The following is a 42,455-nucleotide window of genomic DNA, read 5'->3' as shown; positions in this document are numbered from 1 at the left end:
TCTCCTAGCCCCGATAGTAGTGAAAATCCCGCAGCAAAGCGGAGGAATTGAAACGGATAGCGGGAATTGCGACCACAAAATAGCCGGAACACTCGCTCCAAAAACTATTTACTTGCTTTTTCTTTAGCCAAACGCTCTTCTCTGGCTTTTTTGGATAAGTTGATTCGCTCTTTCCAAGTGGCTGATAGCTCTGCTAAGTCGATTGGCTTTGCTGGTTCCTGCTTCTGAAGTCTGTTCGCAGCGAAATATTTAATAAGAATAGATTCTATATAAAAATCTTCGATATCAGTGAAGGGCTCGTATTCGTCCTTCATATTTAAGTCGTATAACTTTGCTGCGTTGTTCGACCAAAAGGCTTTCCAACCACTTTTTAAATCTTTCACCAACGAAAAAGTAGTCTTACCGGTTTGACGGTTTATCAGCTTAATAAGAATCTGACCGTCTTTTCGGGAAAATTTCTTCAGTTTTGCGCCAAATTCATCTTCAAGATAATCCTCTACTATTTTAAAGTACTTCTTTTTTTCGCGTTCAGTCTTTAATTTAGCCATATTCGCGTTCAGAATAACCAAATTATCAGCTGTAAGTTTAGCATACGGGTATACTTTAAGTACTCTGCGCTCTAAAATTTTCAGCTTACGCATTTCTTCTTCGTAGGCTTTGTCTTTAGAAATGATAAGTTCATCCATTTCAGAAGTAAACACAATAGTAGTATCGCTTAAAGTTTCAACAGAATCTTTAACAATCTCTTGCGAACGGGCTGAAACCGAAAATAAACCGAAAACAAATAATAGGTATACTATTCTCATATTTACTAAAGAATTTAGTCAAATTTATACAAAAAATGCTGTGCAACTATAATACCAAATCGTTATTTTAGCAAAAAATAATTTTATGGCAGCAAAATCTATACTATCAAAATCATCACTTTTATTTCTTGAAAAATACTTAAATAACGCATCTCCAACAGGTTACGAAGAAAGCGGACAAAAACTATGGATGGATTATTTAAAACCTTACGTCGATACTTTTATAACCGATACCTACGGAACCGCAGTTGGCGTAATCAATCCCGAAGCCAAATATAAAGTAGTCATTGAAGGTCATGCAGACGAAATCTCTTGGTACGTAAACTATATTACGGACGACGGTTTAATCTACGTGATTAGAAATGGTGGTTCCGATCATATGATTGCACCTTCCAAAAGAGTAAATATTCATACGAAAAAAGGAATCGTTAAAGGGGTCTTCGGATGGCCGGCTATTCACACCAGAGGAAGAAGCGGTAAAGAAGAACCTGCGAAAATCGAAAACATTTTCATCGATTGCGGATGCTCAACCAAAGATGAAGTAGAAAAATTAGGCGTTCACGTGGGCTGTGTAATCACTTATCCGGATGAATTCATGATTTTAAACAAGGACAAATTCGTTTGTCGCGCCATTGATAATCGCATGGGCGGATTCATGATTGCCGAAGTAGCACGTTTATTAAAGGAGAACAAAAAGAAATTACCTTTCGGATTATATATTGTGAATTCGGTTCAGGAAGAAATCGGATTACGCGGTGCCGAAATGATTACCGAAACCATCAAACCAAACGTTGCCATTGTAACTGATGTTTGCCACGATACCACTACTCCGATGATTGATAAAAAAATCGAAGGTGATTTAAAAATGGGACGCGGACCGGTTATTGCTTACGCGCCGGCAGTTCAGAATAAATTAAGAGAATTAATTGTTGGTATAGCAGAAGAAAAGAAAATTCCGTTCCAGCGCCATGCGTCTTCAAGAGTTACAGGAACCGATACGGATGCTTTTGCTTACAGCAACGGAGGTGTTGCTTCGGCTTTGATTTCTTTACCGCTTCGTTATATGCATACCACAGTAGAAATGGTTCATCGAGATGATGTAGAAAATGTAATCAAACTGATTTACGAAAGTTTATTAAAAATCGAGAACAACGAAACGTTCTCTTATTTCAAAAAATAAAACCACTTTTATGCTCCAATTTCGAAATACATTCTTGGCTGTTGTTTCCGCTTTTGCAATTGTACTTACTTTAGACAGTTGTGGTTCATCGGGTTCAAAAATCCGAACGACTAAAACGTCTGACGACAGTAAGGACTTTAAACTATACAAAAGCAGTGGCATTGCTTCGTACTATCACGATAAATTCAATGGAAGAAAAACCGCCAGCGGAGAACGCTTTAGTAATTCTGAATACACGGCGGCACACAAAGAATTGAATTTTGGAACAAGAGTTAAAGTAACCAATATTGCCAACGATAAATCGGTAATTGTAAAAATCAACGATCGTGGTCCGTTTACTAAAGGGCGCGAAATTGATTTATCCAGAAAAGCGTTCATGGAAATTACCGACAACAAAAATCACGGTGAACTCAAGGTTCGTATTGAGATTTTGAAATAAAAAAACCGCGCATTTGCGCGGTTTTTCATTATAACTAACTGTCAAATAAAAATAACTACTTCTTTTTATACTGATTCAAAACCTCAATTACTTTTTCGGCTTTTCCTGCTTCAGCATGTTGTAAAGCGGTTTTATTGTTGTTGTCTTTGGCATTTAAATCTGCTCCGTTGTCTAATAAAATTTTAGCAATTTCAGCGTTATTGTAGCGTGCAGCAAACATTAAAGGGGTCATTCCGTTGTTTCTTTCGTTTACATTCGCACCGTATTCGATGAATTTCTTAACGGTTGTAACATCGCCTTTACTGATGGCCACACACAATGGCGTTGCATCGTAATTTACAATTTCAATTGCTTGTGAATTTGTTGTTTCTACATTGGAAGCCAAAGCCACATTTGTTGCAGCTACTAAAGCCAAACCTAATAAACTGATCGTTTTTTTCATGATTGATTGTTTTGATTTTTGATTAATGATTTATTTAATTGTTATTTTCTTCTAGTTTTCCATAATTCCTGATTAAAATTGGGTTTTCAATGATTTTACTGTCTTCAATAATGCGTTCTTCGGTTGATGGTGCATTATAAACAATGCTCTCAAAAACATAAGCTTCATCGGCAGACATTTTAACTGATTGAGCATCTGCTACTATAGCATTTTCAATAATTTGATTGTCTTCTGCTATGGTTTCTTCAATGGTTTTTTCATACGGATCCATCACAACCAGACTTTGTTCTTCAAGTGTGGTTCTGTTCCCTTTGTAAGTGTTTGATTTTTTAACTTCTTTTAAATGTATTTTAACTGTTTCAGTCTTTATACATACAGCTAAATCTTCGGATTGAGTTACACTAATCATTTCATTACGGAATGACTGCTGTGAATTAAGAGCTAGGGCAACATTTACAAATGCTACAACGAAAATCCCTAATAAGATGCCGGTTTTTTGATTGATTGATTTCATGATGATTGATTTTGATTTGCTCCTCGGTGTTCCAAACAATTTTGTTACGCCTCGAGTGATGATTGATTTACAGAATAGACGCTGGCAAATTCAAATCGTTACCTGAATTTCTTCATTATAACAAAAGTTTAACACATCTTTACTGATAATCGGTTTTTTTAAACATTTGGTCGATTATTTATAACTGTATCACAACTTCAAATCAACACCACAAAGAACAAAAAAACCACGCAAAGCGTGGTTAGTATAACTTTAAGATTGGATTATCTTATTTGTTTAAAAAAGCTAAGACGTTTTTCTCAATACGCTCGTTAATATTTGAAATATCCGCTTTTACAAATGATTCCCCTAAAATGTTCTCGAACAATTCGATGTAGCGTTCCGAAACGGTTGCGATGTATTCATCTGTCATTTCCGGAATCTGTTGACCTTCTTTTCCCTGAAAACCGTTTGCAATTAACCATTGACGTACAAACTCTTTTGATAATTGCTTTTGGGCTTCGTTGTTATCTTGTCTTTCCTGATAACCTTCAGCGTAGAAATAACGGGAAGAATCTGGCGTGTGAATTTCATCAATTAAAACGATTTTTCCGTCTTTGGTTTTACCGAATTCGTATTTAGTATCTACCAAAATCAAACCTCTTGAAGCGGCAATTTCAGTTCCTCTTTGAAACAAAGCTCTGGTATATTGCTCCAAAACGATGTAATCTTCTTCGGAAACAATTCCTTTAGCTAAAATATCTTCTCTTGAAATGTCTTCATCGTGTTCTCCATTACCCGCTTTGGTAGATGGCGTAATAATTGGTGTCGGGAATTTATCGTTTTCTTTTAATCCTTCCGGAAGTGCTACACCACACAACATTCTCTTTCCAGCAGCATACTCACGAGCCGCATGACCAGACAAATAGCCACGGATAACCATCTCCACTTTAAACGGAGTACATAAATGACCTACTGCTACGTTTGGATCCGGAGTTGCGATTAACCAGTTCGGCACAATATCTTCTGTCAATTGCATAAATTTAGTAGCAATCTGATTTAAGATTTGTCCTTTATAGGGAATTCCTTTTGGCATCACCACATCAAATGCAGAAAGGCGGTCTGTAGCCACCATTACCAAAAGTTCGTCGTTGATATTGTATACTTCTCTTACTTTACCGCGATAAACGGATTTTTGACCCGGAAAGTTGAAATTGGTCGTCGTAATTGTATTCATGTAGTTGTTGTGTTGTTGTTTAAAGGCGCAAATTTAACTTGTTTCTACATGTTAAACAACAAGATAAATAAAAAAGGAGAAAACTAATTTTCTCCTTTTTCGTCACATCATACTTATTCTACTTATTTAAATCGAATGTTGTAGGTTACCCCTAAACCAACACTCTGCAATTTAAAGTCATTATCGGTGTTGGAATGCTGGTAATAGCCGTAGATATTCCAATCGTGATTGTGGTAACCAATTTGCGGACTAAAATACAAACCACCTTGATTATCATCCACGTTGGTTAAAAATCCGTAACCTACGTCACCTCCAATAAATATTCCACTCGGTGTAAAATAGTAACGTAAATAGGCTGCTAACGGAATCATTCCGAAATCATCAAAATCGTCTTTCGCAAAATAATGATTATATCCAGAAGCGATACCCAATGCTAAATTTGGAGTCACCATATATTGCGCTCTTACATCCAATCCGGCATTAAATGATGCTACATCTTTCGCATCACCAACCGGTAAACCAGCTGTAAGACCCAATTTAAACCAGGAATTATCTGGTGTAGGTTCAATTTTTTGCATTTCAGTTTCCTGAGCGTTGATTGCTGTAACTGAAAACAATCCGATTCCTAATATTAAAAATAGCTTTTTCATAATATCCATTTTATAGGTTAACAATACAAAGTACTTACATCTTTATAAAAAACGGATTACAGTATTTTTTTAAATTATTACAGAATTTCCACCGAATAATTTTAAATAACTTGTTCAAACGAATTGTATTAAACTAAAAAAGCGAAAGAATATCATAATCATCCTTTCGCTTAAAAACTCATCTGCTTAGCTACTCAGTAACTTAGCAACTCTTTTTAATCGTGATTTTCAATGCTCTTATACGCATCGATGATTTTCTTAACCAAACGGTGGCGAACGATATCTTTATCATCCAAGTAAATAATTCCGATACCGTCTATGTCTTTCAAAACCAATAAAGCTTCTTTCAAACCGGAAATGGTTCTTCTAGGCAAATCAACCTGTCCCGGATCGCCGGTTACGATAAACTTCGCGTTTTTCCCCATACGGGTTAAGAACATTTTCATTTGTGAATGCGTCGTGTTTTGCGCCTCATCCAAAATTACGAAAGCGTTATCCAGTGTTCGTCCGCGCATAAAGGCCAACGGAGCAATCTGAATAATGCCTTTTAGAATATAGTCTTCAAGGGTTTGTGGCGGTAACATATCACGCAACGCATCATACAACGGCTGCATGTACGGATCCAGTTTTTCTTTCATATCACCCGGAAGAAATCCTAAGTTCTCCCCTGCTTCTACCGCCGGACGGGTTAAAATGATACGTTTTACTTGTTTTTCTTTCAAGGCTTTAACCGCCAAAGCTACACCTGTATAGGTTTTACCGGTTCCGGCTGGCCCTACGGCGAAAACCATGTCATTTTTTTGTACGTAATCAACTAATTTCTGTTGATTTGGTGTCATGGCTTTAATTAACTTTCCGCCAATTCCGTGTACTAAAATTTTATCGTGGTCAGGCATGCGTTGTTCGTCCTGACTGTTAGTTTGAACAATACGCTCAATCACATTGTCGTCAATGGAATTAAAGCGGGTAAAATGGGTCATGATTCGATTGAAGCGGACTTCAAATTCATCCAAAATTTCCTTCTCTCCGTAAGCTTTTACCAAGGTGCCACGGGCTACGATTTTTAACTTTGGGTATAATTTTTTAATTAGTTCAAGATGAGCATCTTGTGCACCCCAAAAATCTTTTGGAGTAATGTCTGTAAGTTCAATGGTTCTTTCGTTCAAAAGCAACAAGGATTTAATTAAAAAATAAGTTAGCTTTGCATATCTCAAATCTAATAAATTTTAGAAAACCTTTCTGTAATAGTTATAAACAAAATGATGTCAATAATTACGTTAACTACCGATTTTGGCTTGAAAGACCACTTTGTGGGAGCCCTAAAAGGCAAGATTATTACAGAACATCCTCAGGCTCAAATAATTGATATTTCACACGATATTGATTTGTTTAATATTTCCGAAGCCAGTTATGTGGTTAATGCCGCTTACAACAGCTTTCCAAAAGGTTCGGTTCACTTAATTGGTGTCGATTCCGAACGTACTTTAGAGAACAAACACATCGCTTTACAATGGAACGATCACTTTTTTATTTGTGCTGATAACGGAATTTTGAGCATACTGACCCAGAAAATCGTTCCGCAGCAAATCGTGGAAATCAATATTCATGATAGATTACCAGAGGGTTCTTCCGATATGGATGTTTTCGTAAAAGTGGCATGTCATTTGGCAAAAGGCGGTACTTTAAGTGTTATCGGTAAAGAAATTACACAAATCAAACCGATGAGTGAATTACAGCCGAGTATCTCGCAAGACGCTTCTTCTATTAAAGGATATGTGGTATATATCGATCACTTCGGAAATTGTGTCACCAATATTTCTAAAAAACTGTTCGAACAAACTGGCAAAGGGCGAAACTTTGAAATCAAATTTGGCTCATCAGCACAACGTTTTAAAGAAATTATCATCCGAAAAATTCATAAAAATTATTCTGATTTTAATATTCCCGACAAGTTTTCATTAAAGGATTATGAAGGTGAACGTTTAGCCTTGTTCAATGAAGCAGGGCAATTAGAAATCGCTATCTATAAAAGTAATCCTTCAACAGTTGGAGCGGCAACTTCTTTATTAGGATTACGTTACCATGATTTAATAACGATTCAGTTTTTATAAATCGGGAAGATAAAAGAAATAAATTAAACAACACGATTAGCTAATTGCCGACAGCTAAGAGCTAATTGCTAAATAATAAAAAAACAGTATGTTTGTACGCATTGTAAAACTGAGTTTTCACCAGGAAAATATACCGGCCTTTCTCGAAAATTTCGAACAGATGAAAGAGAAAATACGAAATGCACCCGGAAACCGTTTTTTAGAATTGTATCAGGACAAAAACAATCCGTGTATTTTTTTCACGTATAGTTACTGGGAAACCGAGCAGGATTTGGAAAACTACCGTAATTCGGAACTGTTTTACGATGTTTGGACGTTCACTAAAAAACTGTTCAATGATAAGCCGGAAGCCTGGAGCGTGGATAAATTGGCTACTTTAGAGTAATAAAAAATAAAATTAATTAATGAGGATAAGATTGCTTCGTTCCTCGCAATGACAATATGAAAGCATTATTATTAAGAGAAATCAAATCGTTTTTCGGTTCGCCGATTGGGTATTTGGTTATCGCTATTTTTCTTTTGCTCAACGGGCTTTTCCTTTGGGTTTTTGAAGGAGAATTCAATATTTTAAAATCCGGATTTGCTGATTTGAGTCCGTTTTTCACATTAGCTCCGTGGATTTTAATTTTCCTGATTCCTGCCGTAACCATGCGCAGTTTTTCGGATGAGAAAAAACAGGGAACCATCGAATTAATGCTGACCAAACCCTTAAGCACTTGGGAAATTGTAAACGGTAAATTTTTAGGCGCTTTCCTTTTAATTGTTATTGCGATTATTCCAACTTTTATTTATGTTTTCGTAATCTCAGATTTAGGCAATCCTGCAGGAAATCTAGACATGGGAAGTACGATGGGCTCTTATTTCGGGCTTTTGTTCCTAATTGCGGCGTATTCAGCTATCGGAATTTTCACTTCTACCCTTTCGGATAATCAGATTGTGGCGTTTATCATCGCAGTATTTTTGTGTTTCGTTTTCTATTACGGATTCGAAGGCATGGCCAGTTTCATGGGAAGTTTTGGTGATTTATTTGCCAGCTTCGGTTTTGAATCTCACTTTAAAAGTATGAGTCGCGGTGTAATCGATACTCGTGATATTGTATATTTCGCCAGCGTTACCATTGCTTTTTTAGCAGGAACGGTTTATCAACTTAAATCTTTAAAATGGTAATGAAAGACGCTAAAAAACAAGCCCTGAAACAATTAGGTATTTTAATCGTTGGGTTGATTGCCTTGAACATCTTCGGAAATTACTTTTTCAAGCGTTTCGACTTAACGGCCGATAAACGCTATACCCTTTCCGAAACTTCGTTAGAACTTATCAAACAAGTTGATGCGCCATTGTATATCGATGTTTATCTGGAAGGTCAATTTCCGGGAGAATTCAAACGATTACAAAGCGAAACCCGTCAGACTTTAGAGGAATTCAAAGCCTACAATTCCAACATCGTCTTCCAGTTTGTCAATCCGTTAGAAAAAGAAGAAGAGCGCGATGCTAACATGAAAATGTTATACCAACGCGGTTTAACTCCAATCAGCATTACGGTTGACGACAAAGGAAAACAATCGCAGGAAATGGTTTTTCCGTGGGCAGTTGCAACCTATAACGAAAAAGTAACCAAAGTTCAGTTGTTGAAAAACATGATGGGCGCTACTACCGAAGAAAAAGTAGTGAGTTCTGTTCAGCATTTGGAATACGCTTTTGCTGATGCTTTCAACAAAATCATCAAAGAGAAGCAGAAGAAAATTGCCGTAATCAAAGGCATTGGCGAATTGCACGATTTACAGATTGCTGATTTCTTAAAGTCGGTTCGCGAAAGTTACTATATCGGTCCGTTCACCATGGATTCGGTAAAAGTAAACCCGACCGGTTCCTTGGAAGCGCTGAAAAAATACGACATGGCCATTATCGCCAAACCATCCAAACGCTTCACAGATGAAGAAAAAGAAGTCTTAGACCAATTCATCATCAACGGCGGAAAAACCCTTTGGTTGGTAGATAATGTGCAAGCCGAAATGGATAGTTTATATAACGAAACCGGTTCTATTTTCGCCTATCCGAAGGATTTGAATTTATCGGATATGTTCTTCAAATATGGTGTTCGAATCAATCCGTTATTGGCAAAAGACGAACAGGCAACGCCAATTAAATTAGCCACCGGAGAACCGGGAAGCCAAACGCAGTATGAACAATATTTCTGGAAATATGCGCCGTTTGTGTATCCGCAGTCGCAACATCCGATTGTTAAGAATATCGAAGGAGTAAAATTTGAATTCGCTAACCCGATTGAATTGCTGAAAAACGACATCAAGAAAACCGTTTTACTGGAAACTTCGCAATATTCAAAAGCCGTTGGAACTCCGGTTCAGGTAAGTTTGGACATGGTAACCGAAGAAACCGGGCCGAAAGATTATCCTGATGGCGGTCGTTTGCCGTTATCGGTATTATTGGAAGGAAAATTCCATTCGATGTACGAAAACCGAGTGTTACCATTCAAAGACAACAACTACAAAACGGTTGGAAAAGAAACCAAGATGATAATCATTTCCGATGGTGATGTGGTAAAAAACCAATTGGATCAAGCGTTTCAGCCCTTAGAATTGGGTTATGACAAATGGACGAATAATCTTTTCGGCAACAAAGAATTCATGCTTAACTGTGTGAACTACCTTTTAGACGACAACGGACTTATCAACATCCGAAGCAAAGACGTTGATTTACCGATATTGGACAAAGAAAAAGTATACGAGAATTATACCTTTACGCAAATCCTAACTGTCGGGTTACCAATTGTTGTGCTGGCAATTTTCGGTTTTGTGTTTACGTTCTTAAGAAAGCGTAAATATGCCCGCTAGTTGTTAATAAAATTGTTTTTGACATTAATTAGATTAAAATATATTTGCGAAATGTAAAATTTAAAACGAATTTTACAATCCTTAAAAAAGAAGAAGATGAAGTTTATAGTATCCAGTTCGTATTTGTTAAAACAATTGCAAGTATTAGGCAGCGTGATTAACAGCAGCAACACCTTGCCTATTTTGGATAATTTCCTATTCGAATTAGATAACAATCAGTTGAAAGTTTCGGCTTCCGATTTAGAGACAACCATGTCTTCTACTTTAGAAATCGATTCAACCAGCCAAGGAAGTGTGGCGGTTCCGGCAAAATTATTGTTGGAAATCCTTAAAACGTTCCCTGAGCAGCCTTTAACTTTTACAGTTGAAGACAACAACACGATTGAAATCAGTTCTAACTCAGGAAAATATGCTTTAGCTTACGCTCCAGGCGAAGAATTCCCGAAAGCTGTAGTTTTAGACGAACCATCTTCAACTTTAGTTCCTGCCGAAGTATTGGCAACAGCGATCAGCAAAACCATCTTCGCTGCCGGAAATGATGATTTACGTCCGGTAATGTCTGGAGTTTTCTTCCAGTTCTCTACGGAAGGTTTGATTTTCGTGGCTACTGATGCGCACAAACTGGTAAAATACGCCAGAACCGATGTAAAAGCATCTCAAGCTTCAGATTTCATCATGCCTAAAAAACCTTTGAACATTTTAAAAGGAATTTTAGCTACTTCGGATGCGGAAGTTAAAATTGAATACAACGATTCGAACGCGACGTTCTCTTTCGATAATTATACTTTAACTTGTCGTTTAATTGACGGTAAATACCCTAATTACGAAGCAGTTATCCCGAAAGAAAATCCAAATAAATTATTGATGGACAGAACCCAGTTTTTAAGTTCTGTACGTCGTGTGGCGATTTTCGCAAACAAAACCACACACCAAATTCGTTTGAAAATTGCTGGAGCGGAATTGAACATTTCTGCAGAAGACATCGATTACTCAAACAAAGCCGAAGAGCGTTTAACCTGTGATTACCAAGGTGATGATATGCAAATTGGTTTCAACTCGCGTTTCTTAACGGAGATGTTGACCAACTTACAATCGGACGAAATTCAATTGGAAATGTCGTTACCAAACCGCGCCGGAATCCTTACGCCTGTTGACGGATTAGACGAAGGCGAAACGGTTACCATGTTGGTAATGCCGGTGATGTTGAATAACTAGTAAATCAGTATTCAGTTTTCAGTTTTCAGTTTGCACTGCCTACTACTATCTGAACACTGTTAACTAACAAAAAGCTATAACCAACCCTTTATACCAAAAAACCGCAGTACCTAACGGACTGCGGTTTTTTACTTTTATAGTAATAGCAATTAATGGAATGCTAAAATCGGTTTTTCACTGTGGTAAGACAACTTCTGTGTTAAGCTGTGTGTAAACAATTCTTCAAAGAAATTACGTTTGTGAGTTACCATCGCCAAAACATCAATGTTCTGATGTTCTACGAAATCATAAATGGTTTCTTTGACATCATCGTGTGGTACAAGGAAAAACTCAACTGGTTCATCTTTAAAATCCGATTTCCAGAATGTCATACCTTCATCGCTTACATCAAAACCGTGGGTTTTCACCGTTAAACATTTTACATCGGCGTGAAACTTTTTGGCAATGTTAACTACTTTTTTCAAGGCTTCTCTATCCGCATCGTCAAATTTAGTGGTAAACCCGAAATGCTGTAATCGGGTATATTTGGCACCATTCGGCACACTCAATAGAGTTACGGGAATATTTACGATAGCATTACCGGTATTCGAACCTAAGAACATTTCCTGTAGTCCTGTAGCGCCATTGGTTCCCATTACAATCATATCAATCAATTCATCGTGACAGATTTCTTTCATCGTACGGATCAAATCACCATGACGCAACACGTGACTCATTTTGACGCTTCCCAATTGATGCTTATCTGCAATTTCCCGTAAAAAAGGAATCTGATCTTTGAAATTCTCAAAATTATTCAACTCAATGGAATCGTAAATTTCAGAAACCACAAACGGAATTTCACCATACGAAACACTGGGCAAATCGTACACATGTAAAACAACAACTTCAGCATCGATGCATTTTGCCATTTCCAAAGCATACACAAAAGCATTGTTAGCGGTTTCGGAAAAATCGGTGGGAAAAAGTATCTTTTTCATGGTACAATAGTTTAAGATTCTTACATAAAGTTACTAAAAATGAGACAGATAATTTCTGATAATTGTCAGTTTTACAATTATTTAACCATTTTTAGTACTCAGTATTTAGTATTCAGTGTTCAGTAATTAGTGTTTAGTATTTACATTTGTTTCCCTTTTCCCTTCTCACTTTTCCCTTCTCACATAAAACAAAAACTTCGTACCTTTGCCACTCAGTAACTCAGTCACTTTAAATGATTCCAAACGATACTATTGTTGCTTTAGCTACACCTTCCGGAGCGGGTGCTATTGCCGTAATCCGAATTTCGGGTAAAGAAGCTGTTGCTATTGCGGCTTCAGTATTTCAATCCATCTCGGATAAAGACATTACCAAGCAACGCACGCATACGCTTCATTTAGGACATATAGTAGATGAAGGCAAAGTATTCGATCAGGTTTTACTATCGCTATTCAAAGGAACGAATTCGTATACTGGTGAAAATACGGTAGAAATCTCTTGTCACGGCTCTACTTATATTCAACAGCAAATCATTCAGTTGTTTCTTCGTAAAGGCTGCAGAATGGCTCAGGCAGGTGAATTCACCTTACGTTCTTTTTTAAACGGTAAAATGGATTTATCGCAAGCCGAAGCCGTAGCCGATTTAATCGCTTCCGACAACGAAGCCAGTCATCAGATAGCGATGCAGCAAATGCGTGGCGGATTCAGCAACGAAATAGCTAAGTTAAGAGAAGAATTGCTCAACTTCGCTTCCTTAATCGAATTGGAATTAGACTTTGCCGAAGAAGATGTAGAGTTTGCAGACCGAACCGCCTTTCATGAATTGGTAAACCGTATCGAGTTCGTTTTAAAACGCTTAATTGATTCCTTTGCCGTTGGAAATGTTATCAAAAACGGGATTCCGGTAGCAATTGTAGGCGAACCGAATGTTGGAAAATCAACTTTACTGAATGCTTTATTAAACGAAGAACGCGCCATTGTTTCCGATATTGCCGGAACCACTCGTGATACTATTGAAGACGAATTGGTTATCAACGGTATCGGTTTTAGATTCATTGATACTGCCGGTATTCGTGAAACACAAGACCATGTAGAAAGCATCGGTATCAAAAAAACCTTTGAAAAGATTGAACAGGCTCAGGTAGTTTTGTTCCTAGTTGACAGTTCTCAACAGAAAACCTACAGTATTGAAGCGCTTAAAATGGAAATTGAGCAAATCAAGAACCAATATCCTTTAAAAACCTTGTTGGTACTGTTCAATAAAAAAGACTTGTTAAGTGCCGAATTCATCAAAGCGATTGAATCTGAAATCGACAAAAGTTTGTTCATTTCCGCCAAAAACAAAGAAGGAATCGAGGAACTTAAAAACGCCTTACTTTCTTTTGTAAACACAGGAGCTCTACGTAATAATGAAACCATTGTAACCAACACGCGTCATTACGATTCTTTATTAAAAGCACTAGAAGAAATTCAGAAAGTAAAATGGGGCTTGCAAAACAATTTATCTTCAGACTTAATGGCGATAGATATTCGTCAGGCGTTGTTTTTCTTTGGGGAGATAACAGGGCAAGTGACGAATGATGAGTTGTTAGGGAATATTTTTGCGAATTTCTGTATCGGGAAGTAACCAAAAAACGTAAAGTACTCATTTTCAAAATTATACGTATCTTTATAATCTATTTCTTATTGTGGTTAACAACTTAAAAAGTAGGATTATGAAAGCAAAAAGTTTTAAAATGGTATTGCTTGTGCTATTATCGATAATCTGTTTACCGGTTTACCCAAGTACTACTAACGACACGATTCCGGCAACCGCTGGCACAACAATCGAAGCGGAAAGAGCCCAACAGTTAATCAATCGTTTGGAAGAAATTAAAAGCATCGACCGTAGCACTTTAACCCGTGTCGAGAAGCGCGAACTCCGCAAAGAAGTCAAGTCTATTAACAAACAGCTTAAAGGCTCGAATGGCGTTTACCTTTCGGTGGGAGCTATTATCATTATTATTTTATTGCTGATTTTATTGTTGTAACCCTCAATAATACAACCGAAATCCCAACGAAGTCGCCAAGTTATACTGCTTGTCGAACAACGCCTCAGTCAGTTCGATTACATCGTCATGTTCTTCGCTCAGAGAGAAATAAAGATTATCAAGTACGGTACTCAAAATCGGTACATGGTTAGTATAGCCTGATAAGGCTTTGGCTCCTGTTACATCGAGAAAATACTGAAAGGTTTCTTCCTCTAAGTCTAATGACAGCGTATTAGCAAAGTGTACGATCTTCCCTTTGAGCTTTCCTTCAAAAAACTCAGCAATTTCTTCAAAACTGTAGTAGTAGTTATCTATTTTGAGTTCGTTGCTTCTGCCCTCAAAAACCAAATAGAGTATTTGGTAGTCTTTAAAATGGCGGTCTTCGTATAGCAATGTACTGATGCTCTCCTCAAACTCCTCGATGCTTTCGCAGGTTTTGTAGATGTTGGTAATGCCATACTGGCTCGCTAGGGTTTCCAGTGCCGGGAGGATTGCGCTGCGGTGCAGGGCGCTTTCGGTGGCGACGGATTCTAGGCAGTAGAGGTAGTGGTTTGGCATTGGTTTTTTTTTTACAAATGTAGTGAATATAGTACAACGCCTGTCATTGCGAGCGTTACTACCAATTAACGCACCGTCATTGCGAGCGGAGTGAAACGGAGCGCGGCAACCTGTTGAGCAAACGCTAATTACAAATCAAAAGATTGCTTCGTCGTGCCTCCTCGCAATGACAAATCAATCAATGCACCGTCATTGCTAGCGCAACGAAGTGGAGCGTGGCAATCTGTTGAGCAAACACCGCTTATAAATCAAAAGATTGCTTCGTCGTGCCTCCTCGCAATGACGGCAGCAATCACAACTCAAAAAACAAATCCCGCCACTCAACATTAGCCTCATTAATCAAAGCAACTTTTTTCGCCCTAGACCCCGCCTTAAGCTGCTTCTCCCGAGCAATAGCATCTTCAATCTTATCAAGCTTTTCAAAATATACAAGCTTATCCAAATTATACCGTGCAGAAAATGAATTACTGTATTGTTTATCCTTATGCTGCCTAATCCTCTCAATCAAATTAGAAGTAACTCCAACATACAATACCGTATTATTCTTATTTGTAATTATGTAAACAAATCCTTCTTTCATGGCTTATAATTATTAATGGTCATTGCGTCATTGCGAGCGTAACGAAGTGAAGCGCGGCAATCTGTTGAGCAAACACCGTACATCAATCAATGCGTCGTCATTGCGAACGGAGTGAAACGAAGCGCGGCAATCTGTTGAGCAAACACCACATACAATCAAAAGATTGCTTCGTCGTGCCTCCTCGCAATGACAAATCAACCCACCGTCATTGCGAGCGAAGTGAAACGAAGCGCGGCAATCTGTTGAGCTAACTCCGTACTTCAATCAATCAACCCACCCGTCATTGCGAGCGAAACGAAGTGGAGCGCGGCAATCTGTTGAGCAAACGCTGTGCTTCAATCAACGTACCGTCATTACAAGCGATGCAAAGCAATCCTTTTCTTTTGTCTTGAAACAAAAGAAACAAAAATTCAAGACTGCGAATCCTCCACCTAAAAATACAAAGCGCTTCCTAAAATATCCGAACTCGCTTCGCTCAAACAGCGGATATTTCTTAACGGAATCGCTTTGCATTTTCTTAACGGCTGCGTGTTCGAGGTCGCGGGTGCTTTGATTGATAATTTTACACACTTTTTTTATGTCCGCATTTTCTACAAAATACATCATCATCTTTCATTGGCGCCTGGCATTTTACACACTCATTATCTCTATAATTACTTTTTGATATTTTTTTACTCTTAGTGATATATTCTTCTGGGATTTCATTTAAAAAGCTAGACTCATTTCCTCTTTCTGTAACAAGGTATAGTTTATCTTTTGCACGAGTGATTGCAACGTAAAACAACCTTCTTTCCTCTTCTAAAAGTAAGTTGTAATCAGCAGTTTTAACAATTTGAAATAACCTGTCCTCTAACCATACGTCAGGAAAACCTCCCTTACCTTCTGTTAAGCCAATTATGAATACCACTTTTGCTTCTAAACCTTTTGAAGCATGTATAGTTTTACCATTAACAAAAAACTTATGTTGTTTAAATTCTTCGCGATAATTATAAAACATTTTACTCCTTCTGTACAGAAATAATATATCATCTTTAGCATAGCCGTCTTCTAATAACTCTTGCACCTTTTCTATACAAAATCGAATATTCTCTTGCTCATCACTTCCTTTTTGAACAATAATTTTTTGTTGCGTATCTTTAGTAGCAGCAATCTCTTTATCGATTCTATGCTTATTATATTTAATAACTTCGTTACTTGCGGCTACAATATTTTTCTCACTACGGTAATTTTGATTCAATTTAATAACCTGAGCGTTTAAAAAATACTTTTCAAAATTGATAATATATTCGACATTAGAACCTCTAAATCCATAGATACTTTGCCAATCGTCTCCTACACAAAACAGTTGAGTTTCTGGCTTAACAATTAATCGAATTAGCTCTACTTGTAAATTATTTACATCTTGAAACTCGTCTACTAAAATGTATTGGAATCTATCTTGATAACGTTGCCTTACATCTATATGATTTGTAAATAATGAAGCTGTTTTAGATATTAAATCATTAAAATCCAAATACGATTTGTTAGTGCAATACTCTTTGTAATCATTAATAATTGGAATCGCCAATTCATAGAATATCCTTATCCGTTCATGTTTATCTTTTGAAGCTCTTTCGATTACATCTTCAATCGCAATATTTTCGACCTTAATCATATCGCAAATACGAATGATTTGAATTACAAAATCTTTTACTTCTTCAAAGTATCCTTTAAATTCTTCTAAGAAGCTAAGTTTTTTGTTTTGATGAAAATTATATGGCAATCTACTTTTAACAATTTGATCTAGTGTATGATTGAATACAGCAGAATCTTGAGTATCCTTTTCAAATGTTTTAGCATATAGAATCTTCCCTTTAGCAAATTGTTTTTCCTTATCCTCCATCGGATAACTCATGTCGCTAACATGTTCTAAATACAAGTTCGCATCAGGAATATAAAAATCAGGATGAAAATAAAAGTCTTTAATATTAAGTAAAGGCTCATATTCAAATGTAATACTGTGGCGATACAACCAGTCAGCAATATATTGCTCTGATTTAGATTTAACCTTAGTACCGTTTAAAGTCGTATAAAACTTGCCATCTGTTACCTTTGGATTTTGATATTCTGTTGGTATATGAATTTTATCTACCAGATAATCTAAAATATATCGTTTTACCTTGATTAGAAATTCGTTGTCGTTGCATTTTTCAATAAACAGTTTATGAAACACATCAAAAATAGTTTCATCAGCAATTCGATTTGAAAGTTCATCCGAATCACTGGCTTTCGCATCTCCAATAATTTTAAACTTATTATCAAACTCCTTAACACCGTCTGCACGAAGTACACCGTAGCAAAAACTATGAAACGTACGGACTGTTAAACCTTCAATCCATTTGTATTTTCGTTGCCAGTTACGGCGTTCAAAGTCCTTTTCCATTTTGGTTAAGACCTTACTGAAAATAATTCGTTCATACATACCTGTAGTGTCGGCCGAAACAATTAAACGATCAATCATTTCGTTAGTAGCATTTTTAGTAAAAGTAATCGCTAAAATGTTAGAAGGATGAACTTTCTTCTCCTCTATTAAATAGATAATTTTCTGCAACAAAGTTTTTGTTTTACCAGAACCTGCTCCAGCCAAAACCAAAAGGCGTTTAGCATCACTAACTACCGCCTCTTGTTGTCTGTCGTTTAAACCCTCTAGTATTGAATTATCTCTTGACATAGTATTTTATTTTCTACCAAAATCAGCAGGGTTTTCTCCCCAGGCTTTGGTTTCCCATTTTAATATTTCGTTTTCAAACGTATTAGTATTTAACCATTTATCTGCTCTTTCCAACATGTCAAATAATTTCACGTTTTTCTCACTTCTCGGATGATTGGTTCTAAATTGTAAATCACGAATCCAACTCAAAGCAGTTTTACTATCAGAGTAAATAGGTACTTTCCAATGCCACTGTTTACATAATGCCAGTGCATGAACTATGGCTAAAAATTCTACCATATTAATGGTTCCGTCTTCTAAAGGACCAATATGAAATAATACCTCACCCGTTTTAATATAAACCCCTTGATATTCTACTAATCCTGTTGTATTGTCCCATGCGCCATCAACAGCAATGGCATCTTCGTAGGGGTCACCAATTAATAGTAGCTCATCTCTTGATAATTGACTAACAACCTTTTTATCTTTACCAATATAATCCTCACTTGAACTGTGAAATGCCTTTTCAGCCAGTTCTTTGGTCTCAAAAGACTTATAAACAGCACCTTCAAAACCATTAGTTTGTGCTTTACAATCGTCCCAAGTAGTAAAAACACCTGTTTCTCGACCTTTCCAGACTACGTAAAATTTTGGTTTTTTAGCCATTGATAAATACTAATATTTTCTTTTTAAGAAATTATTTCACCTTCACCCATCATCATTATATAATGTCCTTTATTATGCGTGTATTCAAATATCTCTTTGAATACCTTTAAATATTTTTCGATTGTATCATCGGGAGCTTCAATATACAAATCATCTGGTAGTGTGTGTGAACCTTCATTTACCCAACTTAATAATGACCTACAAATATCTTTTTCTTCTGCTGTATCAAACTTATTTATTAAAAAATCGTCTCTTTTGTTACCTAAAATACTAAAATAGTTTTCCAAAATTCTACGCATTGTATTTTGAATGGTAATTCCTGAATTTCTATCCCATTCTTTAATTTCTCTCCACAATAAATCATACGATGATTGTATAGGATTGTTGTTGCCATAAAACTGAACACTTGTTACTTTGTTTCTTTTTCTTAAAATCCAAAACAAAGCTCTTTCACCAGCTCCTCTGTTTATACCTTCAAAAGATACTTCTTTATGAAAATAAACATTGTGTGTTAAAAGAATAATTTGTTTAATATTCCCAGTATCTGATTTAATATTTTTTATTATTTCTTTAATTAAAGTACTGACTACAAATAATACGTTGCTATCTAAACTTGAAATAGGGTCATCAATTACTAAAATTCTTTCATCATTTACATTTTCTTCTGTACTGCCTCCTTTTGCTAATTGCAAATAATATAAAAAAGTAATAAACGTTATTTCTCCTTCACTCAAAGTATTTTCCGCTAATTCACCATTTTCTCTTTGAATTTGATAAAATCCTTCCTCAGAAGCTGGGACGATATTAAAATTTAAAAAACCATAGGACACTAATAATCTATTAATTTCATCAATAGTTGGCTGAATGCTAGTTACCGTTTTGCTTAATTCAGTTACTTCTGACTTTAAAACACTGTAAGCCGAACGTTTAGTAGTAAGTTGTGATTCTAGGTTTGAAATACCAGAGTTTTTTCCTGAAATTGTCGTATTATATGTGGTAATTGGAGTTTTGTATTCTTCCACTAAAAACTTCCAGACTTCATTTATCAATTTTGTTTTTTCTGTTCTGAAATTTAAAACTATTGCGTTGTGTTTGCCAATATCAGTATTTGCAACACTTATTAATCCCTGAATTAGCTCTAATTGTTCTTCTAAATTAGCAAGTTCAAAGCTTCTACTTGGTTCTTTTGCTTTACTATTAATAATTTCAAAATTAGCTGTATTTTGGCTAATCAATGTTTTTAAATAAGCCGAAAAAACTTCATTATTTAATTTAGAATTAGGAATTGATTTTTGATTTTCTTCAATAATATACAGCTCATTTATTAGATTTTCTAATAAATGATTGTATTCTTGTTTCAGCGTTTTTAATCTGTTTAAATCGGCTACATAAGCTTCATCAAAATAATTTTCTAACTGGATTTTGAAATCCTCTGTAATTGTTTTTTCTTGACAAAATGGACAAGTATTGTCTTCTTGTATATAATCTCTACCTTGGTTTACCCAATCGTTGATGTTTAGTTTCTGAATTAATTTTGCAATATCTACATCTGCTTTACCAACAATAATTTTTTTCCAAATAGGATCATTAATAACTTCTTTAATTCGATCGAAATTTATTTTAGGTATTTCAGAAATTTCAACAGGAACCTCCCCAAAAATAGTTTTAGCACTTTCTTTCAAATCATCAAAAGCTCTTAGTGTTGCTGTATTTTCAGTAAACTCCAATAATATTTTATCTCTAAATGCGTCTTTGCGTTTTAGTTTATCAAAAGCTTCGTTAAAAACCACTTCATATTTTTTATAAACATCAGACCAAGCACTTTCACGAAAATCTTCTTCTGCTTTAATTTTACCCTCTTTTAATTTATCTAGTGTAGTTTTAAAGCCTTCACCTTCTTTTTTAATTTGTTTTAATTGTTCTGTTTTACTTTCAATTATTGCAACTTGTTCTGTAGATGCTTGACCTAAAGTAAAAACACCGCTTAATTTACCATTACCAAAATTTAGTTCTCTAAATTGTTTATTATACACCAAGGTTTTTAATGATTGTACATTCTTCCAATTTACTAAACAACCTGAAAACTTATCTTCAACTGGATTGTTTAAAAAATTAGAAATGGTAGTTTTACCACAACCATTTGCTCCATAAATAAAATTTATTTTCTTCAAACCGTTGATTTGAATTCCAATATCATCGTAGGAAGCAACTTTTTTAATTTCGATTTGTTCAAGCATAATTTAACTATTTTCCACAATCTTTATCTCCTCCTCCGTCAACCCATACAACTCATAAACCATCCCATCAATCTCCTTATCCGTAGCATCAATCTGGGTTTTTAAAGCAAGTGCTTTTTGCTGTTCGCTAATAAAATAATCTTCCCATTCGGCTTCTTGGGCTAAGGAAAGTTTTATTTTCTTTTTTGCTAATTCTTTTATAAACTCGGCATAGGATAATAAATACCAATCCTGTAGTTTTTTATTTAAATCTTCTAACTCAAATTTGCGTTGGAGGGTGCGTTGGAATTTTTGAGAGGTTTCTTGTAATTCTTTGTTCAAGGTTAACATAGAATCTGCTTTTTCAACAAAAGGTTTTTGGTCTAAAAGTGATGTCTTTTTTATTGGTAATGGATCGATGTAAATAATCTTAACTTGGGCAAAAACTTTACCTCCTTCATTTATCTGAGATTCATATAAAAACCTCATCAATCGACTATTTAATAATGAAACAATAAATTTTAAGTTATACTTGTTATTGATAAGCAGGCCATTATGTATTGTATCTAAAGTAAAGTATTGCTCATTATCAATCATACAAATTGGAAATGCTCCAGTTTGTCTTAATAAGATTTTCTCTTCAACCTCAAAAATTTCTCTTTTTCTAGGTCTATGTAATTCCTTAATATCATAAATTAGATATTGTTCACTTGAATTTAATGAATATCTGTTGAAATCCGAACCAGTTAAAACTTTTACAGTATTTTCAGTTTTATTTAATGAAAGGTATTTACTGTTACCTCCAGTTATTATTCCTTGATTAAAATTTATTATTTCTTTTAACGATTCTGAATTTTTACTAATCTTCTTAATAAATTTATCATTAACTGAAATCAACATTGATAAATCTTCGTTTGATAAAATTTCGGATACTTTAAAGCTATCAATTTCATACAATTGTCTTTCAAACGACTTTATGTTTGAAATCTGCTTAAACTCGTATTTCTCCTTTACTACTTTTTCAAGTATTAATATAATTGAATCTACAGCTGCATCCTGGAATACTAAAACACCTTTAAAATCAATTAATTCTATAATACAAGAATTTTCTAAAATATATTTTCTAGCTTCTTTATAATATTGATTTTTTAGAATTGTATACGGTGTAATAAAGCCAAGTATACCATTAGTCTTTAGAATATTTATTCCTTGCTCATAAAAAACAGGATATAAATTTATTCTTCCAAATGCAGATTGATATTTTTTTTCTAAATATAATTTATCAATTTCATTTATATATTCAGTTGGGACATAAGGCGGATTCCCAATCACCACATCAAACCCACCTTTGGCAAACACTTTTGGGAAGGCTTCTTGCCAGTTAAAGGCTTTATCGCCGGCTACTTCAGGGTCGTCTATTAGCGAGTTACCGCATTTAATATTGTTGTTTAGGCTGTTTAGCTTTCGGTTGCGTTGTGCAGTGCGTAACCATAAAGAAAGTTTGGCAATTTCTACACTTTCCTCGTTTAAATCTACACCGTACAGGTTGTTTTCTAAAATACTGCCTTCTACATCGCTCAATACCAAGGCATCGCCAAATAATTTGGCTTGCAGTTCGTCTACATAACGGTGTTCGGCAATTAAAAACTCTAAGGCTTGGTTTAAAAACGCACCACTTCCACAGGCTGGGTCTACAATGGTTAGTTCTAATAACCATTTGCGGTAGGTTTCCAGTTTGCCTAATAAGTCCTTTTTGGTTTTCTGTTGTATGCGTTTGTCGGTGGTGTACTGGGTTTCGTCTAACTGTAAGTCGATTTTCTTTTCGGTACACAGTTTACCAATAGTATTGTCAACTATATATTTGGTAATGTATTTCGGGGTGTAAAAAACACCGTCCTTCTTACGCTTGGTTTTGGTTTTTTCGGTTACCGTGCCTTCAATCTCGTTAGCTATTTCGTCTATCTCGTTCAAAGAGTTTTCAAAAATATGCCCTAAGATATTTACGTCCACTTCACTTTCAAAATCGTACTCACTCAGTTTTCGGGTATGTTTAAAAAGTAAGTCGTCGTCAATTTTTATACTGTCTAACAGTTCATCGGTCTGAAACAAACCACCATTATAGGCATAAATATCATACTGCGCGGTTACAATTTCGTTGGTATGTTTTCCAAAAGCAGGTAACGATACTCTGGCACCAGTATTCAAATCATCGAAATACATTTTATAGCGGTCGTATAACGAAACGGGTACACGGGCTTCTTTCAGTTTCTGCCATTCCAAGTTAATAGAAAAGATTAAGTTGGTAGGCAATAACAATCGGTCTTCGGCAAAGAAAATAAACAAAAAGCGGTCTAATAATTTTTGCGTTTTCTTAAAAAGCTCCAGTTTGTTGTGCTCAGGGTTTAAGGCTACAATGTTGTTAAACAACTCTTTTCTAAAAGCAGAATAGTCTTTATATAAATTCTTGGTAATCTTGTCTTCGTTCGATACACTTTCGGCTTTCAGCTTTCCGGGTAAATCGTTCTTAATGCTGTCAAATGCCAAACACAACCATAGGGTAGCAAACTCATCCATGGTAAGCGTAAACAAATTAAATTCTACAAACTCAGTAGCATCGTCGATATAAAAGCGAAGTTTTTCAAAATTGGAGATAATCACATAACGGCAATCGCGTTGGTTGGTTTTATAACCAAAGGCTTGGGCTTCGATTTTGCCTAAGTCGGTAGTATCGGTTCCTTTCAACTCGATAACTGCCATTACTTTATCGTCTATGATAATGGCACCGTCTGCTTTCTTGCTATTGGTCAGGTTTTTTAACTCGGTTGTTAAATTAAAATTCACATCGGGATTAATGGTATAGCCCAAAACCTGTACAAACAATTCGCGTAAAAAACCTTCCTGATATTGTTCTTCCTTACTCGAACGGATATTAGTTTGTTTACTCGCATCGTGAAAGATAGAAGTGAATAGTTGCCATTGCGCATCTAAAGCAGTTTGAGGTATAGCTTGGCGGTATTTTTTAAGTACCGTATTCTGAAATAACGACATGATTTTACTCTTGAATCAATTTCTCCAAACTTAACCATAATAAAACACTTACACAATCACTAAATTTAGTGATATTGTAAAAATCAGAAGATTGCCGCGTCGTCCCTCCTCGCAATGACAACACAAATCACCACCGTCATTGCGAGCGAAACAAAGTGGAGCGCGGCAATCTGTTGAGCAAACACAGTAGTCAATTGAAAAGATTGCTTCGTCGTTCCTCCTCGCAATGACAACAAAACCCCATGCCAAAAGCACAGGGTCTGTCATTGCCAGCCGTCATTGCGAGCGAAACAAAGTGGAGCGCGGCAAACTGTTGAGCCAACGCAGTAGTTCAATAAACCAACCTACACAATCTCCAAAATATTCAACACATTATACTCCTCATTCTTCAGCGAATACTGCACCGCATTCACTTCCTGATAAAACGACAGCATCAGTAAAAAGAACTGCTGCCCCGTTCCCGTCGGTACACTCGTGGGCGTTAGCGTGATGTTGTTAAGCGTCATGTTCAGTGGCAAATTCACCACGTTCGAATACGCCACACTCGATTCCTCCGTTTCAAAATCCAGTGCCAACACCGCACCCTGAAAACTTACGTGGGTAGCCCCTTGCGGAAACAGAATTTGTTCAGCCGGTAATACATCTGCTAAAGTAATCACCCCGGTTGCCGTGTCCAGTTCAAAAGGCGCATACAACACACTGCCCAATTCCGCACGACCGTTAAAGTCAAAACCGCGTAAGGCTTGCTTCCCTTCCGGTGTGGCAATTCCATTCGCCACATTGCGTTGTCCCCTTGCCGAAGTCGTATCATAACGCTTCACCACAGACATCACTTTTAGCATACGGCTGCTCAAACGGCTGTCTTTCGCCTTAAATACCATCGTCCCTAAAGCGTTACGCAGTATTTTACCGCTGTGCCCGCTGGTGCCAAACTCGTTGTTGTTCTCACGGGTACGCACAAAATTCGGATCGTTGGCAATGCGGTTTTTGTCAATCCCCCCTTTTTTGCGCACATAATATTCCCCTTCGTGCTTGTAGAACGTTAAATCTTCTACCGTTCCTTCAATCTTGATAATTCCTTTAGACTTTGCCATACTGTTAAAAATTTAATGGTTAATAAATTGTTCATACCAAAGTCAAAACAAAGCCCGCGCCAAAAAACCGTGCCATAGCCGAAACTGCCGCTTTTTACCGAACAAAACCAAAAAGTACCCTTTCAAGTCAAAATTTCCGAAACAAAACTTTTTCCTACAAAATTGGCACGATGTTTGAAAATCAAATTTGAAAGAAAAGTCATAAAAAAGTAATCCGAAGTTACTCCGAACCAAAGCCGTACTAAAGCCGTACCAAAGCCGTACCAAAGCCGAGTAAAGCCGAACAACAATTTGAAGCGCAAAAACCGATGTAATAACACTGAACAAACAACCCTTAAACAAAATCATTCAATCATTAATCTTAAATCAGAATAAACCATGCAAAGAATCTGTATCTACCCCAAAGACATCCAACAAATCACCGGAAAAAGCGAACGTCAGTGCCGCAACATCATCGCCACCATCAAAAAACAAAACAACAAAGCCAAACACCAACCCGTCACCATCTACGAATTCTGCCACTACATGGGCCTCAACCCCGACACCCTCAACATCAAACTCAAGTAGCCCCGTCATTGCGAGCGCAACGAAGTGAAGCGCGGCAATCTGTTGAGCAAACACCGTATTAAATTGAAAAGATTGCTTCGTCGTACCTCCTCGCAATGACCAATCAACTCACCACCATAGCGAGCGTCACTATGCCAGCAAACACGATATACCAATCAACGCACCGTCATTGCGAGCGTAACAAAGTGAAGCGCGGCAACCTGTTGAGCAAAAACCGCTTTTAAATCAAAAGATTACCACGTCGTCCCTCCTCGCAACAAAAACAAAAACACAAAACACTAAAAATCAACAAATTAAATCCTTATCTTTGTAAATCCCTCAAAAAGAAAGGCAATGCAAAACCGCTACTCCATAGCCATTTCTCCCCCCGAAGAAATCATCCTTTGGGTCAAATACCTTAAGGAAGAACTCAACAAAGAAGTAGGCTGGTTTAACAGCAAAAACGCACGTGCCCACATTACCATCAACGAGTTTGAAACCTCAGAGTTGCGACTGGAAAACATCAAAAAGCAACTTACGTACATCTGCAACGGTTTCGAACCCATCACGGTACACATGAATAGTTATGGCTGCTACCAGAACGGTGCTTTTTACATCGCTCCAGACGCCTGTTCCAAGTCCGGTTTGAAAGCCATCATGAACCACCTCAACAACTCCCTTTATATCTCCGATAAAAAAACAAGCAACGACCCGCACATGTCTATTGCACGCCGCTTATCTCCGGAAGCTCTTTGCAAAGCCCAGGAGATTTTCAATACAGTCGATATGCATTTTACCTGCGACAATGTGGTCATCCGTCAGTTCAATCCGGGTATCAAACAATTTGAAATCATCGACCGTTTCAGATTTAACAACAAACCGCTTTACAGTCAGGGCAGATTGTTTTAACTTTACGCAACAAACAACACGACTATGAAAAACCTCATCGTTTTAGGGCTTATGGCACTAACATTCTTATCCTGCAATTCTGCTAAAGAAACCAAAGCAACTGCCGAAACTACTACCGAAACCCTAACCGAAGAAATCTTCTTTTCTGCCACAGGCAACGAACCGTTTTGGCATCTAACTATTTCGGGCAAGGCAATTGTATTCAAATCTTTAGCCGATGACGCTACCTATACCTTCCCGTATACCGAAGCCATTAAAGCGATGGATGCCAACGTAAAACAGTACCGCACTGAGAATGATAAAGGGAAGATGGAAATTACCATTACACAGAAAGAGTGCATCAACGATATGTCCGGGGAAGCAAGTCCGTATAGTGTAACTATCCGATTCAAGAAGAAAACTGGAACAGCACCAACTTATAACGGTTGTGGGGATTATCAATTACCACAACGTTTTCACGACATCTGGGCACTGGAAGAATTAAACGGAAAGAAAGTAACCCTAGCCGATTTTACCAAAGAGATACCTTATTTTGAAATTAATGCCAAAGAGAAAAGTTCTCAAGGCTATGGCGGTTGCAACGGTTTAGGCGGAAGTCTATTCTACGAACCGGGTGTACTGCGCTTTGAACGCGGCATGAGCACCATGAGGTACTGCGGCGATACCAACAAAGAAAACGAACTCTACGCTGCCTTGCATAAAGTAACGCAATACAGTTTTAAAGATACCCACATGGTGCTTTCCAACCCTAACGGTGTTTTGGTCGTAATGAAGAAAGTCGATTAACCAAACAATACAAAAATGTTTACACTGGAAGCCATACAAGCCGCCCACGCTAAAGTAAAAAGCGGTGCCGATTTCCCTGCCTATGTAAAGGATTTAATCGAATTGGGCATACTGTCTTACACCACTTATGTAACCGACGGCCACAGCGACTACAACGGAAGCAACAACTTTAAACTGAGTTCGCCGGCCAAGTACGATGCTTTACCCGTAGCTGACACCTATAATAACCAATTCCTAACCGATTTAAAAGCCCATCAACAAGGCCAAACCGATTACCCTACCTTCCGCAGCGATGCTGCCAAGTCCGGCATAGAAAAATGGATTATGGATATGGAGGCAAAAACCTGTACCTATTACGACAAAGCCGGCAACCTTATTTTAACGGAACAGATACCCGTTTAACAATTAAGCGCTGTTTTGTAATTTAATTCGCAATAATCCGATTGCACACTACAGAAAAAAGCTATATTTTGCAGTACTTAACTTATAGCAATGAAAAAATATAGTGTAAAAAGAGACGGCAAAACCTTTACCATTTCTAACGAAAATAATGATCGTTCTGAAATCATATTTGATGAGAACAATATTGAAGCTACCCTAAGCGGAAGCAGTAAAACACTGCGTGTAGAACGCGATGACGCTACCAAAAACATGGTTTTAAAAGAAAATGGCAAAGCCTTGTTTACCTTCAAGTTTGACTACATTTGGGGAGGAGCCGAAATAGTAACCAACGGAGTCGATACCGGTTACGATATTAAAGGCCGATGGTTCAAACCAGGTACAAGATTAACCAACGAAAACGACAAAGACCTTATTATTGCCACCAAAAAAGACGACGGTTTAGAAGTAGTGGTAGTAGACGAAAACATAGACCCTACTATGGTTTTAGCAACTATCTATTACCATATCTATTCATCGGGCAGTAAAATGCTGTCAGTATTAATCGGAAACATTTCGCATTAAAAATACGGTATAGAACTAATACCACTTCCCATCCACATAGTACCACTGCTCCCCTGCTTTCTTAAAGGTAGATTTTTCATGGTGAGTGTGTGGTACTAATTGCGCATCGAGATAGTACGCTTTAAATTCTACTACGCTTTCCGAAGCTTTAACAATTTCCAGCCGAACCCAATGATTCTCAGACGCAAAAGCCAATAAATCTTTTTTGTTATGATACTTTCGGGTAGACAGATGCGTTGTAGCCAACAGATAATCCGCGTTTTGAACGCAATAGGCAGAATATCGGGAGCGCATCAACGCTTCAGCAGTAGGTGCTTTCTCTTTTCCTAAGATAAACGGCTCACAACATTCCGCAAAAGACTGCTCCGAACCGCAATAACAATTTGCCATCTTTTTAATTATGAATTATGAGTTATGAATTACTGAATACATCTTCTCACTAACTACTGCCCACTAACCTTCAAATGCAACTGATTCAAAAGCACCTGATACTTACTGATTTCAATAAGCTGCTCATCTTCTTCTGCATAATCAATCAATTCGTCCAGTAGTTCACTTGCATCTACTAATTTGTTGTTCGCACCTTTTAAGTCTTTCGCTGCCAATAAATCGATAGCTTGTTGTACGGTTATTTGAAGTTCGGTAAAGTTGATTTCCATAAGTGTAGTATTTCCACAAAACTACGAAGATATTGGAAGTTATGAATTATAAGTTATGAATTATAAGTTATTGACTCATATAACTGAACACTGAACACTGAATACTGAACACTCCTCACTTCTCACTTCTCACTTTTCACTATCTTTACCCTATGGATTCTCTAACCCAAATAACCCTAGGCATTGCCGTAGCCGAAGCCTGCGCCGGAAAGCAACTCAAAAACAGAACCTTTTTATACGGAGCTATCTTGGGTACAATTCCAGATTTAGATGTTTTAGTGGGGAAGTTCCTCAACCCTATTGACGGGATTCTGATTCACAGAGGATTGAGTCATTCGTTACTGTTTCATTTACTGTTAACATTTCCGCTAGCATGGCTGATAACCAAAATTGAAAAAGGTAAAATAGCGCTAAGAACTTTGGCTTTTATGGTGTTTCTCTGCTTGTTTACGCATGCCCTACTGGATTGGTTTACCACTTGGGGCACGCAGTTGTTGTGGCCTTTGAATAATAGGTTTTCGTTACAGAGTATTTTTGTAATCGATCCGTTGTACACCTTACCGCTTATTTATTTTTTAATTAGAATTTGGCGTACTAAAGACGATAGTAAAAGACGTAACTATGTTACAAAAGGCTTAGTAATCAGCAGTAGTTATTTACTGCTTTCCTGCGTTATCAAGTTGTATGCCTTACAGCAGTTTGAAACCGCTGCCCAGAATCAAAATATAGCTTATTCGGAGATTATTGTAAAACCGAGTCCATTCAACCTCATCCTTTGGAATGCGAACATAAATACGGAAGAAGCCTATCTTATTGGCGATTACTCATTGTTTGACAGTAAACCGATATCTTTCAAAACTTATCCTAAAAATCAGCAGCTTGAAAACCAACTACAAGGAGTTACAGATTTTGAAAAGTTAAAAGTTGCGAGTGAAGGCTGGTACCTCATCACCAAAACAAACAATCATTTATACCTAAACGATTTGCGTTTCGGTCTTTTAGATGATAATCCAGAAGCACCTAAATTTGCTTTCAGTTATCAGTTTGTACAAGGAAAAAATGGTTTACACGCCATTGAAGCCCCAAAAGACAAACGCGACGCCAAAGCCTTACTTTCTAAAATGACCCAACGGATTAAAGGGAATTAACCGCGCAACAAATTAATACTTACCGTAGCAAAATCAGTATTCGGGAACTTTTTGAAGTACAAACTATCCGGAAACAAACCGGCTTCGGCAGCTATTTTGTGCATGACGTTAATCTCTACAATGTATTGGTCAGAAAAACCGTGAGTGGCATCGTAAGCCGTAGCAGCTGTACTTCCGATATTGGCTGCAGTTAATTGCGACGGAACGGTATGCAGTTCAATCATCAGTAAACCGTATTTGTGTACATAAGGCGACCATTTTTTGAAATGCTCCAGCAAATTGTCTTCCACTTCGTTGTTGGTGATATGACGACCGCGATGGGCAAAAGCTCCGGTGGAAGTACTCACTCTGTTTGCTGTTGGTACTTTCGGATCTTCCCAAATTCGGTTGTGATCCAAAAAGGTTCTTACGTTGAGTAAATCTTTTAAATCGATGTTGTAATTCTCCTGTAAATCCTGCGCCAGACCTTCCGGATTACCGATATCACCCCAGATCACTTTCGCCCAGATATCGGCTTTGATTAAATTGGCTCTCGTTACTTTTAAAGCAGCCTGATTGTAATCGGCTCCTACCAAAAATAACGGATGTTCGTCTAATAACTTTCCGCGAATAGTTTGTCTTTCGATTACATTGAAAATATGTTCTAAAAAGGCGCCGTTACCGCAACCCATATCAAGAATTCCTTTGGGCTGTTCGTGTATCGGTTTGTTGAAAAGTTCAATGATAATATCGTCGATAACTTTGAAATACGTAGCATGTGCGCCTCCGCTTCCCCAAACATTCATTTCGCGGTTAACATGAATTTCATCCTGATTAGGTGCCAAATCCCGCATCTCATTCGGATTGCCGAACAATAAGCTTTCCATGTGTTTGAACATTGGCAGATAGGAAACCGTTACGCCGTAAGCCGTAGCTCTTTTGGCGAAGAACAAACCGTCTTCAGTAAATTGGTAATTGCCTTTCTTTTCGGTAAACCAGCCTAAATGGGTGAAGAAATCAAGCATTAAAGTAAAGGCTTCCGGGTTTTTATGAAATTCTTCCGCTCTGAAAGAGGTTTCCATAAAATACTTGTGAAACATACCGCTCATCCCTAAACTCACGATTAAGGGCGCTACCAGATAGCCTTCAATATGCATTAAAATTTGTTGCTGTAAAGCGTTATGCTCTTCATCTTTGGCGATTTTTAAATCGTATTGATTGGCATACTTTTTAAAAAGCGGCTGAAGTTTTTCGATACTGTCGGCTGTAATGGTATTGGAAGTAAAGACATCTGTAGTGTTTAAAAGATGAACAACATCCTGATACAACGGAAACAGCGAGAAAACATATTCGGTGTTAGCATTTGTAGTTATCGTAACCTGACTGGTTTTATTATCAACCTGATAGTCCAGAAACCCCTGTGAAGCGAACAACCGCAAGGCGACATTCATATAGCCTTCATTAGCTTTAAACTTAGCGATTACTTCCTTTAAAGTTGTTTGCTTTTCAGAAAGCAGAAAGTCTAAAACACCTTTGTCTTGTAAGCAAATGGCAACGGGCGCAATAGTTATCCCGTCTAAATGTCTGAAAATGGATTCGCGAAGTTTGGTTTTTGGTATCATGTTGAGAATGTGTATTCTCAAATTTATGAAATTTTATTTACAATAATCTTAAGCGATTAAGTTATCTTTTATTGTACTTTCTTATTGAAAAACGTGCCTTCGAGAGCCTCAGGCACCAACCTATTATTTAATTTATACTGTTCATTTTAGCCCTCGGTGGCTGAGCTTGTCGAAGCCACACTTTTCTACGATTTCGACAGGCTCAGTCTCCGGCTTATATATAGTTATACATTGCGGTGGCTGAGGCTCTCGAAGCCACTTCTGATTATACTTCAAGAATGTTCTTCAGATTCTCCAAACTGGTTTTCATATCCTTTTCCAACATCTTTTCGATCAGGGAAATCATCAGGTTCATCGGATATTTCATGGTGCTTTTGTTGTTCCAAATTACTTTGGTTTGGTTGTCTGAAATGACTTCCAGTTTATAATCGGCATACGCAATTCCTGCCATTGGTCGTATAAAACGGATTTCGGTAGCAACCAACTCGTTTTCGACAAGATTGGTGATTTCCTGCTCGCCTTCTCCTGCTTTGTTGGTGCCTTTCCAGGCGTAGATGAAGCCTTTGATACCATCATCTCCAGTAAATGTTTTTTGGGAATCCGGCTCAGCCATTACCCAAACATTAAAATGATCCTGATTTTTCAGATAGCGTAAATAGTTATACGTTTTCTCTTTTGAAGCATTAACTACTATATCACAATGTACGTTGTAGGTTTTCTTCATTACCAGCGCCGCAACCAGAAACACTGCAATTAATACGGCCAGAAAAATAAAAAATGTCATCATTGAATTTCGTTTAAGTTAGTCGTTGGTTGTATCGTTATTAAACTGCTTCATAATCGCTTTCAGCTTCTCCTTGCGAAGTTGTTCGGCGTCTTTTTCACGGTTCTTTTTCTGATCCACTTTCTTTTTATGTGCCAATCTGTTGGTTTCGTTGCGTCGTCCCATAATTAGATATAGTTTCGTTTGATGTCGATAAAACTCTCATGAGTGGTAATCAGCTGTTCAACAATATCCTTGCGAAGCTCTTCCATAGTATCAAAGGTAAGATGTTTTGCCCAAGATTCCGTACTCAGAATTTCGTGGATAGTTTTAATAGTTTTCGAGGTAGCCGATGCATTGCGGAGCATTTCCTTCCCCTGATACTTCGGATTGTTCTTGTGCTGAAAAGTTACTTCGTTTGTGGTCTTGTTCCATTCGATGTAAAACAGATTTTCCTGTTCGTTATTCGGATGAAAGTCAGTCCAATTGGCATACCCTATTTTTGTTCTTTGGTTGACTGCTTTATCATCTGATGCTAAACGCCAACGACAGTTAGCCGCTCGTCCCCAATGATTGGAAACGCGGTAAACGCCTTCTTCCGTGAAATAATACGAACTCCCTGATTTACTGGTGTGATTTGGTTTTAGACTCTCAATTTCTGTTGCTGAAACTTCTTTGAAAACGCAAAACGTATGCTTGTGGAAATTATATTTGGTGTAGGTTTTATTCATGGATTAATGCGTGGGTGCTTCGGTATTCATTAAATAAGAGGTCAATTGTTTAATCTTCCCGTTCCGCATGTGAAAAACATCACAAAATACTAAATTTAAAACTGGTCCGGATTTTAACTGGCATTGTACGGTGCCTTCGGCGATTACGATATCGTTTTCTTCTACCATTCTGATAATCTCTATAATTGGTTTTCCGGTAAAATTATCGTTTTCAATCTCTTTGTCGAAAGCTGCTTTCCCTTCGATTGTGAAAGAACCGGGAATATGCCAGACTACATCATCCGTAAGACAATTAAGAATTGCTTCATGATTCAATAAGTTGAAAGCGTCCATGTACGACTGGACTGTGGTTTTGTTTTGTGACATCATACACCATTTAACTTCCAAAGTTACTAATTACTTTCTTAAGTATATTTTGAATCATCCTGTCAAAATTAATTGTGTTTATTTTTTTAAAATTATTTTTTAAACACAGTTTTCGTGATTATATTTTTCAAAACAAATTTAAATCACAAAAAACGTGTTCATTTTAGTTTTTTAAAAAAAATAGCACAGAAAATAATTACTGAGCGTCAATATAGTTTTATAACTGTTTAAGTATATTTGAAGATAAAACATTTCTTATGCATGAAATTGCCCTTATTTTTGGAGCCATATACGGAGGTCTAGCAGTAATACTAGGCGCTTTTGGAGCGCATGCCTTAAAAAACCGAATGGATGAAGATTTATTAAAAAGTTTTGAAACCGGTGTAAAATACCAAATGTATCATGCTTTGGTACTTTTGTTTTTAAACCATCTGAATTATTTTCATGCTTTTGAAACCAAATTTATTGCACTATCAACCTGGTGTTTTATAGTAGGTACTTTACTGTTTTCTTTCAGTATCTACGGTTTATGTATAACCAGTATGATTGGAAATAAATGGCGTTTTCTCGGACCATTAACACCAATTGGCGGTTCTCTGCTTGTTGCCGGTTGGGTATTTCTTGGATTATCCGTGTAACAATTTCTAATTTTCACTACTTATTTTACTTGAATATTAACCAATATACATTTATGAAAACAACTGCACTTGCTTTGTCGTTATGTCTGTCAGCTACTTTACTGACGAGCTGTAAAAAAGACGGCAAAGAAAATATGGCCGACTTGCCGGATCCGTTGGTAACCAATCGCGATACTACGGTAAATCCTGCCGATGATTTCTTCCATTATGCCAATGGCGGATGGTTCAAACAACACCCTATTCCTTCGTCTGAAAGAAGTAACGGTATTTTCAGAACAATCGGTGACACCATCAATTCGCAAATTAAACAGATTTGCGTAAAATCATCTGAAAACAAAAACGCTGAAAAAGGCAGTAACGAACAAAAGATTGGTGATTTCTACGCTTCGGGTATGGATGAAGCTGCCATTGAAAAAGCTGGTTTATCGCCTTTAAATCCTAATTTACAGAAAATTGATGCTATTAAAGATGCTTCTTCGTTAATGACCACTATCGGTTATTTACATACACAAGGTGCTGGTCCGGCGTTTGGTTTTTATGTAGGGCAGGATGATAAAATCAGTACGCAATATGCACTATTCTTGTATCAGGGTGGCTTAGGAATGGGTAACCGCGATTACTATTTCAATACCGATGCTGAAACTGCAAAAGTTAGAGCCGAATACGTAAAGCATTTGGAAGCCATGCAGAAACTAACAGGTGCCGATGCAGCAACAGCCAAAAAGAATGCGGCACTTATCATGAAAATGGAAACCGAATTGGCTAAATCTTCCAGAAAATTAGAAGAATTGCGCGATCCAATCCGAAACTACAACAAAATGAAAGTGGCGGATTTAGATAAAACCACATCAGCAATCAAATGGCAACCAGTTTTACAGTCTATGGGTATCAAAAATGCAAATGAAGTAATTGTAGGACAACCGGAATTCTTCAAAGCGTTGAACACTATGGTAGGAAGTTATTCCATCGAAGACTGGAAAGTTTATTTGAAATGGGATTTGATAAACTCTTACGCCTCATATTTAAACAAGGCTATCGACAAACAAAACTTCTACTTCTACTCGACCGTAATGAGCGGCGTTAAAGAACAGAAACCGCGCTGGAAAAGAGTTGTAGAACAAACAGATGGTTCATTAGGCCAATTAATCGGACAGATTTATGTTGCAGAATACCTTCCAAAAGGTTCGAAAGAAAAACTATTGGAAATCGGAAACAACATTCGTGACGTATATGCGAACCGCATCAAACAATTAGACTGGATGAGCGAAGCTACCAAACAAAAAGCGTTGAGCAAACTGTCTAAAATTGTAATGAAAGTAGGTTATCCGGACAAATGGAAAGACATGAGTTCACTTTCTGTGGACAGAAATTCGTATTGCCAAAACGTTATGAATGCAAACGTTTGGTCCTACAGCGATATGATTGCCAAATTCGGAAAACCGGTAGACCGCAACGAATGGCACATGAATCCGCAAACTTATAATGCGTATTACAACCCAAGTAATAACGAGATTGTAGTACCGGCTTGTAACATTATTGTTCCAGGTTTTGAAGGAAGAATGCCCGATGATGCTATTTTGTACGGAATTATCGGCGGTTCGACTTTCGGACATGAAATCACGCACGGTTTTGACGACCAAGGTGCTCAATACGACGAAAACGGAAACTTGAACAATTGGTGGACTGCGGAAGATTTGAAGAAATTCCAGGCAAAAACCAAACTGATTGTAGAGCAATTCAACAACTACACGGTTTTAGGAACCAAACACTTAAACGGTGACGCTACACAAGGTGAAAACATTGCCGATTTAGGCGGAATTGTGATGGGTTACGAAGCATTCAAGAAAACCGAACAATACAAAAAACAGGAAAAAATCAGCGGTTTAACACCAGACCAACGTTTCTTCTTGGCTTATGGCTACGCTTGGATGGTAAACATGAAAGACGAATCGTTAGCGAATCAAATCATGACCGATGTTCACGCACCGGCACAATGGCGCATCAACGGACCGTTAAGCAACATGCCGGAGTTTTATAAAACGTTTGGTGTGAAGGAAGATAATAAGATGTTTATTCCGGTGGAGAAACGCGTTAAAATCTGGTAAGATTACCGCATAAAAAAACCGCTCAATTGAGCGGTTTTTTTTATCTCTAAAAGTTCTACCCGATTAAGGGAAGATACCTCTTTGTTTGTATGCCATTTCAATACGAACCAACGCCTGAATGTAAGCTGCCGTTCTCCAATCCGTTTTGTACTGACCTCCAGTGATAACCACACGGTTGAAAGCATCTTCTACTTTCTTTCTCAATTTGATGATTACGTCATCCATAGTCCAGATTTCTCCGTTACGGTTTTGTAACCACTCAAAGTAAGAACCAATTACACCACCAGAGTTACATAAGATATCTGGAATGATTTCGATTCCTTTTGCTAATAAAATAGCTTCACCTTCTGTATCGATTGGTCCGTTTGCACCTTCAGCGATAACTTGTGCTTTTACTGTATCAGCGTTAGCATCTGTAATTTGGTTTCCTAAAGCTGCAGGAATTACGATATCACAATCCATTCCGAAGAATTCAGCACCGTTGTAATCTTGTGTATTTTTGAAACCTGAAATTGTTCCGTTATCCGCCTGGAAACGTAATAAAGCTTCCGGATCGATTCCGTCTGGATTGTAGATAGTTCCTGTTGCATCCTGAACTCCAACTAAGATTGCTCCGTTTTTGTTCATAAAGTGTGCAGCCCAGTAACCAACGTTACCAAAACCTTGAACGATATATCTTTTACCTTCTAAAGTAGTATTTCTTAATTTAGCCCAAGACTCTAAAGTAGCAACTACTCCAAATCCTGTTGCACGGTCACGACCTTCTAAACCTCCTGAACCTACTGGCTTACCAGTAACTACGTGTTGGTTTCTTGAACGATCAGCTGGAGCTTTTGTAGACATATAAGTATCTGCAATCCAAGCCATCATTTGTGCATTCGTGTTAACGTCTGGAGCAGGAATATCATACTCTGGCCCAATGTTATCTCCTAATGCATAAGCGAAACGACGAGTAATACGCTCTAATTCACCTTGAGAATATTTTTTAGGATCTAACTGGATTCCTCCTTTACCACCTCCGTAAGGAAGTCCTGCTAATGAAGTTTTCCAAGTCATCCAAGTAGCTAATGCTCTTGCTGCATCGATATCTACTGTTGGGTGGTAACGTAAACCTCCTTTGTAAGGTCCTAATACGTTGTTATGCTGAACGCGGTATCCTGTGAAAACTTCTACAGATCCGTTGTCCATTTTCACTGGAAAGTGAACGATAATTTCATTGTTGGTTGAAGAAAGGATTTTTCTAACTGTGTCATCCAATCCCATTACGTTAGCTGCCTTTTCGAACTGATTTTTTACGTTCTCATACATGCTAGGCTGTTGCTTTACTGCTGTTGCCATAGTTTCAATTATTTACAACTTAATTTTGATTGTTTGTTTATTTTTTGAGGCTTTAAAAAAGCAAGCAAATATATAACTATTTTAAGTTTACCCTATTGATTTTTCAATTAATTTTAAGTCTGTTTAGAACAATTTAACACTCCATTTTAATTAGCTTGAACAGAATTATCATTCAGTAACAAAAGTTACCTTATTGATAAAATCAAAAAGCTACATTTGTAAAAAAATAAAGCATGAATCAGTTGCTGCAGGAATCATACAGCTATTTATTTGAAGCACCGCTGCTTGAAGAAATTTCAAGCGTTGGTTTTTCAAAAAAATTTGGTGCCGATGAGGTTTTAATGGAAATCGGCGAAACCATCAAATTCATGCCTTTACTCCTAAATGGTGCCATTAAAATCATGCGCGAAGACGAAAACGGCGACGAACTCCTACTCTATTTCTTGGAACGCGGCGACACCTGCGCGATGACATTAACCTGCTGCTTAGGAAACAATAAAAGTAAAATTCAGGCGGTATCTGAAACTGAAGGTGAATTAATCATGATTCCGATAGAAAAAATGGAAGACTGGGTTGTAAAATACAAATCCTGGCGCAATTTCGTTTTTGAAAGCTACAACACGCGCTTGATGGAAATGCTTGAAGCCATTGACAATCTTGCCTTTATGAAGATGGACGAACGTTTGTACAAATTCCTAACCGATAAAGCCAAAGTATTGGGAACTACAGAAATCTCCAACACGCATCAGGAAATTGCAACAGAAATGCATACTTCAAGAGTAGTCGTTTCACGATTATTGAAGACATTGGAACACGAAGGAAAAATAAAACTGAACCGTAACAAAATAGAAATTTTACAATTCTAATGGAAGTATTTGGGTATTTTGGAGCCTTGTTAATTGGTTTGGTATTGGGTTTAACCGGCGGTGGCGGTTCTATACTTACTGTTCCGTTATTGGTTTATGTTTTGGGAATTAATCCGATAACCGCAACGGCGTATTCACTGTTTATCGTAGGAACAACTTCTTCTTTTGGAGCAGTTCACAATTACATCAAAGGCAATGTTGAACTGAAAAAAGGTTTTTTGTTTGCGATACCATCGTTCACAGTGGTTTACTTAACTCGAAAATACATTGTTCCGATTATTCCGGATGTGATGATCAAAACGTCATTCTTCACTTTAACCAAAGAGGTTTTTCTAATGGTTGTCTTTGGAATAATTATGTTACTGGCATCCTTGTCAATGCTTAAAAAAAGACGGGATTTATCCACAGAAACAAAATCGGATTCCCTTTTTAAATTTATTTTACAAACAGTCGCAGTTGGTTTTTTAATCGGATTAGTTGGTGCTGGTGGTGGGTTTTTAATAATTCCGTCGTTGGTTTTCTTTGCGAAATTGCCGATGCGAAAAGCCGTGGCTACATCACTGTTTATCATTGCACTGAATTCGCTCATTGGTTTTACGGGCGATGTTCAAAATTTAGATATCGATTGGCAATTTCTGTGTATTTTTACCTCGATTTCAGTTACCGGGATTTTTATAGGAATCTATCTTAATAAGTTCCTAAATGATGCCCAACTTAAAAAAGGATTTGGTTACTTTGTACTTTTAATGGCAGTTTTCATTTTAACCAAAGAGTTATTCGGATTGTAACTTAGGTTACTTCAGGTCATTAGAACAAATTTTATCTTTACAGAAAACAAATACTATGAAAATAGAACAAATTTATACCGGATGTATCGCTCACGCTGCTTATTACATAGAAAATAATGGCGAAGCGGCTATATTCGATCCGTTACGAGAAGTACAACCTTATATTGACAAAGCTGCGAAAGATAATGCCACCATCAAATATATTTTTGAAACGCATTTTCACGCCGATTTTGTTTCCGGACATTTGGATTTGGCTAAAAAAACTGGAGCACAAATTGTTTACGGACCAACGGCGAAACCCAATTTTGATGCTATTATTGCAGAAGACAATCAGGAGTTTAAAATCGGAAATGCAACCATTAAAGCTTTGCACACACCGGGTCATACTTTAGAAAGTACTACTTATTTAGTCATTGACGAGAACGGAAAAGAACACGGAATCATCACCGGAGATACTTTGTTTATTGGCGATGTTGGCCGACCGGATTTAGCACAAAAAGTTGCCGATGATTTAACTCAGGAGAAATTAGCCGGAATGTTATTCGACTCGCTTCGCACTAAAATCATGCCTTTATCAGACGATTTGATTGTATATCCAAATCACGGTGCCGGAAGCGCCTGCGGGAAAAACATGAGCAAAGAAACTACTGATACATTAGGCAATCAGAAAAAAGTGAATTACGCTTTACGTGCCGATATGTCTAAAGAGGAATTCATCACAGAATTATTAGACGGATTGGGAGCGCCACCAGCCTATTTCCCACAAAATGTCCAAATGAACATTCAAGGTTACGAAAGTCTGGACAATGTTTTGAACAAAGGAAAACAAGCCTTGGAACCAAAAGAATTTGAAACGATTGCCAACGAATCGGAAGCTTTGGTTTTAGACGTTCGTCATCAGGATTTCTTTGTAAAAGAACATGTCCCGGGATCTATTTTCATTGGATTGGATGGTAATTTCGCTCCTTGGGTTGGTGCCTTAATTATGGATGTTCGTCAACCAATACTTTTAATTACTGCCGAAGGTCGCGAAGAAGAAGCGATTACCCGTTTAGCCCGTGTTGGTTTTGATAACGTTTTAGGTTACTTAAAAGGCGGATTGGAAGCCTGGAAAGCAGTCGGTTTTGAAACAGACAACATGCCTTCAATTTCTCCAGAACAATTTGCATCCGAAAAAGACCAAACCAAATTACTGGTTGTTGATTCAAGAAAACCGGGAGAATATTCAGCGGAGCATGTAGAAAATGCCATCAATATTCCTTTGGATTTTGTAAACGAGCAATTAGCTGAAGTTCCGAAAGAAGAAGATTTTTATATTCATTGTGCAGGTGGTTATCGCTCTGTAATTATGGCTTCCATCTTGAAATCGAGAGGCTATCACAACATGATTAACGTAGAAAAAGGCATGGCCGGAATTCGAAATACGGATATTCCGCTGACGAAATTTGTCTGCCCTTCAACATTAAAATAATTCAATCAGGCTTCGGCCTGATTTTTTTATCTCAAAGACTAACAAAAAATTAAGAATCATCTTTTAAAATTGATACTTATTTTTAAATACTTTTGCACTTCAAACAAATAAACTTAAAATGAAGAGAATTCTTGTAGTAGCAACTCTGGCTGTTTTAGCTTCTTGCAGCAAAGTTGGAGATAATGAATTTTTAATCAGCGGAACAGCTGAAGGTGTTGAAAACGGAAAAATGGCCATTCTTCAGGTTCAGAATGACATGGGAATGCTTCCAAAAGACACCGTTAAAATTGAAAACGGAAAATTTGAAATAAAAGGCGCTAACACAGAAGGCCCTGAAATCGCTTTCATTATGGTTGAAGGTGTAAACAATGGTATGATTCCTTTCATTTTGGAAAACGGAGAAATCAACATTGCCATTGATAAAGACACTATTCAAAAGTCTAAAGTTGGAGGAACAAACAACAACGAAAAGTTTCAAAAGTACAATGACGAATCGAGTGTGATTTTCAAAAAAATGGTTGCATTCCAAAAAGCCAATAAAGATAAATTCATGCAAGCAAGCAAAGCTGGTGACACCGTTACTATCAATAAACTGATGAAAGATAACAAAGTTTATCAGGATGATATGAATAAATTATCTGAGACTTTCGTTGAAAAAAATCCGGATGCTTTTCTTTCCGTACTTTTATTAGAAAATTTCGTATCTAGACAATCGCTTGAGGCTGAAAAAATTAAGACTTTATTCAACAGCTTAGCAACTGATATCAAAAAAAGTAAAAGCGGAAAACGTGTAGAAGAGTTTGTAACCGCTATGACTTCAGTTCAAGTTGGACAGGTTGCTCCTAACTTCTCAGCTAAAAATCCTGAAGGAAAAACAGTTTCTTTAAAAGAATCATTAGGTAAAGTAACAATTATCGATTTCTGGGCTTCTTGGTGCGGACCTTGTCGTGCTGAAAATCCTAATGTTGTAGCGCTTTATAACGAATTTCACGGAAAAGGCTTAAACATCATCGGTGTTTCTTTGGACAAAGACGAAGCAAAATGGAAAGAAGCTATCGCGAAAGACAAATTAGCTTGGGCTCACGTTTCTAACCTTAAATTCTGGGAAGATCCGATTGCAAAACAATACAACGTGAAATCAATTCCGGCAACATTCATCTTAGATGCAAGCGGAAAAATCGTTGCAAAAGACTTACGCGGTGAAGAATTGAAAGCGAAAGTCGCTGAATTATTAGCAAAATAAGCTCATTTCAAAACAATATATTATAAAATCTCCTTCGGGAGATTTTTTTATTTTATTCACAGCCAATACATTAAAAAAAAGTTGCGAATTATCTTTGCTTAACGCTTGCAAAACGAAAAAACAGTTCTATATTTGCAACCGCAATAAGCAATTATGCGTTGGGGAGATACTCAAGCGGCCAACGAGGGCAGACTGTAAATCTGCTGACTAAGTCTTCGCAGGTTCGAATCCTGCTCTCCCCACAAACAAAAAA

43 protein-coding genes and 1 tRNA gene are annotated in these 42,455 nt (G+C 37.2%); 21 read left to right on the top strand and 23 right to left on the bottom strand.

Annotation, left to right across the window (positions count from 1 at the left end; all coding sequences use genetic code 11):
• Nucleotides 1-104: 104 nt before the first annotated feature.
• A complete protein-coding gene (locus tag RUH60_RS07610) occupies nt 105-806 on the bottom strand; it encodes a DUF4294 domain-containing protein (protein ID WP_313807011.1) in 702 nt (233 codons plus the stop codon).
• 85 nt (nt 807-891) lie between these two features.
• Between RUH60_RS07610 and RUH60_RS07605 the strand changes: the two genes are divergently transcribed.
• On the top strand, nt 892-1,986 hold the full coding sequence (locus RUH60_RS07605; protein WP_313807009.1) for a M42 family metallopeptidase: 1,095 nt from the start codon (nt 892-894) through the stop codon (nt 1,984-1,986).
• A 10-nt stretch (nt 1,987-1,996) separates the two neighbouring features.
• Nucleotides 1,997-2,425: a septal ring lytic transglycosylase RlpA family protein gene (locus tag RUH60_RS07600; RefSeq protein WP_313807007.1), complete on the top strand. Its 429-nt coding sequence runs from the start codon at nt 1,997-1,999 to the stop codon at nt 2,423-2,425.
• A gap of 55 nt (nt 2,426-2,480) precedes the next feature.
• Here the strand turns inward: RUH60_RS07600 and RUH60_RS07595 are convergent, their stop codons facing one another.
• The 5 genes from RUH60_RS07595 to RUH60_RS07575 all read right to left on the bottom strand — a co-directional run bounded on the left by RUH60_RS07595 (nt 2,481) and on the right by RUH60_RS07575 (nt 6,413).
• Nucleotides 2,481-2,867: an ankyrin repeat domain-containing protein gene (locus RUH60_RS07595; RefSeq protein ID WP_313807005.1), complete on the bottom strand. Its 387-nt coding sequence runs from the start codon at nt 2,865-2,867 to the stop codon at nt 2,481-2,483.
• A gap of 34 nt (nt 2,868-2,901) precedes the next feature.
• On the bottom strand, nt 2,902-3,381 hold the full coding sequence (locus RUH60_RS07590) for a hypothetical protein (protein WP_313807003.1): 480 nt from the start codon (nt 3,379-3,381) through the stop codon (nt 2,902-2,904).
• A 268-nt stretch (nt 3,382-3,649) separates the two neighbouring features.
• The gene (locus RUH60_RS07585) at nt 3,650-4,597 is read right to left on the bottom strand and encodes a phosphoribosylaminoimidazolesuccinocarboxamide synthase (protein ID WP_313807001.1); all 948 of its coding nucleotides are present in this window, start codon (nt 4,595-4,597) and stop codon (nt 3,650-3,652) included.
• A gap of 122 nt (nt 4,598-4,719) precedes the next feature.
• Nucleotides 4,720-5,247, bottom strand: a complete 528-nt coding sequence (locus tag RUH60_RS07580; RefSeq protein ID WP_313806999.1) for an outer membrane beta-barrel protein — start codon at nt 5,245-5,247, stop codon at nt 4,720-4,722.
• A gap of 215 nt (nt 5,248-5,462) precedes the next feature.
• Nucleotides 5,463-6,413: a PhoH family protein gene (locus RUH60_RS07575; protein WP_313806997.1), complete on the bottom strand. Its 951-nt coding sequence runs from the start codon at nt 6,411-6,413 to the stop codon at nt 5,463-5,465.
• 96 nt (nt 6,414-6,509) lie between these two features.
• Between RUH60_RS07575 and RUH60_RS07570 the strand changes: the two genes are divergently transcribed.
• The 5 genes from RUH60_RS07570 to dnaN all read left to right on the top strand — a co-directional run bounded on the left by RUH60_RS07570 (nt 6,510) and on the right by dnaN (nt 11,425).
• On the top strand, nt 6,510-7,358 hold the full coding sequence (locus RUH60_RS07570; protein WP_313807015.1) for an SAM-dependent chlorinase/fluorinase: 849 nt from the start codon (nt 6,510-6,512) through the stop codon (nt 7,356-7,358).
• 88 nt (nt 7,359-7,446) lie between these two features.
• Entirely contained in the window at nt 7,447-7,743 is a 297-nt protein-coding gene (locus RUH60_RS07565; protein ID WP_237791105.1) for a putative quinol monooxygenase, read from the top strand.
• Nucleotides 7,744-7,799: 56 nt separating this feature from the next.
• On the top strand, nt 7,800-8,525 hold the full coding sequence (gene gldF / locus RUH60_RS07560; RefSeq protein ID WP_313806995.1) for a gliding motility-associated ABC transporter permease subunit GldF: 726 nt from the start codon (nt 7,800-7,802) through the stop codon (nt 8,523-8,525).
• Nucleotides 8,525-10,210, top strand: coding sequence for a gliding motility-associated ABC transporter substrate-binding protein GldG (gene gldG / locus RUH60_RS07555; RefSeq protein WP_313807013.1), 1,686 nt, complete (start codon nt 8,525-8,527; stop codon nt 10,208-10,210). The genes gldF and gldG overlap by 1 nt, the downstream gene beginning before the upstream one ends.
• A gap of 96 nt (nt 10,211-10,306) precedes the next feature.
• Nucleotides 10,307-11,425 (top strand): DNA polymerase III subunit beta, encoded by a 1,119-nt coding sequence (gene dnaN / locus RUH60_RS07550; RefSeq protein WP_313806993.1) that lies wholly within the window; start codon nt 10,307-10,309, stop codon nt 11,423-11,425.
• A 149-nt stretch (nt 11,426-11,574) separates the two neighbouring features.
• Here dnaN and RUH60_RS07545 read toward each other — a convergent pair whose 3' ends face one another.
• On the bottom strand, nt 11,575-12,402 hold the full coding sequence (locus RUH60_RS07545) for a universal stress protein (protein WP_313806991.1): 828 nt from the start codon (nt 12,400-12,402) through the stop codon (nt 11,575-11,577).
• Nucleotides 12,403-12,635: 233 nt separating this feature from the next.
• On the opposite strand from RUH60_RS07545, the gene mnmE reads away from it, so the two are divergent.
• Nucleotides 12,636-14,027 (top strand): tRNA uridine-5-carboxymethylaminomethyl(34) synthesis GTPase MnmE, encoded by a 1,392-nt coding sequence (gene mnmE, locus RUH60_RS07540; RefSeq protein WP_313806989.1) that lies wholly within the window; start codon nt 12,636-12,638, stop codon nt 14,025-14,027.
• A gap of 88 nt (nt 14,028-14,115) precedes the next feature.
• Complete coding sequence (locus RUH60_RS07535) at nt 14,116-14,430, top strand: hypothetical protein (protein WP_313806987.1); 315 nt, start codon at nt 14,116-14,118, stop codon at nt 14,428-14,430.
• Nucleotides 14,431-14,433: 3 nt separating this feature from the next.
• Here RUH60_RS07535 and RUH60_RS07530 read toward each other — a convergent pair whose 3' ends face one another.
• The 8 genes from RUH60_RS07530 to RUH60_RS07495 all read right to left on the bottom strand — a co-directional run bounded on the left by RUH60_RS07530 (nt 14,434) and on the right by RUH60_RS07495 (nt 25,902).
• Nucleotides 14,434-14,988, bottom strand: coding sequence for a DUF6642 family protein (locus RUH60_RS07530; protein WP_313806985.1), 555 nt, complete (start codon nt 14,986-14,988; stop codon nt 14,434-14,436).
• A 292-nt stretch (nt 14,989-15,280) separates the two neighbouring features.
• On the bottom strand, nt 15,281-15,568 hold the full coding sequence (locus RUH60_RS07525) for a GIY-YIG nuclease family protein (protein ID WP_313806983.1): 288 nt from the start codon (nt 15,566-15,568) through the stop codon (nt 15,281-15,283).
• 562 nt (nt 15,569-16,130) lie between these two features.
• Nucleotides 16,131-18,278 carry a UvrD-helicase domain-containing protein gene (locus RUH60_RS07520; RefSeq protein WP_313806981.1) on the bottom strand — a complete coding sequence of 716 codons (2,148 nt, stop codon included), beginning with the start codon at nt 18,276-18,278 and terminating at the stop codon, nt 16,131-16,133.
• Nucleotides 18,279-18,284: 6 nt separating this feature from the next.
• Entirely contained in the window at nt 18,285-18,923 is a 639-nt protein-coding gene (locus RUH60_RS07515; RefSeq protein ID WP_313806979.1) for a ribonuclease H family protein, read from the bottom strand.
• Between the two features lie 23 nt (nt 18,924-18,946).
• Nucleotides 18,947-21,160 carry an AAA family ATPase gene (locus RUH60_RS07510; RefSeq protein WP_313806977.1) on the bottom strand — a complete coding sequence of 738 codons (2,214 nt, stop codon included), beginning with the start codon at nt 21,158-21,160 and terminating at the stop codon, nt 18,947-18,949.
• Nucleotides 21,161-21,163: 3 nt separating this feature from the next.
• On the bottom strand, nt 21,164-24,187 hold the full coding sequence (locus RUH60_RS07505) for an Eco57I restriction-modification methylase domain-containing protein (RefSeq protein ID WP_313806975.1): 3,024 nt from the start codon (nt 24,185-24,187) through the stop codon (nt 21,164-21,166).
• A gap of 344 nt (nt 24,188-24,531) precedes the next feature.
• Nucleotides 24,532-25,281 (bottom strand): hypothetical protein, encoded by a 750-nt coding sequence (locus RUH60_RS07500; protein ID WP_313806973.1) that lies wholly within the window; start codon nt 25,279-25,281, stop codon nt 24,532-24,534.
• Between the two features lie 366 nt (nt 25,282-25,647).
• Nucleotides 25,648-25,902 carry a hypothetical protein gene (locus tag RUH60_RS07495; protein ID WP_313806971.1) on the bottom strand — a complete coding sequence of 85 codons (255 nt, stop codon included), beginning with the start codon at nt 25,900-25,902 and terminating at the stop codon, nt 25,648-25,650.
• A 279-nt stretch (nt 25,903-26,181) separates the two neighbouring features.
• Between RUH60_RS07495 and RUH60_RS07490 the strand changes: the two genes are divergently transcribed.
• From RUH60_RS07490 to RUH60_RS07475, 4 genes are all read left to right on the top strand, one after another.
• The gene (locus RUH60_RS07490; RefSeq protein ID WP_313806969.1) at nt 26,182-26,736 is read left to right on the top strand and encodes a 2'-5' RNA ligase family protein; all 555 of its coding nucleotides are present in this window, start codon (nt 26,182-26,184) and stop codon (nt 26,734-26,736) included.
• 24 nt (nt 26,737-26,760) lie between these two features.
• Nucleotides 26,761-27,522 carry an META domain-containing protein gene (locus tag RUH60_RS07485; RefSeq protein WP_313806967.1) on the top strand — a complete coding sequence of 254 codons (762 nt, stop codon included), beginning with the start codon at nt 26,761-26,763 and terminating at the stop codon, nt 27,520-27,522.
• A 15-nt stretch (nt 27,523-27,537) separates the two neighbouring features.
• A complete protein-coding gene (locus RUH60_RS07480) occupies nt 27,538-27,924 on the top strand; it encodes a DUF1398 domain-containing protein (protein ID WP_313806965.1) in 387 nt (128 codons plus the stop codon).
• 90 nt (nt 27,925-28,014) lie between these two features.
• On the top strand, nt 28,015-28,485 hold the full coding sequence (locus RUH60_RS07475) for a hypothetical protein (RefSeq protein WP_313806963.1): 471 nt from the start codon (nt 28,015-28,017) through the stop codon (nt 28,483-28,485).
• Between the two features lie 15 nt (nt 28,486-28,500).
• Here the strand turns inward: RUH60_RS07475 and RUH60_RS07470 are convergent, their stop codons facing one another.
• Both RUH60_RS07470 and RUH60_RS07465 read right to left on the bottom strand, forming a co-directional pair.
• On the bottom strand, nt 28,501-28,875 hold the full coding sequence (locus tag RUH60_RS07470) for a YchJ family protein (protein ID WP_313806961.1): 375 nt from the start codon (nt 28,873-28,875) through the stop codon (nt 28,501-28,503).
• 53 nt (nt 28,876-28,928) lie between these two features.
• Nucleotides 28,929-29,144: a hypothetical protein gene (locus tag RUH60_RS07465; RefSeq protein WP_313806959.1), complete on the bottom strand. Its 216-nt coding sequence runs from the start codon at nt 29,142-29,144 to the stop codon at nt 28,929-28,931.
• 152 nt (nt 29,145-29,296) lie between these two features.
• On the opposite strand from RUH60_RS07465, the gene RUH60_RS07460 reads away from it, so the two are divergent.
• Nucleotides 29,297-30,292, top strand: a complete 996-nt coding sequence (locus RUH60_RS07460) for a metal-dependent hydrolase (RefSeq protein ID WP_313806957.1) — start codon at nt 29,297-29,299, stop codon at nt 30,290-30,292.
• On the opposite strand, the gene RUH60_RS07455 is transcribed toward RUH60_RS07460, so the two are convergent.
• The 5 genes from RUH60_RS07455 to RUH60_RS07435 all read right to left on the bottom strand — a co-directional run bounded on the left by RUH60_RS07455 (nt 30,289) and on the right by RUH60_RS07435 (nt 33,753).
• On the bottom strand, nt 30,289-31,893 hold the full coding sequence (locus RUH60_RS07455; RefSeq protein WP_313806955.1) for a class I SAM-dependent methyltransferase: 1,605 nt from the start codon (nt 31,891-31,893) through the stop codon (nt 30,289-30,291). The genes RUH60_RS07460 and RUH60_RS07455 overlap by 4 nt on opposite strands.
• A 265-nt stretch (nt 31,894-32,158) precedes the next feature.
• Complete coding sequence (locus RUH60_RS07450) at nt 32,159-32,680, bottom strand: SRPBCC family protein (RefSeq protein ID WP_313806953.1); 522 nt, start codon at nt 32,678-32,680, stop codon at nt 32,159-32,161.
• 15 nt (nt 32,681-32,695) lie between these two features.
• A complete protein-coding gene (locus tag RUH60_RS07445; RefSeq protein WP_313806952.1) occupies nt 32,696-32,842 on the bottom strand; it encodes a hypothetical protein in 147 nt (48 codons plus the stop codon).
• Nucleotides 32,843-32,844: 2 nt separating this feature from the next.
• Nucleotides 32,845-33,387, bottom strand: a complete 543-nt coding sequence (locus tag RUH60_RS07440; RefSeq protein WP_313806950.1) for a hypothetical protein — start codon at nt 33,385-33,387, stop codon at nt 32,845-32,847.
• Between the two features lie 3 nt (nt 33,388-33,390).
• On the bottom strand, nt 33,391-33,753 hold the full coding sequence (locus RUH60_RS07435; RefSeq protein WP_313806948.1) for a nuclear transport factor 2 family protein: 363 nt from the start codon (nt 33,751-33,753) through the stop codon (nt 33,391-33,393).
• 257 nt (nt 33,754-34,010) lie between these two features.
• Between RUH60_RS07435 and RUH60_RS07430 the strand changes: the two genes are divergently transcribed.
• Nucleotides 34,011-34,391, top strand: a complete 381-nt coding sequence (locus RUH60_RS07430; RefSeq protein ID WP_313806946.1) for a DUF423 domain-containing protein — start codon at nt 34,011-34,013, stop codon at nt 34,389-34,391.
• Between the two features lie 53 nt (nt 34,392-34,444).
• Nucleotides 34,445-36,496 (top strand): M13 family metallopeptidase, encoded by a 2,052-nt coding sequence (locus RUH60_RS07425; protein WP_313806944.1) that lies wholly within the window; start codon nt 34,445-34,447, stop codon nt 36,494-36,496.
• A 63-nt stretch (nt 36,497-36,559) separates the two neighbouring features.
• Here the strand turns inward: RUH60_RS07425 and RUH60_RS07420 are convergent, their stop codons facing one another.
• Nucleotides 36,560-37,834: a Glu/Leu/Phe/Val dehydrogenase gene (locus RUH60_RS07420; protein ID WP_313806942.1), complete on the bottom strand. Its 1,275-nt coding sequence runs from the start codon at nt 37,832-37,834 to the stop codon at nt 36,560-36,562.
• A 233-nt stretch (nt 37,835-38,067) separates the two neighbouring features.
• On the opposite strand from RUH60_RS07420, the gene RUH60_RS07415 reads away from it, so the two are divergent.
• The 5 genes from RUH60_RS07415 to RUH60_RS07395 all read left to right on the top strand — a co-directional run bounded on the left by RUH60_RS07415 (nt 38,068) and on the right by RUH60_RS07395 (nt 42,444).
• Nucleotides 38,068-38,700 (top strand): Crp/Fnr family transcriptional regulator, encoded by a 633-nt coding sequence (locus RUH60_RS07415; RefSeq protein ID WP_313806940.1) that lies wholly within the window; start codon nt 38,068-38,070, stop codon nt 38,698-38,700.
• The gene (locus tag RUH60_RS07410) at nt 38,700-39,488 is read left to right on the top strand and encodes a sulfite exporter TauE/SafE family protein (RefSeq protein WP_313806938.1); all 789 of its coding nucleotides are present in this window, start codon (nt 38,700-38,702) and stop codon (nt 39,486-39,488) included. Before RUH60_RS07415 ends, RUH60_RS07410 begins: the two co-directional genes overlap by 1 nt.
• 55 nt (nt 39,489-39,543) lie before the next feature.
• Nucleotides 39,544-40,959 (top strand): MBL fold metallo-hydrolase, encoded by a 1,416-nt coding sequence (locus RUH60_RS07405; RefSeq protein WP_313806936.1) that lies wholly within the window; start codon nt 39,544-39,546, stop codon nt 40,957-40,959.
• Nucleotides 40,960-41,077: 118 nt separating this feature from the next.
• Nucleotides 41,078-42,202 (top strand): TlpA disulfide reductase family protein, encoded by a 1,125-nt coding sequence (locus RUH60_RS07400; protein WP_313806934.1) that lies wholly within the window; start codon nt 41,078-41,080, stop codon nt 42,200-42,202.
• Nucleotides 42,203-42,362: 160 nt separating this feature from the next.
• Nucleotides 42,363-42,444: transfer RNA gene (locus RUH60_RS07395), tRNA-Tyr, on the top strand.
• The last annotated feature ends 11 nt before the right edge of the window (nt 42,445-42,455 follow it).

The organism is Flavobacterium sp. (assembly GCF_032153895.1).
Lineage (GTDB): Bacteria > Bacteroidota > Bacteroidia > Flavobacteriales > Flavobacteriaceae > Flavobacterium.
Note: the sequence above shows the minus strand (reverse complement) of the source record. Positions and strands in the feature narration are given on the sequence as shown.

What these genes read in the sequence shown, in the direction of transcription:
- RUH60_RS07525 (WP_313806983.1), bottom strand. Translation starts at nt 15,568, where the DNA reads ATGAAAGAAGGATTTGTTTACATAATTACAAATAAGAATAATACGGTA.
- RUH60_RS07440 (WP_313806950.1), bottom strand. Translation starts at nt 33,387, where the DNA reads ATGAATAAAACCTACACCAAATATAATTTCCACAAGCATACGTTTTGC.
- RUH60_RS07435 (WP_313806948.1), bottom strand. Translation starts at nt 33,753, where the DNA reads ATGTCACAAAACAAAACCACAGTCCAGTCGTACATGGACGCTTTCAAC.
- RUH60_RS07515 (WP_313806979.1), bottom strand. Translation starts at nt 18,923, where the DNA reads ATGGCTAAAAAACCAAAATTTTACGTAGTCTGGAAAGGTCGAGAAACA.
- RUH60_RS07445 (WP_313806952.1), bottom strand. Translation starts at nt 32,842, where the DNA reads ATGGGACGACGCAACGAAACCAACAGATTGGCACATAAAAAGAAAGTG.
- RUH60_RS07405 (WP_313806936.1), top strand. Translation starts at nt 39,544, where the DNA reads ATGAAAATAGAACAAATTTATACCGGATGTATCGCTCACGCTGCTTAT.
- RUH60_RS07420 (WP_313806942.1), bottom strand. Translation starts at nt 37,834, where the DNA reads ATGGCAACAGCAGTAAAGCAACAGCCTAGCATGTATGAGAACGTAAAA.
- dnaN (WP_313806993.1), top strand. Translation starts at nt 10,307, where the DNA reads ATGAAGTTTATAGTATCCAGTTCGTATTTGTTAAAACAATTGCAAGTA.
- RUH60_RS07510 (WP_313806977.1), bottom strand. Translation starts at nt 21,160, where the DNA reads ATGCTTGAACAAATCGAAATTAAAAAAGTTGCTTCCTACGATGATATT.
- RUH60_RS07490 (WP_313806969.1), top strand. Translation starts at nt 26,182, where the DNA reads ATGCAAAACCGCTACTCCATAGCCATTTCTCCCCCCGAAGAAATCATC.
- RUH60_RS07600 (WP_313807007.1), top strand. Translation starts at nt 1,997, where the DNA reads ATGCTCCAATTTCGAAATACATTCTTGGCTGTTGTTTCCGCTTTTGCA.
- RUH60_RS07520 (WP_313806981.1), bottom strand. Translation starts at nt 18,278, where the DNA reads ATGTCAAGAGATAATTCAATACTAGAGGGTTTAAACGACAGACAACAA.
- RUH60_RS07595 (WP_313807005.1), bottom strand. Translation starts at nt 2,867, where the DNA reads ATGAAAAAAACGATCAGTTTATTAGGTTTGGCTTTAGTAGCTGCAACA.
- RUH60_RS07430 (WP_313806946.1), top strand. Translation starts at nt 34,011, where the DNA reads ATGCATGAAATTGCCCTTATTTTTGGAGCCATATACGGAGGTCTAGCA.
- gldF (WP_313806995.1), top strand. Translation starts at nt 7,800, where the DNA reads ATGAAAGCATTATTATTAAGAGAAATCAAATCGTTTTTCGGTTCGCCG.
- RUH60_RS07470 (WP_313806961.1), bottom strand. Translation starts at nt 28,875, where the DNA reads ATGGCAAATTGTTATTGCGGTTCGGAGCAGTCTTTTGCGGAATGTTGT.
- RUH60_RS07455 (WP_313806955.1), bottom strand. Translation starts at nt 31,893, where the DNA reads ATGATACCAAAAACCAAACTTCGCGAATCCATTTTCAGACATTTAGAC.
- RUH60_RS07585 (WP_313807001.1), bottom strand. Translation starts at nt 4,597, where the DNA reads ATGAATACAATTACGACGACCAATTTCAACTTTCCGGGTCAAAAATCC.
- RUH60_RS07460 (WP_313806957.1), top strand. Translation starts at nt 29,297, where the DNA reads ATGGATTCTCTAACCCAAATAACCCTAGGCATTGCCGTAGCCGAAGCC.
- mnmE (WP_313806989.1), top strand. Translation starts at nt 12,636, where the DNA reads ATGATTCCAAACGATACTATTGTTGCTTTAGCTACACCTTCCGGAGCG.
- RUH60_RS07415 (WP_313806940.1), top strand. Translation starts at nt 38,068, where the DNA reads ATGAATCAGTTGCTGCAGGAATCATACAGCTATTTATTTGAAGCACCG.
- RUH60_RS07610 (WP_313807011.1), bottom strand. Translation starts at nt 806, where the DNA reads ATGAGAATAGTATACCTATTATTTGTTTTCGGTTTATTTTCGGTTTCA.
- RUH60_RS07580 (WP_313806999.1), bottom strand. Translation starts at nt 5,247, where the DNA reads ATGAAAAAGCTATTTTTAATATTAGGAATCGGATTGTTTTCAGTTACA.
- RUH60_RS07530 (WP_313806985.1), bottom strand. Translation starts at nt 14,988, where the DNA reads ATGCCAAACCACTACCTCTACTGCCTAGAATCCGTCGCCACCGAAAGC.
- RUH60_RS07590 (WP_313807003.1), bottom strand. Translation starts at nt 3,381, where the DNA reads ATGAAATCAATCAATCAAAAAACCGGCATCTTATTAGGGATTTTCGTT.
- RUH60_RS07400 (WP_313806934.1), top strand. Translation starts at nt 41,078, where the DNA reads ATGAAGAGAATTCTTGTAGTAGCAACTCTGGCTGTTTTAGCTTCTTGC.
- RUH60_RS07500 (WP_313806973.1), bottom strand. Translation starts at nt 25,281, where the DNA reads ATGGCAAAGTCTAAAGGAATTATCAAGATTGAAGGAACGGTAGAAGAT.
- RUH60_RS07545 (WP_313806991.1), bottom strand. Translation starts at nt 12,402, where the DNA reads ATGAAAAAGATACTTTTTCCCACCGATTTTTCCGAAACCGCTAACAAT.
- RUH60_RS07410 (WP_313806938.1), top strand. Translation starts at nt 38,700, where the DNA reads ATGGAAGTATTTGGGTATTTTGGAGCCTTGTTAATTGGTTTGGTATTG.
- RUH60_RS07565 (WP_237791105.1), top strand. Translation starts at nt 7,447, where the DNA reads ATGTTTGTACGCATTGTAAAACTGAGTTTTCACCAGGAAAATATACCG.
- gldG (WP_313807013.1), top strand. Translation starts at nt 8,525, where the DNA reads ATGAAAGACGCTAAAAAACAAGCCCTGAAACAATTAGGTATTTTAATC.
- RUH60_RS07485 (WP_313806967.1), top strand. Translation starts at nt 26,761, where the DNA reads ATGAAAAACCTCATCGTTTTAGGGCTTATGGCACTAACATTCTTATCC.
- RUH60_RS07450 (WP_313806953.1), bottom strand. Translation starts at nt 32,680, where the DNA reads ATGATGACATTTTTTATTTTTCTGGCCGTATTAATTGCAGTGTTTCTG.
- RUH60_RS07465 (WP_313806959.1), bottom strand. Translation starts at nt 29,144, where the DNA reads ATGGAAATCAACTTTACCGAACTTCAAATAACCGTACAACAAGCTATC.
- RUH60_RS07570 (WP_313807015.1), top strand. Translation starts at nt 6,510, where the DNA reads ATGTCAATAATTACGTTAACTACCGATTTTGGCTTGAAAGACCACTTT.
- RUH60_RS07505 (WP_313806975.1), bottom strand. Translation starts at nt 24,187, where the DNA reads ATGTCGTTATTTCAGAATACGGTACTTAAAAAATACCGCCAAGCTATA.
- RUH60_RS07605 (WP_313807009.1), top strand. Translation starts at nt 892, where the DNA reads ATGGCAGCAAAATCTATACTATCAAAATCATCACTTTTATTTCTTGAA.
- RUH60_RS07475 (WP_313806963.1), top strand. Translation starts at nt 28,015, where the DNA reads ATGAAAAAATATAGTGTAAAAAGAGACGGCAAAACCTTTACCATTTCT.
- RUH60_RS07425 (WP_313806944.1), top strand. Translation starts at nt 34,445, where the DNA reads ATGAAAACAACTGCACTTGCTTTGTCGTTATGTCTGTCAGCTACTTTA.
- RUH60_RS07480 (WP_313806965.1), top strand. Translation starts at nt 27,538, where the DNA reads ATGTTTACACTGGAAGCCATACAAGCCGCCCACGCTAAAGTAAAAAGC.
- RUH60_RS07535 (WP_313806987.1), top strand. Translation starts at nt 14,116, where the DNA reads ATGAAAGCAAAAAGTTTTAAAATGGTATTGCTTGTGCTATTATCGATA.